46 protein-coding genes (1 of these 46 running past the window's edge) are annotated in these 57,671 nt (G+C 71.8%); 32 read left to right on the plus strand and 14 right to left on the minus strand.

Annotated elements, in window-relative coordinates:
* Positions 1 to 347 precede the first annotated feature (347 nt).
* From AB0C62_RS23230 to AB0C62_RS23240, 3 genes are all read left to right on the plus strand, one after another.
* A complete protein-coding gene (locus tag AB0C62_RS23230) occupies positions 348 to 2,681 on the plus strand; it encodes a GH92 family glycosyl hydrolase (RefSeq protein ID WP_362975985.1) in 2,334 nt (777 codons plus the stop codon).
* A gap of 155 nt (positions 2,682 to 2,836) precedes the next feature.
* Entirely contained in the window at positions 2,837 to 4,165 is a 1,329-nt protein-coding gene (locus AB0C62_RS23235; RefSeq protein WP_362975987.1) for a wax ester/triacylglycerol synthase family O-acyltransferase, read from the plus strand.
* A gap of 101 nt (positions 4,166 to 4,266) precedes the next feature.
* The gene (locus AB0C62_RS23240) at positions 4,267 to 5,781 is read left to right on the plus strand and encodes an SDR family NAD(P)-dependent oxidoreductase (protein ID WP_362975988.1); all 1,515 of its coding nucleotides are present in this window, start codon (positions 4,267 to 4,269) and stop codon (positions 5,779 to 5,781) included.
* A 213-nt stretch (positions 5,782 to 5,994) separates the two neighbouring features.
* Here AB0C62_RS23240 and AB0C62_RS23245 read toward each other — a convergent pair whose 3' ends face one another.
* Entirely contained in the window at positions 5,995 to 6,612 is a 618-nt protein-coding gene (locus tag AB0C62_RS23245) for an HD domain-containing protein (RefSeq protein WP_362975990.1), read from the minus strand.
* A 531-nt stretch (positions 6,613 to 7,143) separates the two neighbouring features.
* Here AB0C62_RS23245 and AB0C62_RS23250 point away from each other — a divergent pair.
* Positions 7,144 to 7,317 (plus strand): hypothetical protein, encoded by a 174-nt coding sequence (locus AB0C62_RS23250; RefSeq protein ID WP_266617685.1) that lies wholly within the window; start codon positions 7,144 to 7,146, stop codon positions 7,315 to 7,317.
* 146 nt (positions 7,318 to 7,463) lie between these two features.
* On the opposite strand, the gene AB0C62_RS23255 is transcribed toward AB0C62_RS23250, so the two are convergent.
* Positions 7,464 to 8,804: an amidase family protein gene (locus AB0C62_RS23255; RefSeq protein WP_362975992.1), complete on the minus strand. Its 1,341-nt coding sequence runs from the start codon at positions 8,802 to 8,804 to the stop codon at positions 7,464 to 7,466.
* Positions 8,805 to 9,140: 336 nt separating this feature from the next.
* On the opposite strand from AB0C62_RS23255, the gene AB0C62_RS23260 reads away from it, so the two are divergent.
* On the plus strand, positions 9,141 to 10,682 hold the full coding sequence (locus AB0C62_RS23260; protein ID WP_362975994.1) for an alpha-L-fucosidase: 1,542 nt from the start codon (positions 9,141 to 9,143) through the stop codon (positions 10,680 to 10,682).
* Positions 10,683 to 10,773: 91 nt separating this feature from the next.
* On the opposite strand, the gene AB0C62_RS23265 is transcribed toward AB0C62_RS23260, so the two are convergent.
* Complete coding sequence (locus AB0C62_RS23265) at positions 10,774 to 11,823, minus strand: LacI family DNA-binding transcriptional regulator (RefSeq protein ID WP_362975996.1); 1,050 nt, start codon at positions 11,821 to 11,823, stop codon at positions 10,774 to 10,776.
* Between the two features lie 220 nt (positions 11,824 to 12,043).
* On the opposite strand from AB0C62_RS23265, the gene AB0C62_RS23270 reads away from it, so the two are divergent.
* The 6 genes from AB0C62_RS23270 to AB0C62_RS23295 are packed head-to-tail and all read left to right on the plus strand — an operon-like array spanning position 12,044 to position 21,598.
* Positions 12,044 to 13,330, plus strand: coding sequence for a sugar ABC transporter substrate-binding protein (locus AB0C62_RS23270; RefSeq protein WP_362975998.1), 1,287 nt, complete (start codon positions 12,044 to 12,046; stop codon positions 13,328 to 13,330).
* Between the two features lie 6 nt (positions 13,331 to 13,336).
* Positions 13,337 to 14,308 (plus strand): sugar ABC transporter permease, encoded by a 972-nt coding sequence (locus tag AB0C62_RS23275; protein ID WP_362976000.1) that lies wholly within the window; start codon positions 13,337 to 13,339, stop codon positions 14,306 to 14,308.
* Positions 14,305 to 15,219, plus strand: coding sequence for a carbohydrate ABC transporter permease (locus AB0C62_RS23280; protein WP_362976002.1), 915 nt, complete (start codon positions 14,305 to 14,307; stop codon positions 15,217 to 15,219). Before AB0C62_RS23275 ends, AB0C62_RS23280 begins: the two co-directional genes overlap by 4 nt.
* 45 nt (positions 15,220 to 15,264) lie before the next feature.
* Positions 15,265 to 16,497 (plus strand): glycosyl hydrolase, encoded by a 1,233-nt coding sequence (locus AB0C62_RS23285; protein ID WP_362976004.1) that lies wholly within the window; start codon positions 15,265 to 15,267, stop codon positions 16,495 to 16,497.
* A 43-nt stretch (positions 16,498 to 16,540) separates the two neighbouring features.
* Complete coding sequence (locus AB0C62_RS23290; protein WP_362976006.1) at positions 16,541 to 18,541, plus strand: endo-beta-N-acetylglucosaminidase; 2,001 nt, start codon at positions 16,541 to 16,543, stop codon at positions 18,539 to 18,541.
* A gap of 33 nt (positions 18,542 to 18,574) precedes the next feature.
* A complete protein-coding gene (locus AB0C62_RS23295; protein ID WP_362976008.1) occupies positions 18,575 to 21,598 on the plus strand; it encodes a glycoside hydrolase family 38 C-terminal domain-containing protein in 3,024 nt (1,007 codons plus the stop codon).
* 251 nt (positions 21,599 to 21,849) lie between these two features.
* Here AB0C62_RS23295 and AB0C62_RS23300 read toward each other — a convergent pair whose 3' ends face one another.
* Complete coding sequence (locus AB0C62_RS23300) at positions 21,850 to 22,584, minus strand: FadR/GntR family transcriptional regulator (RefSeq protein WP_362976009.1); 735 nt, start codon at positions 22,582 to 22,584, stop codon at positions 21,850 to 21,852.
* A 194-nt stretch (positions 22,585 to 22,778) separates the two neighbouring features.
* Between AB0C62_RS23300 and AB0C62_RS23305 the strand changes: the two genes are divergently transcribed.
* The 8 genes from AB0C62_RS23305 (at position 22,779) to AB0C62_RS23340 (ending at position 30,755) form a co-directional block, all read left to right on the plus strand.
* Positions 22,779 to 23,855: a sugar ABC transporter substrate-binding protein gene (locus AB0C62_RS23305; RefSeq protein ID WP_362976011.1), complete on the plus strand. Its 1,077-nt coding sequence runs from the start codon at positions 22,779 to 22,781 to the stop codon at positions 23,853 to 23,855.
* On the plus strand, positions 23,852 to 25,408 hold the full coding sequence (locus AB0C62_RS23310) for a sugar ABC transporter ATP-binding protein (protein WP_362976013.1): 1,557 nt from the start codon (positions 23,852 to 23,854) through the stop codon (positions 25,406 to 25,408). The genes AB0C62_RS23305 and AB0C62_RS23310 overlap by 4 nt, the downstream gene beginning before the upstream one ends.
* Complete coding sequence (locus AB0C62_RS23315; RefSeq protein WP_362976015.1) at positions 25,401 to 26,426, plus strand: ABC transporter permease; 1,026 nt, start codon at positions 25,401 to 25,403, stop codon at positions 26,424 to 26,426. Before AB0C62_RS23310 ends, AB0C62_RS23315 begins: the two co-directional genes overlap by 8 nt.
* Before the next feature lie 73 nt (positions 26,427 to 26,499).
* On the plus strand, positions 26,500 to 27,855 hold the full coding sequence (locus tag AB0C62_RS23320) for an L-fuconate dehydratase (RefSeq protein WP_362976017.1): 1,356 nt from the start codon (positions 26,500 to 26,502) through the stop codon (positions 27,853 to 27,855).
* A gap of 14 nt (positions 27,856 to 27,869) precedes the next feature.
* The gene (locus tag AB0C62_RS23325; RefSeq protein ID WP_362976173.1) at positions 27,870 to 28,625 is read left to right on the plus strand and encodes an SDR family oxidoreductase; all 756 of its coding nucleotides are present in this window, start codon (positions 27,870 to 27,872) and stop codon (positions 28,623 to 28,625) included.
* The gene (locus tag AB0C62_RS23330; protein WP_362976019.1) at positions 28,622 to 29,608 is read left to right on the plus strand and encodes an aldo/keto reductase; all 987 of its coding nucleotides are present in this window, start codon (positions 28,622 to 28,624) and stop codon (positions 29,606 to 29,608) included. Before AB0C62_RS23325 ends, AB0C62_RS23330 begins: the two co-directional genes overlap by 4 nt.
* Positions 29,605 to 29,919, plus strand: a complete 315-nt coding sequence (locus tag AB0C62_RS23335; RefSeq protein ID WP_362976021.1) for an L-rhamnose mutarotase — start codon at positions 29,605 to 29,607, stop codon at positions 29,917 to 29,919. The genes AB0C62_RS23330 and AB0C62_RS23335 overlap by 4 nt, the downstream gene beginning before the upstream one ends.
* The gene (locus AB0C62_RS23340) at positions 29,916 to 30,755 is read left to right on the plus strand and encodes an amidohydrolase family protein (RefSeq protein WP_362976023.1); all 840 of its coding nucleotides are present in this window, start codon (positions 29,916 to 29,918) and stop codon (positions 30,753 to 30,755) included. The genes AB0C62_RS23335 and AB0C62_RS23340 overlap by 4 nt, the downstream gene beginning before the upstream one ends.
* A 28-nt stretch (positions 30,756 to 30,783) precedes the next feature.
* On the opposite strand, the gene AB0C62_RS23345 is transcribed toward AB0C62_RS23340, so the two are convergent.
* The gene (locus tag AB0C62_RS23345) at positions 30,784 to 32,211 is read right to left on the minus strand and encodes a lipase maturation factor family protein (RefSeq protein ID WP_362976025.1); all 1,428 of its coding nucleotides are present in this window, start codon (positions 32,209 to 32,211) and stop codon (positions 30,784 to 30,786) included.
* Positions 32,212 to 32,328: 117 nt separating this feature from the next.
* On the opposite strand from AB0C62_RS23345, the gene AB0C62_RS23350 reads away from it, so the two are divergent.
* The 3 genes from AB0C62_RS23350 (at position 32,329) to AB0C62_RS23360 (ending at position 36,778) form a co-directional block, all read left to right on the plus strand.
* Positions 32,329 to 33,651 (plus strand): DUF6777 domain-containing protein, encoded by a 1,323-nt coding sequence (locus AB0C62_RS23350; protein WP_362976027.1) that lies wholly within the window; start codon positions 32,329 to 32,331, stop codon positions 33,649 to 33,651.
* A gap of 118 nt (positions 33,652 to 33,769) precedes the next feature.
* On the plus strand, positions 33,770 to 35,845 hold the full coding sequence (locus AB0C62_RS23355; RefSeq protein WP_362976029.1) for a SpoIIE family protein phosphatase: 2,076 nt from the start codon (positions 33,770 to 33,772) through the stop codon (positions 35,843 to 35,845).
* 72 nt (positions 35,846 to 35,917) lie between these two features.
* Positions 35,918 to 36,778 carry a DNA-formamidopyrimidine glycosylase family protein gene (locus AB0C62_RS23360; RefSeq protein ID WP_362976031.1) on the plus strand — a complete coding sequence of 287 codons (861 nt, stop codon included), beginning with the start codon at positions 35,918 to 35,920 and terminating at the stop codon, positions 36,776 to 36,778.
* A gap of 19 nt (positions 36,779 to 36,797) precedes the next feature.
* On the opposite strand, the gene AB0C62_RS23365 is transcribed toward AB0C62_RS23360, so the two are convergent.
* The 3 genes from AB0C62_RS23365 to AB0C62_RS23375 form a co-directional block, all read right to left on the minus strand.
* Positions 36,798 to 37,478, minus strand: a complete 681-nt coding sequence (locus AB0C62_RS23365; RefSeq protein ID WP_362976033.1) for a zf-HC2 domain-containing protein — start codon at positions 37,476 to 37,478, stop codon at positions 36,798 to 36,800.
* Between the two features lie 200 nt (positions 37,479 to 37,678).
* The gene (locus AB0C62_RS23370) at positions 37,679 to 38,194 is read right to left on the minus strand and encodes a hypothetical protein (protein ID WP_362976035.1); all 516 of its coding nucleotides are present in this window, start codon (positions 38,192 to 38,194) and stop codon (positions 37,679 to 37,681) included.
* Positions 38,195 to 38,329: 135 nt separating this feature from the next.
* Positions 38,330 to 38,878, minus strand: coding sequence for a sigma-70 family RNA polymerase sigma factor (locus AB0C62_RS23375; protein ID WP_362976037.1), 549 nt, complete (start codon positions 38,876 to 38,878; stop codon positions 38,330 to 38,332).
* 279 nt (positions 38,879 to 39,157) lie between these two features.
* Here AB0C62_RS23375 and AB0C62_RS23380 point away from each other — a divergent pair, with 279 nt between their 5' ends.
* Positions 39,158 to 40,312: a CapA family protein gene (locus AB0C62_RS23380; protein ID WP_362976039.1), complete on the plus strand. Its 1,155-nt coding sequence runs from the start codon at positions 39,158 to 39,160 to the stop codon at positions 40,310 to 40,312.
* Between the two features lie 32 nt (positions 40,313 to 40,344).
* On the opposite strand, the gene AB0C62_RS23385 is transcribed toward AB0C62_RS23380, so the two are convergent.
* Positions 40,345 to 40,809, minus strand: coding sequence for a universal stress protein (locus AB0C62_RS23385; RefSeq protein WP_362976041.1), 465 nt, complete (start codon positions 40,807 to 40,809; stop codon positions 40,345 to 40,347).
* A gap of 101 nt (positions 40,810 to 40,910) precedes the next feature.
* On the opposite strand from AB0C62_RS23385, the gene lysX reads away from it, so the two are divergent.
* Together lysX and AB0C62_RS23395 are read left to right on the plus strand one after the other, a co-directional pair.
* Complete coding sequence (gene lysX / locus AB0C62_RS23390) at positions 40,911 to 44,189, plus strand: bifunctional lysylphosphatidylglycerol synthetase/lysine--tRNA ligase LysX (protein WP_362976043.1); 3,279 nt, start codon at positions 40,911 to 40,913, stop codon at positions 44,187 to 44,189.
* An 81-nt stretch (positions 44,190 to 44,270) separates the two neighbouring features.
* Positions 44,271 to 45,113 (plus strand): polysaccharide deacetylase family protein, encoded by an 843-nt coding sequence (locus AB0C62_RS23395; RefSeq protein ID WP_362976045.1) that lies wholly within the window; start codon positions 44,271 to 44,273, stop codon positions 45,111 to 45,113.
* A gap of 76 nt (positions 45,114 to 45,189) precedes the next feature.
* Here the strand turns inward: AB0C62_RS23395 and AB0C62_RS23400 are convergent, their stop codons facing one another.
* A complete protein-coding gene (locus AB0C62_RS23400) occupies positions 45,190 to 45,852 on the minus strand; it encodes a class F sortase (RefSeq protein WP_362976047.1) in 663 nt (220 codons plus the stop codon).
* Positions 45,853 to 46,184: 332 nt separating this feature from the next.
* Between AB0C62_RS23400 and AB0C62_RS23405 the strand changes: the two genes are divergently transcribed.
* A complete protein-coding gene (locus AB0C62_RS23405) occupies positions 46,185 to 46,676 on the plus strand; it encodes a hypothetical protein (protein WP_362976049.1) in 492 nt (163 codons plus the stop codon).
* Positions 46,677 to 46,827: 151 nt separating this feature from the next.
* Here the strand turns inward: AB0C62_RS23405 and AB0C62_RS23410 are convergent, their stop codons facing one another.
* From AB0C62_RS23410 to AB0C62_RS23420, 3 genes are all read right to left on the minus strand, one after another.
* Entirely contained in the window at positions 46,828 to 47,358 is a 531-nt protein-coding gene (locus tag AB0C62_RS23410; protein ID WP_362976051.1) for a hypothetical protein, read from the minus strand.
* A 226-nt stretch (positions 47,359 to 47,584) separates the two neighbouring features.
* A complete protein-coding gene (locus AB0C62_RS23415) occupies positions 47,585 to 48,349 on the minus strand; it encodes a hypothetical protein (RefSeq protein WP_326841852.1) in 765 nt (254 codons plus the stop codon).
* Positions 48,350 to 48,364: 15 nt separating this feature from the next.
* Positions 48,365 to 48,586 carry a hypothetical protein gene (locus AB0C62_RS23420; RefSeq protein WP_362976053.1) on the minus strand — a complete coding sequence of 74 codons (222 nt, stop codon included), beginning with the start codon at positions 48,584 to 48,586 and terminating at the stop codon, positions 48,365 to 48,367.
* Between the two features lie 682 nt (positions 48,587 to 49,268).
* Here AB0C62_RS23420 and AB0C62_RS23425 point away from each other — a divergent pair.
* The 4 genes from AB0C62_RS23425 to AB0C62_RS23440 all read left to right on the plus strand — a co-directional run bounded on the left by AB0C62_RS23425 (position 49,269) and on the right by AB0C62_RS23440 (position 54,519).
* Complete coding sequence (locus AB0C62_RS23425; RefSeq protein WP_362976055.1) at positions 49,269 to 50,204, plus strand: SCO0930 family lipoprotein; 936 nt, start codon at positions 49,269 to 49,271, stop codon at positions 50,202 to 50,204.
* Between the two features lie 492 nt (positions 50,205 to 50,696).
* Positions 50,697 to 51,509, plus strand: a complete 813-nt coding sequence (locus AB0C62_RS23430) for an SAM-dependent methyltransferase (protein WP_362976057.1) — start codon at positions 50,697 to 50,699, stop codon at positions 51,507 to 51,509.
* Positions 51,506 to 53,641 (plus strand): EAL domain-containing protein, encoded by a 2,136-nt coding sequence (locus tag AB0C62_RS23435; protein ID WP_362976059.1) that lies wholly within the window; start codon positions 51,506 to 51,508, stop codon positions 53,639 to 53,641. Before AB0C62_RS23430 ends, AB0C62_RS23435 begins: the two co-directional genes overlap by 4 nt.
* Positions 53,642 to 53,739: 98 nt before the next feature.
* Entirely contained in the window at positions 53,740 to 54,519 is a 780-nt protein-coding gene (locus AB0C62_RS23440; RefSeq protein ID WP_362976060.1) for an oxidoreductase, read from the plus strand.
* A gap of 386 nt (positions 54,520 to 54,905) precedes the next feature.
* Here the strand turns inward: AB0C62_RS23440 and AB0C62_RS23445 are convergent, their stop codons facing one another.
* Complete coding sequence (locus tag AB0C62_RS23445; protein ID WP_362976061.1) at positions 54,906 to 55,796, minus strand: LysR substrate-binding domain-containing protein; 891 nt, start codon at positions 55,794 to 55,796, stop codon at positions 54,906 to 54,908.
* Positions 55,797 to 55,916: 120 nt separating this feature from the next.
* Here AB0C62_RS23445 and AB0C62_RS23450 point away from each other — a divergent pair, with 120 nt between their 5' ends.
* Positions 55,917 to 56,588 (plus strand): succinate dehydrogenase, encoded by a 672-nt coding sequence (locus AB0C62_RS23450; RefSeq protein WP_362976175.1) that lies wholly within the window; start codon positions 55,917 to 55,919, stop codon positions 56,586 to 56,588.
* 1 nt (position 56,589) lies between these two features.
* On the plus strand, positions 56,590 to 57,671 hold the 5' portion of the coding sequence (locus AB0C62_RS23455; protein ID WP_362976063.1) for a fumarate reductase/succinate dehydrogenase flavoprotein subunit. It continues 868 nt past the right edge of the window; 1,082 of the gene's 1,950 nt are visible here — the first part of the coding sequence; it begins with the start codon at positions 56,590 to 56,592; its stop codon lies beyond the right edge, outside the window.

Genomic DNA, 57,671 nt, shown 5'->3' on the forward strand with positions numbered 1-57,671 from the left:
GACGACGACGACGTTCCCACCGGCAGCGTGCACATCGTCGACCTGCCGGACGTCCGTGCCGCCCGCGCGTTCGCGTTCGACGAGCCCGGCTATCACCTCACCGAGTCGGGTACCCGCGGCCGTTCTGTGCACGTCTTGTCATGTCCCTGGACAGGCGGCGGAATCGCGTGCTGTCATGCCAACGGCCGCGGATGACCACGTTGCGCGTGCTGACAACGATGTCATCCCGTCCGGGCGCGACGCGTCCCGGGGGATCCCCGCCGGTTGCCGGGAAAGCCGGCCCCCCGACCCGACCATGCAAGAAGACAACGACAACGATGTCGCTCACCCCACCGGAGGTCTCCCGCATGAGATGGACCCGGCGCCTGCGCCTGTGCACGGCCGGGCTGGTGACAGCGTCCGCGCTGCTCGCCCTGCCCACCGCACAGGCCGCCGAGCCGCGCGACGGCCAACTCACCGATCTGGTCAACCCGTTCATCGGAACGGAGAACGAGGGCAACACCTACCCCGGCGCCGCCGTGCCCTTCGGCATGGTGCAGTTCTCGCCGGACACCGGGCACAACACCGGCTACGACCACTCGCAGAACCACATCCGCGGCTTCTCGCTCGTCCACCTGTCCGGCGTCGGCTGCGGGCTCGGCGGCGACCTGCCCGTGCTGCCCACGACCGGGGACGTCACCCGGACGGACTACGCGCAGTACGCGGCCGAGTTCAGCCACGACACCGAGTCGGCGAGCCCCGGTTCCTACAAGGTCGGCCTGAAGAGCGGCATCGAGGCCGAGCTGACCGCCACCGAGCGCACCGGCGTGCAGCGCTACACGTTCCCGGCCACCGACAAGGCCAACGTGCTGCTGAACGCGGGCCAGTCGCTGCACAAGACGGTCTCCACCAAGGTCGAGATCATCGACAACCGGACCGTCCGGACGGCGATCACCGGCAGCGGCTTCTGCCAGGGCACGAAGCCGTACACGGTGTACACGGTCACCCGCTTCGACCGGCCGTTCACCACCTCGGGCACCTGGAACGGCGACACCGTCACGCAGGGCTCCGAGAAGACGACCGGCACCACCGGGCGCACCGGCGCCTTCGTGCGCTTCGACACCACCAAGGACCGCACGGTCGAGGCGACCACGGCGCTCTCCTACGTGGACGCCTCCGGCGCGGCCGTCAACCTCCGCGCGGAAGGGGGCCGTTCCTTCGACGCGGTCCGCGGCGCCGCGCGACGGGCCTGGGAGGACCGGCTCGACGACGTACGGGTGAAGGGCGGCACGGACACCCTGCGCCGCACGTTCTACTCGTCGCTCTACCGTTCCTTCCTCGCGCCGAACGTCGGCAGCGACGCGGACGGCCGCTACACCGGCTGGGACCAGCGGGTCCACCGCGCGAAGGGCTTCACGTACTACCAGAACTGGTCGCTGTGGGACACCTACCGCACCCAGTCGCAACTGCTGTCGCTGCTCGCGCCGCGCGAGGCGCGTGACATGGCGATCTCCGTCATCAGGATCGACGAGGAGAGCGGCTGGCTGCCCAAGTGGGGCTACGGCACGGCCGAGACGAACATCATGACCGGCGACCCGGTCACCCCGTTCCTCACCAACGCCTACCAGCAGGGCCTGCTCAAGGGCTACGAGGGCCGGGCCTACCGCGCGCTGAAGAAGAACGCGGACGGCGTGCCGCCCGCCGACTCCCCGGCGCTGGGCCGCGAGGCCAACCGGGAGTACATCGCGAACGGCTTCGCCCCGTACGTCAAGGGCCGCCCGCACGCGAAGCCCGGCGACTCGGACTACGACCACGGTGCCTCCGTCACCCTGGAGTACGCCCTGTCCGACGCCATGCTCGGTGAGATGGCCCGGGACCTCGGCCACGACGAGGACGCCGCGCGCTACCTGGCGCGTTCGCAGAGCTACCGGAACATCCACGACCCCTCGACCGGCTTCTTCCGCGCCCGGGACGCCGCGGGCGCCTTCACCGGACCCGCCGACCCCGCCCAGAGCGAGGGCTTCCACGAGGGCACGTCCTGGCAGTACCAGTGGCTCGTGCCGCAGGACCTGCCGGGCATGGTCGACCTGATCGGCGGCAAGCAGGCGGCCAACGACCGTCTCGACTCGTTCTTCGCCTACGACCAGCTCCTGAAGGACCCCGCGAAGACCGCCCGCGAGGTCTGGGTGAACGGGCCGTACGCGTACTACAACGCGGACAAGTACAACCCGCAGAACGAGCCCGACCTCATCGCCCCGTACACCTATCTGTCCACCGGGCAGCCGTGGAAGACGACCGACGTCGTGCACGCCGCGCTGACCCTCTTCACGGACGCGCCGACCGGCATGACCGGCAACGACGACCTCGGCACGATGTCCGCCTGGAACGTGCTGTCCTCGATCGGGATCTTCCCGGTGCAGCCCGGCTACGACACGTGGGGCCTGTCCACGCCCGTCTTCGACCGGGTCGACCTCACCCTCGACCGGCACTACTACCCGCGCGGCGCCCTCACGGTCACGGCGCCGGGCACCTCGGACACCGACCGCTACGTCCAGACGGCCCGCGTCGACGGTTCGTCGTACGGCCGTACGTATCTGACGACCGAGAAGCTGAGGAGCATCCGCTCCCTCGGGTTCACGGTCGGCTCCGAGCCGTCCGAGTGGGGAACGTCGGCCGCGGCCCCGCCCCCGGTCCTGAAGTGACACCCGGCATGTCCTGATGCGACCGAGTCCCGCCCCTCCCGCGAGGGGCGGGACTTAATCTGGTGTTAACTGTGCGTAGCTTGATCGTACTTGACCGTAATCACCGGTCCGGGTTTGACTGCAGGTTCACCCGTCGTCGACGCGAGAGCAAGCCTTTGACTTCCGATTTGCTCGCACCACTCGACCTGGCCTTCTGGAACATCGAGTCCGCCCGGCATCCGATGCACCTGGGCGCCCTCGGCGTCTTCGCCGCGCACTCGCCGACGGCCGGTGCCCACGCGGCGGACCTGCTGGCCGCCCGCGCCGCCGCCGTGCCCGGGTTGCGCATGCGCATCCGCGACGTGTGGCAGCCGCTGGCCCCGCTCGCCTTCGGCAGCGCGACCCGCGAGCCCGCGACCGACTTCGAACCCCTCGACCACGTCCTGCTGCACGCGCCGACCGCCGACTTCCACGCCGAGGCGGGCCGGCTGATGGAGAGCCCGCTGGAGCGCGGCCGCCCGCCGTGGGAGGCGCACGTGCTGCCCGGCGAGGACGGGGTGTCCTTCGCGGTGCTCTTCAAGTTCCACCACGCCCTCGCCGACGGGCTCAGGGCCCTCATGCTCGCCGCGGCCATCATGGACCCGATGGACCTGCCGGAGCTCCGCCCCCGCCCCGCCGAGCCGCCCAGGGGCCTCCTCCCGGACGTCCGCAAACTGCCCGACTTCCTTCGCGGAACCCTCTCCGACGTGGGCCGCGCCCTCGACATCGGTGCCTCCGTCGCCCGCGCGACCCTCGCCGCGCAGTCCTCGCCCGCCCTCACCTCGGCCCCCACCGGCACCCGGCGCACGGCCGGCGTCGTGATCGACCTCGACGACGTCCACCGCGTCCGCAAGACCGTCGGCGGCACCGTGAACGACGTCCTCATCGCCGTCGTCGCCGGCGCCCTGCGCCGCTGGCTCGACGAGCGCGGCGACGGCAGCGAGGGGGTCGCCCCGCGTGCCCTCATCCCCGTCTCCCGGCGCCGCCCGCGCACCGCCCAGCCGCAGGGCAACCGGCTCTCCGGGTACCTGATACGGCTTCCTGTCGACGATCCCGACCCGCTGGGCCGGCTGCGCGCCGTGCGGACGGAGATGGACCGGAACAAGGACGCCGGGCCCAACCGGGGCGCCGGCGCCGTCGCGCTGCTCGCCGACCACGTACCGCCCCTCGGGCACCGGCTCGGCGGCCCGGTCGTCGGCCAGGCCGCCCGGCTGCTCTTCGACATCCTCGTCACCAGCGTCCCGCTGCCCAGCCTCGGCCTGAAGCTCGGCGGCTGCCCGCTCACCGAGGTCTACCCCTTCGCCCCGCTGGCCCGCGGCCAGGCCCTCGCCGTGGCCGTCTCGACCTACCGGGGGAGCGTCCACTACGGGCTGGTCGCCGACGCGGAGGCCGTCCCTGACCTCGATCTGCTGGCCCGATCCCTCACCGAGGAGGTGCGCACACTGATCGCCGCCTGCACGCCATGATCACCACGGGTTTGGTGCGCGCACGATTGCTCCGTAAAATTCCGCCTTCGACAGCGAGCGCGGTTCGAACGCGGCGCACAACCCGAGGAACGGCAGCAGCGATGACGGTGACAGACGACGGCCGGGCGACCCCCGCCGTGGACACGACAGAGGTGGCCGACGTCGCGTTCGGTCCCGGTATCGACCCCGAGCGGCTGGCCGTCTGCCTCAGCGTGCTCGACGAACTCGACAAGATCGACGTCGACCACCCCGACGCCATCGCCGTGCGCCGCGCCACCGCGGGCGTCTACCGGACCGTGAAGCAGCGCCGCCGCCAAGAGCGCCGCGCCGCCAAGACCGCCCACGACAAGCAGGTCACCGAGTCCACGGCGACCGGCTCCGCCCAGCGCATCGACGACGAGACCGAGGGCATCCTCCCGTCGTCGGTGACGGAGGAGGGCAGGATCGCCGGGATACTCCAGCGCCCGCGCTCCTGCTACACCTGCAAGACCCGCTACGTCGAGGTCGACTACTTCTACCACCAGCTCTGCCAGGACTGCGCCGCCCTGAACCGCTCCCGCCGCGACGCCCGCACCGACCTCACCGGCAAGCGCGCCCTGCTCACCGGTGGCCGCGCCAAGATCGGCATGTACATCGCGCTGCGTCTGCTGCGTGACGGTGCCCACACCACGATCACCACCCGCTTCCCGAGCGACGCGGTCCGCCGCTTCAAGGCCATGGACGACTCGGCGGACTGGATCCACCGCCTGGAGGTCGTCGGCATCGACCTGCGCGACCCCGCACAGGTCGTGTCCCTCGCCGAGCGGATCGCCGAGCAGGGCCCGCTCGACATCCTGATCAACAACGCGACCCAGACCGTACGGCGGCTGCCCTCCGCCTACGCCGCGCTCGTCGAGGGCGAGAGCGCCCCGCTGCCGGCCGGTGAGCTGCCCGCCCGCCATGTCATCGGTGCCTTCAACTCCGGCGCCGTCGACGGACTGACCGCGCTGCCCGCGGGGGTCTCCGGGCTGGACGCGCAGAAGGTCGCCGACCTCGCCCTGGTCGCCGGCAACGCCAGCGTGGTCCGGCACCGTGACGGCACCGCCATCGACGCGGGCGGCCTGCTGCCGGACGTCGTCGACAGCAACACCTGGGTGCAGACCATCGAGCAGATCTCCCCGGTGGAGCTGCTGGAGACCCAGCTGTGCAACTACACGGCGCCGTTCATCCTGATCAGCGCCCTGCGCCGGCAGATGGCCGAGGCCGCGCGCAAGGGGTCCGCCGGGCGCTCCTACATCGTCAACGTCTCGGCGATGGAGGGCGTGTTCGGCCGCGGCTACAAGGGCGCGGGCCACCCGAACACGAACGCGGCGAAGGCCGCCATGAACATGGTGACGCGCACCAGCGCCCAGGAGATGTTCCAGGCCGACGGCATCCTGATGACCTCGGTCGACACCGGCTGGATCACCGACGAGCGCCCGCACTACGACAAGCTCCGCCTCGCCGACGAGGGCTTCCACGCCCCGCTCGACCTGGTCGACGGCGCGGCCCGCGTCTACGACCCGATCGTGCGCGGCGAGCTGGGCGAGGACCTGTACGGCGTCTTCCTCAAGGACTACGCGCCCGGCAAGTGGTGAACGGACCGCGCGTCGGATGACGTGCTGTCGCTGAGGTGTCCCGGTGGCGTCCGTCGGCAGGTCCGGCGGACGCCACCGGCACGCCGGGCCGCTCCGTCGACACCCGGAGCGGGCGGCACACGTCTTCGTCGGCGCACGGCGTCGCGCTCCCGCGACGGGTCCGCTCGGACCGCTCCCACGCCGGGCCCCGGTCCGAGTGGTCCGCGTCCGCGTTCAGGACGGGTCGGGGCCGCGCGTCCCGGCCCGCTCGCCGCCCCGCTCGACCCCCCGACGGTCGACGGCGTCGAGGCGAGCCGCGCGGGACGCCACCAGTTCCAGCACCGTGCGCCAGTCCTCCATGACGCCCGCGTCCAGCCCGACGACCTTTCCCGCGTCGTCCGCCTGCCGCAGGGTCACCGCGTCCTCGGCCAGCGGGTCCCGTTCGAACGCGGCCACCTCCCGCGGGCTCATCGCGCCGCCCTGGGCGCCCAGCGTCAGCGCGCTCTGCGGGGACAGCCCGCGCCCCGGCGACGTGGTCGCCAGGTAGCGCTTCGCCGCCACGTGCAGCAGGACGAGACGGGCGACCCGGTCACCGAGCAGCGGCCGCACCGCCTCGGCGGCGTGGTCGGCGTGCCCGGCGTCGTCACCCGGCCTGAGCAGATGCCCGATGTCGTGCACCAGCCCCGCGACCTGAAGCTCCTTGTCGCTCGGGCGTTCCCGGCGCAGCAGCGCCGCGGTCTGCAGGCCGTGATCGTGCAGATCGACCGGGTCGCCGCTGCGGTCGGGGGTGTCCCACGCGCCCCGGCAGGCGTGCAGCAGATCCATCAGATCGTCGACGCCGCGCAGCTCCATGCGTCGGTCCTCCCACGAGACAGCCTGTGCCGGGCGTCAGCAGACCATGGCGTCCTTGCGAACCGGCCAACGGCATCTGAACTGCACACCGTCTCCCGTGGTGTCCGGTCGGGGCGACGCCCGTCGGTCGCCGGTGACTTCAGGCTGACCCCTGAGACGTCCTGATGCCCTCCCCTATGGTCGGTATTGAGCCGAATGGGTGGCGGCGAAGGGGGCATCGTGTTTCAAATCGCCGCAGATCGGGGCCTGATGGGGCCGGGGTGACCCGCGACGGTAACGCGAAGTTTTCGGCCCCATCGAGCAGTCACCTGCTCATTTGGTTACTCTGTTGCCGACGGGCAGCCTTACTGGGGTCCACCCACACCCACGGTCCGTCCCGGGACAAGCCGGTCACCACGGCCTGCTCTCACCCGAGTTACCGGCGCCACCGCGTCCCTAACTGCCTTCGACTCATACCCGAGCGGACGTCAGGCGACCGGAGCAGACCGGACCGCACGTCCCGAGGGTGACCCGACACATAAGGAGTGCGCGGTGACACCAGAGAAGACGAATCGCGATCAGCGCCCCAAGGAACGCACGGAGCGCGCCGGCGGTGCCGACATCAAGCTCGGCAGCCTGGACGTGTGGGCCAGGTCCGCCCCGATCCGCCTCGCGGGCTACGAGGACGACCTCGCCGAGCCCCACATCCTCCCCAGCGTCGACTGACCGACGCCGGGATCGGTCCATCGCGATCGCCGACGGCATGGGCGTGCACGGTTCACGCTCATGCCCTCGGAACAGCCGCGGCCGGCGACCGGCCGCGGCTTTCGTGTTCTCCGGCAGGCCTGAGCGCCTCTCCGGCACCCCTCGATCTAGTCGAGCCGCGCGGTGCGCCGCCACGGATTCAGAACCTCCAGTTGTGCCGCGACGTCCAGCAACGCCGCCTCGGAGCCGGGACGGCCGACGAGCTGTACGGCGCAGGGGGCGCCGCTCGGCAGGGTGCCGAACGGGACCGCCATCGCGGGCCAGCCGGTGAGGTTCCACGGCGGAGTCATCGGCGAATAGGCCGTGTTGGCCAGGATGTTGCGCAGCCAGCCCCGCTCGTGCCACGCCACGGAGGCGGGGCTCCGGCGTGCCAGCGCCGGGGTGAGCAGTACGTCGTGCTCCGCGAAGAACGGCGCCAGCCGCGCGCGCAGCTGCTCGCGCCGGACGCCCGTGCGGACCCCGGTCACGAAACGACGCCCGACGGCCGCGTGCACCCGGGTGCGCCGGGCCAGCCTGCGCGGGTCGAGGTCCTCGGCGTCCACCGCCGTGCCGGCCGTCCAGTGCGCGAGCGAGGTCGTGCTCAGCCAGACCGGGTACGGCGGGTTCGCAGGCCGTACCCGGTGCCCCGCCTCGGACAGCAGCGCGGCCGCCTGACGAGCCGCGGTCGTATACGGTCGCGTGACCCTGACGCCGGCCAGCGGGCTGCGCACCGAGAGCGCGACGGTGCGGGTGACGGGCTCCGCGGGCGGCGGCTGCTCCGTGTCCGCCAGGACGGAGAACATCAGCCGGGCGTCCTCGACCGTCGTGGCCAGGGGCCCGTTCTCCGACATGCCGAACCAGTCGCCGTGGCCGATCCCGGCCGGGACCACGCCGTGGCCCGGCTTCAGGGCGACCAGGCCGCAGTTCGCGGCGGGGATCCGCAGCGAACCCATCCCGTCGTTGCCGAGCGCGACGGGCACCATCCCGGCGGCCACCGCCGCGGCGCTCCCGCCGGAGGAACCGCCCGCCGTCCGGGACAGGTCCCAGGGGTTCCGGGCGGTGCCGTGCACCCCCTCCGTGGTGCCGAACACGCACAGCTCGGGCACGTTCGTCAGTCCCACCACCACGGCACCGGCCGCGCGCAGCCGGGCCACCGTGACGTGGTCCTCGTCCGCCGGGGTGTCCGGGGTCGCGGCCGAGCCGTTGCGGTTCGCCTCACCGCGCACCGCGAGGTTGTCCTTCACCGCCACCGGTACGCCCGCGAGGGGGAGTTGCCCGAGATCCCGGGAGAGCAGCTCGTCCGCCTCCGCGAGCGCCGCCTCGGCGCGTACCGTCCGGAAGGCGCCGACCCGGCCGTCGAACCGCTCGATCCGCGCGAGGTGTTCGGCCACCACCTCGCGCGGTGTGACCCGCTGTTCGCGGACGGCGGCGGCGATCTCGGTGGCGGTGCGGCCGACCCAGGTGGTCACGGGTGCTCCTCGCTCCATGGCGTACTGGTGAGTAGTACGTGTACGGGGTGCACTCTGCCCGGCGGGGGGCCGCCGCGTCGAGAGCCGTCCGCCTTGGACATTCGGTGGGGTTCTGTTGGACTTTCGCGCGGGCGGCGGTCGACGTTCCCGCACCCCGACGGGTCATCCGATCACTTGCGCAACTTCGGCCGAGGTAAGCCTCATTGACAGTCACCTGGGGTCGCTCGATCATCAGACCTCCGATGAATGAGGGCCGCGTCCGACCTGATCGCCGTGACCGACAGCGGCCCTCCGTAGGCAGGTCGACCACCTCACCGACCCGAGGAGCCTATGCCGATGGCCGTCTCCCGACGCCTCTTCGTCCTGGCGTCCACCACCCTCGCCGCGTCCGCCGGCACCTCCGTGGCACTCGCCGCGCCGGCCCGGCCGCCGTACCGCATCCCCGTCGGCCCGGACGACACCCAGGAGGAACTGGTCCGCAAGGCCTCCCAGGTCCGGCCGACCGAACGGCAGATCGCCTGGCAGCGTCTGGAGCGCACCGCCTTCCTGCACTTCGGGGTCAACACGTTCACCGGTCTGGAGTGGGGGACCGGTGACGAGGACCCGCAGGTCTTCCAGCCCACCGGTCTCGACACCGACCAGTGGGCGCGCGCCCTGCGCGACGGCGGATTCCGGCTCGCCATCCTCACCGTCAAGCACCACGACGGCTTCGTCCTCTACCCCTCCCGCTACACCGGGCACTCGGTCGCGTCGAGCAGCTGGCGGGAGGGCCGCGGCGACGTCCTGCGTTCCTTCGCCGACTCCATGCACCGGTACGGCATCAAGGTCGGTGTCTACATCTCGCCCGCCGACGAGAACCAGTACCTGCACGGCGTGTACGCCAACGGCAGCGCCCGCACCGAGCGGGTGATCCCCGAACGCGTCGAGGGGGACGACCGGCCGGTGCGGCCGGAGTTCACCCTGGACGCGACCGACTACGGCGCCCACATGCTCAACCAGCTCTACGAGGTGCTCACCGAGTACGGGCCGATCGACGAGGTGTGGTTCGACGGAGCGCAGGGGCGGATCCCGCCGGACAAGGTGGAGACGTACGACTGGGACAGCTGGTACACCCTGGTCCGCGCGCTCGCCCCGGACGCCTCCGTCGCCGTGTCCGGACCCGATGTGCGGTGGGTCGGCAACGAGGGCGGTCTGGCCCGCGAGAACGAGTGGAGTGTCGTACCGGTCCGGGAGAAGGGCAACGGACGGGCCGACTACGCCCTCGCCTACGACGCGGCCGACGAGGGGAGCCGCGACGCGCTCCTCGCCGCCCGGAAGGTGGCCGATCACCTCCAGTGGTGGCCCGCCGAGTGCGACGTGTCGATCCGGGACGGCTGGTTCTACCACCCCGACCAACAGCCCAAGACCGTAGAGCAGTTGACGGACATCTACTTCCGGTCGGTGGGACGCAACGCGGTCCTGCTCCTCAACGTCCCGCCGGACACCGACGGGTTGCTGCCCGCGGCCGACGTGGCCCGGCTGCGCGAGTTCCGCGAACGGATCGACCAGGAGCTCCCGGCGGACCTCGCGCACGGCCGCACGACCGCGTCGCGTGACGGGGGAGTCACCGTCGACCTCGGCCGCGAGCGCGAGGTCGACCGGGTGCGGCTCGCCGAGGACATTCGGCACGGACAACAGGTCGAGAGCTTCGTCGTCGAGGCGCACCTCGACGGCGTCTGGACCGAGGTGGCCGAGGCCGGCACGGTCGGTGCCTGCCGGATCCTGCTGCTCGACGAGCCGGTGCGCGCCCGACGATGGCGTCTTCGCGTGACGGGAAGCCGCCGGGCCCCACGGATCGCCGAGTTCGCGCTCCACCGGTCGGAGGTCCGGGAGGCCTGAAGGGCGGGGCGGACGCGGGTCGGAGGGGGTGGACGGCGCTCAGGGCGTCCGCGCGCTCCCGCCCGTCGCCCCGTGTGTCCCGGCGATCCCGTCACCCCTTGGCCGTGCAGGGTCCCGTGCTCTCGCGCTCGATCAGCCGCGGAACCGGGACCCGCACTGTCCGCGCCGGACCGCCGTCCAGGAGCGCTGTCAGCTCCTGGGCCGCGGTGCGGCCGAACTCGACCGTGTCCCGGGACAGCGCGGACAGCCACGGCTTGACCATGCGGCAGAGCGGCGAGTCCTCCCAGGCGACCACCGACACCGCGCCCGGCACGGAGAAGCCCAGCTCGCTCGCGGCGGCGACACCGGCCAGGGCCATCACGTCGTTGTCGTAGATCAGCGCGCTCGGCGGCTCGGCACCCTCCAGCAGACGCCGGGTGACCGCCGCGCCCTGCGCGTCCGAGTAGTCGGTGGTCACCGAGCGGACCTCGGGCAGGCCGCGCCGCTCCGCCTCGGCCCGCAGCGTGCGGATGCGCCGCTCCGTGTGGGCGAGCCCCGGCAGGCCCGCGATGTGCACGATCCTGCGATGGCCCAGGGCGTACAGGGCGTCGACGACCGCCGCCATCGCGCCCGCGTCGTCCGCCCACACGGTGGACATCCCCGGATGCGGGGCGTCCGGAGCCCCGCCGATGACCACGGCGGGCAGACCGAGTTCGTCGAGGAGACCCGGACGCGGATCGTCGACGCGCGGGTCCACCACGAGCACACCGTCCACCCGGTGCTCGGCCCACCAGCGCCGGTAGACCGCGCACTCGGCGTCCACGTCCTCGACCACCTGGAAGAGCAGGCCGAGATGACGCTCCGCCAGCACTTCCTGGATGCCGGAGATCAGCTGGAGGAAGAACGAGTCCACGCCCAGGGCGTCGGCGGGACGCGCCACCACCAGGCCGACGGTGGCCGCGCCCTCGCCGGAGAGCTGGCGTGCCGCGGTGCTCGGCCGCCAGCCGAGCTGCTCGGCGACCCGGCGCACCCGGTCGCGAGTGACCTCGGAGACGCCGGGCCGGTCGTTCAGCGCGAAGGACACCGCGCTCTCGGAGACCCCGGCGCGCCGCGCGATGTCCTTCATCGTCGGCCGACGTGCCGGAGACCGTTTGGCTGGCACGGGACTCCCCATTTCTTCAGGTCATGGACTAAAGCGCTTGAGTGCAGTCAGCCTAAAGCGCATTAGCGATCTCGCGCAAGAGGTCATTGGAATCGCTCTGACCTGCACTAATGTCATCCAAATTCATTTAGTGGATGCCAATGCATTGACTTCCCCGACGGCCGCCGGGCATGGTCGCTGGCGCCACCACCCGCAGACGCCGCAAGGGAGCCGTGTCACCGTGCCCATACCCCGCAGAGCACTCGTCGCCGCCGCCGTCGCCCTCGTCCTGCCGCTGAGCGCCTGCGGTTCCGGCGACAGCGGCGGCTCGACCGACGCCTCCGGCAGGATCGAGGGCGATATCACCTTCCAGACCTGGAACCTGAGGGCCAACTTCAAGCCCTACTTCGAGGGTGTCGTCGCCGACTTCGAGAAGAAGTACCCCGGCACCCACGTGAAGTGGATCGACCAGCCCGCCGAGGGCTACGCCGACAAGATCAGCGCCGACGCGGCGGGCGGCACCCTGCCCGACGTCGTGAACGTCTCTCCCGACCTCGTCGCCCCGCTCGCCAAGGCCGGACTCGCCCTCGACCTCGACAAGTCGGCCGCCCGGTACAAGAAGGAGTACCTCGCGGGTGCCTGGGCCGGCCACCAGGTCCCGGGCATGACGGGCACGTACGCCTTCCCCTGGTACCTCAACACCGGGCCGCTGTTCTACAACAAGTCGCTCTTCGAGAAGGCGGGCCTCGACGCGGCCCAGCCGCCGACGACGTACGACGAACTCTTCACGGACGCCCTGCGACTGGCGGACAAGAGCGACGGCAAGGTCGCCACACTCGCCAACGTGCCCACCATCGAGGACTTCGGCCGCTACGGCGTCGAGCTGATGAACAAGGAGGGCACCGCGTTCTCCTTCAACGACACCAAGGGCGTACAACTCCTCACCAAGTACAAGGAGTTGTACGACGCCAAGGCGCTCGACCCGCAGGCGCTCACCGCCACCCCCGAGTCGTCCGGCAAGAAGTTCCTGACCGGCGCCGTCGCGATGAACCCCGGCAGCGCCCTGGACCTCGGCAACTTCAAGAAGCAGGCGCCGAACCTGTACAAGAACATCGGCATCACGGACCAGATCACCAGCACCGGCAAGGTGAACATGTACGTGATGGGGGTGATGGTCAACGCGCGCACCAAGCACACCCCGGCCGCGGTCGCCTTCGCGCACTTCGTCACCGACGCCCAAAACCAGATGGCCTTCGCCAAGAAGGTCGCGATCTTCCCGAGCACCGCGGGCTCCCTGGACGACCCGTACTTCACCAACGAGGACGGCACCGACGAGACGCGCGTACGGGTCGCCGCCGCCAAGTCCCTGAAGAACGCGGTCAACTACACCCCGGTCCTGTTCAGCGAACAGATGAAGACCGCGCTGCGCAACGAGATCGCCAAGGCGCTGCAGGGCAAGCAGAGTCCCAGGACGGCACTCGACAACGCTGTCAAGGCCTGTGACACCTTGCTGCGGCAGCAGGGCTGAGCGGTCATGGCGAGTTCCTCCAGCACCGCGCGGGAGCACCACACCCTGTCCCGGGAGCCGCGGGCCGGCTCCAGGGCGGCCTCCCCGGAGCCCCGGCCCGGCGCCCGGGTGCGACGCCAACTGGGCACCAGCCCATGGCTGTTCGCCGCTCCGGGCCTCCTGGTCGTGGGCGTCTTCATCCTCTACCCGTTCGTCTCGACGGTGATCAACTCCTTCACCGACCGCCGCACCCTGATCCCCGGCGAGTTCGTGGGCCTGGCCAACTTCCGGGAGCTGCTGCACGACGAGATGTTCTGGACCGGGCTGCGCAACAGCACGCTGTACGTCCTCGGGGTGGTCCCCGCGCTCGTCCTGCTGCCGCTGCTGCTCGCCCTCCTCGTCCAGAAGAACATCCCCGGCATCGCCTTCTTCCGGTCCGCCTTCTACACCCCGGTCGTCGCGTCGATCGTCGTGGTCGGACTCATCTGGGTGTGGCTCCTCGACGAGCGCGGGCTGGTGAACTCGCTGCTGGAGGCGGTCGGGGTCGGCAAGGTCGGCTTCCTGAGCGACCAGTGGCTGCTCCTGCTCAGCGCCATGGCCGTCACGGTCTGGAAGGGCCTCGGCTACTACATGATCATTTACCTGGCCGCGCTCGCGAACGTGCCCCGCGAACTGCACGAGGCCGCCGCGGTGGACGGAGCGGGGGCGGTGCGCCGCTTCCTCACGGTCACCGTGCCCGCCGTCCGCTCCACCATGGTCCTGGTCGGCGCGCTCTCCTCGGTCGCCGCCTTCAAGGTGTTCTCCGAGGTGTACCTGATGGCCGGCCCCGACGGCGGCCCGGCCGGCGAGGACACCACGCTCGTCATGCTCGTCCAGCGCACCGGCACCGGACTGACCGGCCGCGTCGGCTACGCGTCCGCCATCTCGGTGGTCGTCTTCGTCGTCACCGTCGCGCTGATGCTGCTCGTGCTGCGCGCCGACCGGAAGGAGGACGCGTGAGCGTACTGGAGAAGGCGCCCACCGCCGGACAGCCCGCGGAGGCCGAGCGGCCACGCCGCCGTCGCTTCACCGACGAGCACGGACGGCGTGTCCCCGTCTGGGAACTCGCCCTGCGCTACCTGCTGTTGCTGGCCGTCCTCGCCCTGACCGTCGGCCCCTTCCTGTGGCAGCTGTCCACCTCGCTCAAGGGACCCACCGAGGACATCTTCAGCTCGCCGCCGCGGTTCCTGCCCGGCGACCCGACCCTGCACAACTACCAGCGCGTCGCCGACACCATCCCGGTGTGGGACTACGCCCTCAACTCCCTCAAGGTGGCCGGGGCCAACGTCGTCACCAACTGCGTCGGCTCGGCCCTCGCGGGGTACGCCCTGGCCCGGCTGCGCTACCGCGGCCGACGGGTGGCCACCCTGGTCTTCGTCCTGGCCATGCTGGTGCCCGTCGAGGGCATCATCATCGCCCAGTTCACGACCATGCGGGAACTCGGCCTGAACAACACGCTCATCGGGGTCGTCCTGCCCGGCTGTGTCGGGGCGATGAACGTCCTGCTGATGCGCAACGCCTTCCTCAACCTCCCCCACGAGATCGAGGAGGCGGCCTTCGTCGACGGCGCCAACGTGTGGCAGCGGTTCCTGCGCATCGCGCTGCCCTCGGTGAAGGGCACGCTCGCCGTCGTCGCGATCTTCGCCTTCATGGGGGCCTGGGACGACTTCCTGTGGCCGCTCATCGTGCTCAGCGACCCCTCGAAGTTCACCCTCACCATCGGACTCAACTACCTGCACGGCACCTTCGCCAACGACGAACGCCTCGTCGCCGCCGGCACGGTCATCGCCGTGGCACCGCTCATCGCCCTCTTCGCCTGCCTCCAGCGGTACTTCTTCCGCGGTGTCGGCGAGGGAGCAGTCAAGGGCTGACACCCGTCCCGTCCTTCCGCCGTTCCGATTCGCAAGGATCCCCGCATGCCTCCTGCCGTGCGCTTCGGCGTCAACTACACCCCCAGCCAGGGGTGGTTCCACCACTGGCTCGACTTCGACCTGGACTCGGTCCGCGCCGATCTCGACTCCATCGCCGCGCTCGGCCTCGACCACATCCGGGTCTTCCCGCTGTGGCCCTACTTCCAGCCCAACCGCACCCTGATCCGCCCGCGTGCCGTGGAACAGCTCGTCACGCTCGCCGACGCGGCCGCCGAGCGCGGACTCGACGTCAACGTGGACGGCCTGCAAGGGCATCTGTCGAGCTTCGACTTCCTGCCCGCGTGGACCCGCACCTGGCACCGGCGGAACATCTTCACGGACCCGGACGTCGTCGCGGGGGAGGCGGCCTACCTGCGGACCCTGGCCGCGGCCCTCGCCGACCGGCCCAATTTCATCGGGATGACCATCGGCAACGAGGTCAACCAGTTCGCGGCCGGACCCCACCCCGACCCCGACCGCATCACCGAGGACCAGGCGGGGGCGTGGCTGTCGCGGCTGCTCGACGCCTGCGAGGAGGGCGCCCCCGGCAAGCCGCACCTGCACGCCTCGTACGACGCCGCCTGGTACCAGGACGACCAGCCCTTCACTCCCGGCCACTCGGCCCGGCTCGGCGCCATGACCGCCGTCCACTCATGGGTGTTCAACGGCACGGCGCAACGCCACGGCCGGACCGGCGTGGCCACCGAGCACCACGCCGCGTATCTGATCGAGCTGTCCAAGGCATGGTCGGACGACCCGCACCGCCCGGTCTGGCTCCAGGAGGTCGGCGCGCCCGCCCCGCTGATCCCCGCCGAGCACGCCGCCGCCTTCACCGAGGCCACCGTCACGAACGCCCTCGACTGCCCCGACCTGTGGGGCGTGACCTGGTGGTGCTCGCACGACGTCAGCCGCGACCTCGCCGACTTCCCCGAACTCGAATACAGCCTGGGCCTGTTGACCAGCGACCGGCGGACGAAGCCCGCCGGGGACACCATCGCCGACATCGTCGGGCGGGCGCGTCCGGCCGCGCCCGCCGTCCGCACCACGGCGCTGGTCGTCGACACCGCGCCGGGCCGTTCCGTGTGCGCGCCGGGCGGCCCCGTCTTCGAGGCCTTCGCCCGGCTGACCGCCGACGGGGTCCGTCCCACCACCGTCCTCGCGAGCCGCGCCACCGACCGCGAACACCTGGTCGCGCGCGGGATCACCGAGGTCGTCACACCGGCTCGGGCGACCGACTGAGCCGAGCACCGTAATCCGTTCCCCACACGCTACGGAGCACATCGTGAACCTCAGCAGACGAACCGTCCTGCTCGCCGGAGCGGGAGTCGCCGCCGGACTCGTGCCCGGTCTGTCCGGTACGGCGGCCGCCGCCGCCCGGGACCTCCAGCCGTACGCCTCCTACTGGTACCCCGACTCGCTGCCCACGGGCACCCCCGGCACCGGCATCACCTGGCGCAGCCTGAAGTCGTGGCGCGCGGACACCGACGCCGACCTCGCGTTCAACGCCTCCGCCGTACCGCTCGCCACCCGCTTCACCCCCGTCCCCGCCAACACCACGGCACGCTCCGGGCAGGCCCGCGTCCAGTCGCTCGTCTCCTTCGGTCCGACGGCCCAGAACCCCTCGCAGGGCGCCGCCACCGCCGACTACTACGCGCTGACCCACTGGTCCTACCTCGACGAACTCGTCTTCTGGGGCGGCTCGTCGGGCGAGGGGCTGATCCTCGCCCCGAACGCGCCGATCGTGGACGCCGCGCACCGGCACGGCGTCCCGGTCCTCGGCAACGTGTTCCTGCCGCCCGCCGCGTACGGCGGTCAACTGCGCTGGACCCGCGACCTCGTGCGGAAGGACGCCGAGGGGCGTCACCCGCTCGCGGCACAACTCGTCGCCGTCGCCGAGGCGTACGGCTTCGACGGCTGGTTCGTCAACGCCGAGACGGGCGGCGGCGATCCGGCCCTAGCCGCCGACATGCTCGGCTTCCTCGGGGAGCTGAAGTCGCTCGGCGCGGCCAAGGGGCAGCGCGTCACCTGGTACGACGCGATGACCGTCAACGGCTCGGTCAGCTGGCAGGGCGCGCTGAACGACCGGAACAAGACGTTCTTCCAGGCGGCCGACTCCATGTTCCTCGACTTCCGCTGGACCGCCGGCGCTCTGGCCTCGTCCGGGACGACGGCCGGGCAACTCGGCCGCGACCGCTACGCGTTGTGGGCAGGGGTCGACGTCGAGGCGAACGGCACGAACGCCTCCGTGACCTGGGACGCCATCGTTCCGGCCACCGCGGCGCACGTCACCTCCGTCGGCTACTACCGCCCCGAGTGGACGCGCAACCACCTGCCCGCGGGCCGTACCCCCGGCGACTTCCACGCGGCCGACGACGCCTTCTGGACCGGCGCCTCCCTCGACCCCGCCCGACCCGACACCACCGCCCGCTGGCGTGCCCCGGCCCTCTTCGTCGCCGACCGCTCGACCGTCACCTCCCTCCCGTTCGCGACCGTCTTCAACACCGGCCACGGCCTGAGGTGGTACGAGGACGGCGAGGCGACCGGAGACACCGCCTGGAACCATCTCGGCCTCCAGGACCGGCTGCCCTCCCGCCGCTGGGTGGTGCGCACCACCGGCCGACGGCCCACCGTGACCTTCGACTTCGCGGACGCCTGGCGCGGCGGCAGCAGCGTCCTCGTCTCCGGCGACCTGGACGCCCCGGCCACCCTGGACCTCTACGCGACCCGGCTCCCGCTCGGCGAGGACACCGTCGTCGAGCTGACGCACCGCACGGACGCGGGCGAGCTCTCCCTGGAGCTGGCGGTCGCCACGGACGACCCGGCGGCGGCCGGCGCGGCACCCCCGTACACCCATCTCCCGCTCGCCTCCGGCAGCGGCTGGCAGACCTCGACCGTGTCCCTGGCCGGGCTGACGGGGACCGTCCGCGCCCTCGGCGTCCGGCTGACCGGAGCCGGCGGGCCGGTGCGCTGGCGGCTCGGCGGACTCGCCGTCCGCAACGCCGCCGAGGCCCCGGACGCGCCCACCGGCCTGCGCGTCACCGACGCCGAGGGCGGTGACCTGCGCCTCGCCTGGCAGCCCGCACCCGGGCCGGTGCGCCACTACGAGCTGTACCGGATCCTCCCCGACGGCACCCGCCGCTTCCTGGGTGGCACCTGCCAGCGTGCCTTCCACGTCGCGGGGCTCGCCCCCGAACAGGGAGAACCGGCGGCACGATTCGAACTGCGCTCAGTGGGGGAACTGTTCAGCGTCTCCACGCCCGCCACGACCACGCACACCTGGTAACAACCCGCATCCCACACCCCACGGAGCACTCACATGCATGACGACCGCACCCTGGTCGAGTCCCGCCTCAAGCGCGTCCTGGACGAACGCATCCGTCCGGCCGTGTACCCCGAGTCCGTTCCGCTGGAGGTGGCGGTGTGGAACGCGCCCGGTGAACCCGTGCCGGTCGCCGAAGGGCTCGCCGCCCCGACGGAACCGATCGAGGTGGGCGCGCGCTGGGGTGCTCCGTGGGGCACCAGCTGGTTCCGGGTCACCGGAACCGTGCCCGAGGCCTGGGCGGGCCGGACCGTCGAGGCCCTGCTCGACCTCGGGTTCGACGAGAACATGCCCGGCTTCCAGTGCGAGGGACTCGTCTACCGGCCCGACGGCAGTCCCGTGAAGGGGCTCAACCCGCGCAACCAGTGGGTGCGGGTCGCCGCCCCGGCCGAGGGCGGCGAACACGTCGACCTGCGTATCGAGGCGGCCTCCAACCCGGTCATCCTCGACTACCACCCCTTCCGGCCCACACAGCTCGGTGACAAGGAGACGGCCGGCAGCGAGCCGCAGTACACGCTCGCCCGCATGGACCTCGCGGTCCTCGACGAGGAGGTGTGGAACCTCGTCATCGACCTGGAGGTCCTCGGCGAGCTGATGGCCGAGCTGCCGGTGGAGTCCCCGCGCCGCTGGGACATCCTGCGCGCGGTGGAACGCGCCCTGGACGCCGTGGACCTCCAGGACGTCAACGGGACAGCGGAACAGGCCCGTTCGCGGCTCCGGGACGTGCTGGCCGCGCCCGCCGTGCCGTCGGCCCACCGGATCAGCGCCGTCGGGCACGCGCACATCGACTCGGCCTGGCTGTGGCCGCTGCGCGAGACGGTCCGCAAGGTGGCCCGCACGACCTCCAACATGACCGCCCTCATCGAGGACGAGCCCGACTTCGTCTTCGCCATGTCGCAGGCCCAGCAGTGGGCCTGGGTGAAGGAGCACCGGCCCGAGGTGTGGGCCCGGGTGAAGAAGGCGGTCGCCGACGGACGGTTCGTGCCGGCCGGTGGCATGTGGGTCGAGTCCGACACCAACATGCCGGGCTCCGAGGCGATGGCCCGTCAGTTCGTGCACGGCAAGCGGTTCTTCCTCGACGAGTTCGGCGTCGAGAACGACGAGGCGTGGCTGCCCGACACCTTCGGATTCGCCGCCGGACTTCCGCAGATCATCAAGGCGGCCGGCTCCAAGTGGCTGCTCACCCAGAAGATCTCCTGGTCGCAGACGAACAAGTTCCCGCACCACACCTTCCGCTGGGAGGGCATCGACGGCACCCGGATCTTCACCCACTTCCCGCCCGTCGACACCTACAACTGCTCCATGAACGGCAGGGAGATCGCGCACGCGGCGAGCAACTTCAAGGACAAGGGCGCCGCCCGGCACTCCCTCGCCCCGACCGGCTGGGGCGACGGCGGCGGTGGCACCACCCGCGAGATGATCGCCAAGGCGGGCCGCCTCCGCGACCTCGAAGGCTCCGCCACCGTCGCCTGGGAGACCCCCGAGGACTTCTTCCGCAAGGCCGAGGCGGAGTACCCCGACGCCCCCGTCTGGGTCGGCGAGCTGTACCTCGAACTGCACCGCGCCACCCTCACCAGCCAGGCGAGGACCAAGCAGGGCAACCGCCGTAGCGAGCACCTGCTGCGCGAGGCCGAACTCTGGGCCGCCACCGCCGCCGTCCGCACCGGATTCAGCTATCCGTACGAGGAGTTGGACCGCATCTGGAAGACGGTCCTGCTCCACCAGTTCCACGACATCCTGCCCGGCTCGTCCATCGCCTGGGTCCACCGCGAGGCCCGCCGCACCTACGAGCGGGTCGCCGCCGAGCTGGAGGGCGTCATCGGCGCGGCCCAGCGGGCGCTGGCGGGAGAGGGCTCGGCGCCCCTGGTCTTCAACTCCGCGCCGCACGCCCGCGACGGGGTGCCCGCCGGTGGCGCACGGACGCCGGCGGTGCTCGGCGAGACGGCACTCGCCCCGCGTGTGGACGGCGGCTACGTCCTGGACAACGGCGTGCTGCGGGTCGAGATCGACGCACAGGGACTCGTCGTGTCGGCGTTCGACCTGTCCGCCGACCGCGAGACGGTCGCACCGGGGCAGGCGGCGAACCTGTTGCAGCTCCACCCCGACTTCCCGAACATGTGGGACGCCTGGGACGTCGACGAGTTCTACCGGAACACGGTCACCGATGTGGTGGACGCCGACGAGGTCGCACCGGGTGAGGACGGCGTCTCGGTGCGGATCGTCCGCTCCTTCGGCACCTCGAAGGTCACTCAGGTGCTCTCGCTGTCACCCGGCGAGCAGCGCCTCGACATCGACACCGAGGTCGACTGGCACGAGACGGAGAAGTTCCTGAAGCTCGCCTTCCCGCTCGACGTGCACGCCGAACGGTACGCGTCGGAGACCCAGTTCGGGCACTTCTACCGGCCCACCCACACCAACACCTCCTGGGAGGTGGCCAAGTTCGAGGCCTGCAACCACCGCTTCGTGCACATCGAGGAACCGGGATGGGGCGTCGCCCTGGTCAACGACGCGACGTACGGCCACGACGTCACCCGCGCCGTCCGGGACAGCGACTCCGGTACGACGACCACCGTCCGGGTCTCGCTGCTGCGCGCGCCGCGTTTCCCCGACCCGGAGACCGACCAGGGCGTCCACCGTTTCCATCACGCCCTCGTGCCGGGCGCGGCGATCGGCGACGCGGTGCGCGAGGGCTGGCGCATCAACCTGCCGGAGCGGCGGCTGGCGGGCTCGGGCTCCCAGGAGGTCCTGCCCCTGGTCGGTGTCGGACAGGACGCGGTCGTGGTGACGGCGGTCAAGCTGGCCGACGACGAGAGCGGTGACGTGATCGTGCGGTTCCACGAGTCGCGTGGCGGGCGGTCGCGGGCCACCCTGACCGTGGGCTTCGCGTTCGACGACGTCACGGTCACGGACCTGCTGGAGCGGCCGCTCGCCGACGCGACGGAACCCGAGCGGGACGGGACGCGGCTGCGGGTGTCCCTGCGGCCGTTCGAGCTGGTCACGCTCCGGCTGAAGCGGGTCTGAGCACCGGCGCCCGCGGACCGGCCCCAGTGGGCCGGTCCGCGGGCGCCGGGTCGCCTCCCCGGACCGTGCCGTGGACCCACCCGGACGCTCGCCGGGTGCGGCGCCGGGGCCGTGCGGGAGGGCGCCCGGTGGATCAACTCCTCCCGCGCATCGACCCCCGCGCGTCGGCGCCAGGGTGAGTGCCTCGTGGGACGGCCTGCGGTACGGCGGTCGAACCGGCCGCGGACGAGGCGGGACTTCGCGGACGCGGGCTACGGCGCGAGCTGCGACCGGAGCCACTGCTCCACCTCGCCGACGTGTGCGGCCGCCGCTGCCCGTGCCGCGTCGGGGTCGCGTGCCGCCAGCGCGCGGAGGATCGCCGCGTGCTCGCGTCGGGTGCGGTCGAAGGCGCCCTCCTCCTGGTAGCCGCGCCAGACACGGGCGCGGAACGTGCGGGAGGAGAGCCCGTCCAGGATGGCTGTCATCGTCTCGTTGCCGGCGGCGGCGACGATCTCGCGGTGGAAGGCGAGATCGTGGGCGAGGATCTGCTCCGGATCGTCCGTCGCGTTCATCGCCGTCAACTGCTTGTCCACCTCCGCGAGTTGGTCCGGGGTGATCCGCGCGGCAGCCATGGCGGTGGCCGTCGACTCCAGGATGCGGCGCAGTTCCAGCAGTTCGACGAGCTGGTGGCCGCGGGAGAGATCGGCCACCACCCCGAACGTCTCCAGCAGGTCGCCCGCCTCCAACTGCGTGACGTAGATGCCCGATCCGTGCCGGGCCTCCAGCACGCCGAGAACCGTGAGCGCCCGGATCGCCTCACGCATCGAACTGCGGGAGATGCCCAGCTGGGACGCCAGGTCCCGCTCGGTCGGCAGCCGCTGCCCCGGCTCCAGCCGGCCCTCCCGGATCAGCGCCTTGATCTGCTCGATGGCGCGCTGGGTCACGGTGCCCTTCGGCGGAGCGGGGTCCTTGTCGGGCTCCGCCCCGACGGGCTGGCTCTCGTCCACGCCACTTCCTCCTGTTGCCGGGTGCGCCGCAGTCTAACGACCGAAGTGGTCGGACCACTATGGCCGAAAACCAGGAATAGTTGGCTCCAGAGGGTGTTGGAGGCCCGAAGTGGTCTGATAAATATTCGTCCCGGTCGGTAGAGGGACCTCCGGCCACCCGTCCTGCTCGATCACGCTCAATGAGGAGCCGTCAGATGGCCGGCAGAACTGTGCGGAACAGGCGAATCCCGTCGCGGACGGCGGGCGCGGTGGCGGTGGCCGCCTGCGCGACCCTCGTGCTCGCGGCGTGCGGCAGCACGAAGGACGACGTCGCCTCGGGCGGCGGAAAGGGCGACGGAGGCGGCAAGGTGGGGGTGATCCTGCCGCTGCTGACCTCACCGTTCTGGCAGTCGTACAACGACTACGTGCCGAAGATGGCCACGTCGGAGGGCGTGGACGCGCTCAAGACCGTCAACTCCAACAGTGACCCCTCGCAACAGATCACCGACATCAACAACCAGCTCAACCAGGGCGTCGAGGGACTGGTGGTCGCCCCGCTGGACAGCGCCGCGATCGCCGCGGGCCTCGACCAGGCCGAGCGCAAGGGCGTCCCCGTGGTCGCCGTCGACGTGGCGCCCGAGAAGGGCAAGGTCGCCATGGTCGTACGCGCCGACAACGTGGCGTACGGCGAGAAGGCATGCCAGTACCTCGGCAAGCAGATCAGCTCCGGCAAGGTCGTGCAGATCATGGGCGACCTGGCGTCCGTCAACGGCCGTGACCGCTCAGAGGCGTTCCGCACCTGCGTGCGGAAGAACTTCCCGAAGCTGAAGGTCCTGGAGATCCCCGCCAAGTGGGAGTCCGACACCGCGGCCTCCAAGCTGGACACCCTGCTGAACGCCAACCCCGACATCAAGGGCATCTACATGCAGGCGGGCGGCGTCTACCTCGCGCCCACCCTGCAGACCCTCAAGTCCAAGGGCATGCTGAAGAAGGCGGGCGCCGCCGGGCACATCACCATCGTCTCGAACGACGGCATCCCGCAGGAGTTCGACGCCATCCGCAAGGGCGAGATCGACGCCACCGTCTCGCAGCCGGCCGACGCCTACGCCAAGTACGGCATGTACTACATCAAGGCCGCGATGCAGGGGAAGAAGTTCAAGCCCGGTCCGACCGACCACGACTCCGAGATCGTGAAGCTGCCCGGCGGCATCCTGGAGGACCAGCTGCCCGCGCCGCTCGTCACCAAGGAGAACGTGGACGACCCGAAGCTGTGGGGCAACACGGTCAAATGAGCACTCCACTGGTCGAGGCGCGGGGGATCACCAAGCGGTACGGTCCCACCGTCGCTCTCCGAGACGGTCGGCTCGCCGTGTTCCCCGGTGAGTCCCATGCCCTGGTCGGACGCAACGGCGCCGGCAAGTCCACCCTCGTCACCCTGCTCACCGGCCTCCAGGCGCCGGACGAGGGTTCGATCAGCTTCGACGGCCGGCCGGCGCCCCCGCTCGCCGACCGTGACGCCTGGCGGCGCAAAGTGGCCTGCGTCTACCAGAAGCCCACCGTCGTGCCCGAGTTGACGGTCGCCGAGAACCTCTTCATCAACCGGCAGCCGACGGGCCGGGGCGGCTTCATCAGCTGGCGTCGGCTCCGGTCCGAGGCGGCGCGGCTGCTGGAGACCTGGGACGTGCGCGTCGACCCGGACGCCCGCACCGCCGACCTCAAGGTCGAGGACCGGCAGATGGTCGAGATCGCGCGGGCGCTCTCCTTCGGAGCCCGGTTCATCGTGCTGGACGAACCCACCGCCCAGCTCGACAGCCGGGAGATCGAGCGGCTCTTCACCCGGATGCGGGGGCTCCAGGAATCCGGCGTCACCTTCCTGTTCATCTCGCACCACCTCCAGGAGGTGTACGAGGTGTGCCAGACGGTCACGGTCCTGCGGGACGCCCGCTGGATCACCACCGCGCCGGTCGCCGAACTCCCGCGCCCCGCACTGGTCGAGGCCATGGCGGGGGAGTCCATCGCCGAACTGGCCGTCGCCCCGCGGGAGTCGGACGACGACGCACCCGTGGTCCTGGACGCCACGGGGCTCACCTCCCCGGCGTACGAGCGGATCGATCTGACCGTGCGCCGGGGCGAGGTCGTCGGGCTCGCCGGGTCCAGCGGCAGCGGCAAGACCGAGCTGGCCGAGTCCTTCGCCGGACTGCACACCCCGACCGGCGGCAGCGCCCGGCTGAGCGGTGAGCGGCTCCCGTTCGGCGACGTGGCCGCCGCGCTGAAGGCCGGGGTCGGCTGCGTTCCGCGGGACCGGCACGAGCAGGGCCTTGTGCCCGGGATGAGCGTCGGTGACAACGCCACTCTGAGCGTCCTGGACCGGCTGGGCCGCCACGGGTTCATCGGCACCGGCCGCAGACGCGGCTTCGCCGCCGGGCTCATCGAACGCCTCGGCATCCACACCGAGGGACCCGAGCAGCCCGTCTCCGACCTCTCGGGCGGCAACGCGCAGAAGGTCGTCATGGCCCGTGCGCTCGCCTCCGACCCGCGTCTGCTCGTCCTGATCAACCCGACAGCGGGCGTCGACGAGAAGTCCAAGGAGTCCCTGCTGTCCCGGATGGACAGCGCCCGCGAGGACGGCACCGCCGTGCTGGTCGTCTCCGACGAACTCGACGACCTGCGCCGCTGCGACCGCGTCCTCGTCCTCTTCCACGGCCGTGTCGTCGCCGAGCATCCGGCGGGCTGGCGCGACCACGAGCTGATCGCCTCCATCGAAGGAGTGGACCATGGCAACGGCACCCCCGCGGGGGACACCCCCGGGATCCCCGGCAGCGGCGGGGGAGGCCGGGATGACTGAGACGAAGACCCCGCCGCTCACCCCCTCCCGCACCCCCGACCCGCGCGCCGCCAAGGCCGTCCTCCTGCGCAGGGCCCGCGAACTCGCCCTCGTACCGGCCCTGTTGCTCCTGGTCGTGCTCGGCGCGTTCGTCAACGACTCGTTCCTCACCGAACGCAACATCATCTCCATCCTCGGCGCCTCGGCCGCCCTCGCGATGGTCGTGCTCGCCGAGTCGCTCGTCCTCATCACCGGCAAGTTCGACCTGTCGCTGGAGTCCGTCGTCGGTATCGCGCCCGCCGTCGGCGCACTGCTCGTGCTGCCCGCCGCCCAGTCCGGCTGGGGCACGGAGTTCCCGGCGGCGCTCGCCCTCCTCGCGATCCTCGTCGTGGGCGCGGCCATCGGAGCGTTCAACGGCATCCTCGTCGTGAAGTTCAAGCTCAACGCCTTCATCGTCACGCTCGCGATGCTGATCGTCCTGCGGGGCCTTCTGGTCGGCGCGACCAAGGGCAAGACCCTGTTCGGCATGCCCGACGCGTTCTTCTCCCTCGCCACCACGACGTTCCTGCGCGTCCCGCTGTCGGTGTGGCTGGCCGCCGTCGCCTTCGCGGTCGCCGGTCTGGTCCTCAAGTACCACCGCGTCGGACGCGCGTTGTACGCCATCGGAGGCAACGCGGACGCGGCCCGCGCGGCCGGTATCCGGGTCGAGCGGGTGATGCTCGGGGTGTTCGTCGTCGCGGGTGTGCTCGCGTCCGTCGGCGGCATCATGCAGACGGGCTACGTCGGCGCGATCAGCGCCAACCAGGGCAACAACATGATCTTCACGGTGTTCGCCGCCGCGGTCATCGGCGGGATCAGTCTCGACGGCGGCAAGGGCACCATGTTCGGCGCTCTGACCGGCGTCCTCCTCCTCGGCGTGGTGCAGAACCTGCTCACGCTCGCCCAGGTGCCGTCCTTCTGGATCCAGGCCATCTACGGCGGGATCATCCTCGTCGCCCTCATGATCGCCCGGGTGACGACGGGCCGCGCCCAGGACTGAGCGACCGAGCACCGGGGCCCGGACCGGCGGACGCCCCACCGAGGACCCCCTGTCACCGACCGAAAGGCCTTCCGTGTCCCCGACCCCCGCCCGCATCACCGCGGTCGACACCTACGACGTCCGTTTCCCCACCTCGCGCGAGCTCGACGGCTCGGACGCGATGAACCCGGACCCCGACTACTCGGCGGCCTACGTCGTCCTGCGCAGCGACGCGCCGGACGGGGCCGAGGGGCACGGCTTCACCTTCACCATCGGGCGGGGCAATGATGTCCAGGTCGCCGCGATCGACGCGCTGCGCGGGCATGTCCTCGGCCGGCCGGTGGACGAGCTGTGCGCCGACCCGGGCTCCCTCTCCCGGGACCTGGTCGGCGACAGTCAACTGCGGTGGCTGGGACCGGAGAAGGGCGTGATGCACATGGCGATCGGTGCCGTGGTCAACGCCGTGTGGGACCTGGCGGCCAAGCGTGCGCGCAAGCCGCTGTGGCAGCTCCTCGCGGAGGCAGACCCCGCCTGGCTCGTCGGCCAGGTCGACTTCCGCTACATCACGGACGCGCTGACCCCGGAGGAGGCGCTCCACCTCCTGCGCCGGGGGAGGGAGGGGGCGGCGGAGCGCACCGCGACCCTGCGCGCCGAGGGGTTCCCGGCCTACACCACCTCGCCCGGCTGGCTCGGCTACAGCGACGAGAAGCTCACCCGGCTCGCCGCCGAGGCGGTCGCCGGGGGATTCCGGCAGATCAAACTGAAGGTGGGGGCGGACCTCGCGGACGACATACGCCGCTGCCGGGTCGCCCGCGCGGTGGTGGGTCCGGACATCCGCATCGCGATCGACGCCAACCAGCGCTGGAACGTGGACGAGGCGATCGACTGGACGCGGGCGCTCACCGAGTTCGAGCCGTACTGGATCGAGGAGCCGACGAGCCCGGACGACATCCTCGGACACGCCGCCGTCCGCTCGGCCGTCGCCCCCGTCAAGGTCGCCACCGGTGAACACGTCCAGAACCGCATCGTGTTCAAGCAACTCCTCCAGGCGGGCTCCGTCGACGTCCTGCAGATCGACGCGGCCCGGGTCGGCGGGGTCAACGAGAACCTCGCCATCCTGCTCCTCGCGGCCAAGTTCGGCGTCCCCGTCTGCCCGCACGCGGGAGGCGTCGGACTGTGCGAACTCGTCCAGCACCTCTCGATGTTCGACTTCGTCGCCCTGGCCGGCACCACCGACGACCGGGTCATCGAGTACGTCGACCACCTGCACGACCACTTCACCGAGCCCGTGGTGATCCGCGACGGCCGCTACACGGCACCCACCGCTCCGGGGTTCTCCGCCACCATGCGCCCCGAGTCCATCGCGGAGTTCACCTACCCGGACGGCACCTTCTGGACCGCCGACCTCGCCCAGCGGGACGCCGACGAACGCAAGGGGAAAGCAGCATGACGGACCCTCAGGACATGCGCGACTTCGACGGGCTCACGGCGCTGGTGACGGGCGGCGCCTCCGGCATCGGCCGGGCCACCGCCGACCTTCTCACCGCCCGCGGTGCCCGCGTCGCCGTCCTCGACCTCGACCCCTCGTCGGTCGACAAGCCGCTCACCGGCCACCGCGCCGACGTCACCGACGACGCCTCGGTGCGCGCGGCGGTCGCCGCCGCGGTCGCCGCCCTGGGCGGCCTCGACGTGCTCGTCAACAACGCGGGCATCGGTGCCCGCGGCACCGTCGAGGACAACGACGACGAGGAATGGAGCCGCGTGCTGGACGTCAACGTCCTCGGCATCGTGCGGACCACCCGAGCGGCGCTGCCTCACCTGCGGGCCTCCTCGCACGCGGCGATCGTGAACACCTGCTCCATCGCGGCCACCGCCGGACTGCCCCAGCGCGCCCTGTACTCGGCCTCCAAGGGCGCCGTCCTCGCCCTCACCCTCGCGATGGCCGCCGACCACGTCCGCGAGGGGGTGCGCGTCAACTGCGTCAACCCCGGCACCGTCGACACCCCGTGGGTGGGGCGGCTCCTCGACGCCGCCCCCGACCCGGCCGCCGAACGCGCCGCCCTGGAGGCGCGCCAGCCCACCGGCCGGCTGGTGTCCGCGCCGGAGGTCGCCGGCGCCATCGCCTACCTGGCGAGTCCCCTGTCCGGCGCCACCACCGGCACCGCGCTCGCCGTCGACGGCGGCATGCAGGGCCTGCGACTGCGCCCGGCGGGCCGGTGAACACCCTCGGCGCGAGCGGCGTCCCCGTCGGCGCCCTCTCCTTCGGCGCCGCCGGCATCGGCAACCTGTACACCGAGGTGACCGACGAGCAGGCACGCGCGGCCGTCGACGCCGCCTGGACGTGCGGCATCCGCACCTTCGACACGGCCCCGCACTACGGCATCGGACTCTCCGAGCGGCGGCTCGGCGCGGCGCTGCGCGACCGGCCCCGCTCCGAGTACACCCTCTCGACCAAGGTGGGCCGTCTGCTGGAACCCGCGGACGCGGGCGGCGATGACCTCGCCCATGGCTTCGCGGTGCCGGCCACCCACCGCCGTGTCTGGGACTTCAGCGCCGACGGGGTCCGCCGGAGCCTGGACGCCAGCCTCGAACGGCTCGGCGTCGACCGGGTGGACGTCGTCTACCTGCACGACCCCGACGATTACGCCGAGCAGGCCTTCCACGAGGCCTACCCGGCGCTGGAGAAGCTGCGCTCGCAGGGCGTCGTCGGCGCGATCGGCGTGGGCATGAACCAGACCGCGATGCTCACGCGTTTCGTGCAGGAGACGGACGTCGACGTGGTGCTCTGCGCCGGCCGGTACACCCTCCTCGAACACGGCGCCCTCACCGACCTGCTGCCCGCCGCCCGGCGGCGCGGCACCTCCGTCGTCGTGGGCGGCGCCTTCAACTCCGGTCTGCTGGCCGACCCGAGACCCGGGTCGACCTACGACTACGCACCGGCACCGGCCGAGTTGCTGGACCGGGCGCTCCGGCTGAAGGAGATCGCCGGGCGGCACGGGACCACGCTGCGTGCCGCCGCCCTCGCCCTGCCCGCGGCGCACCCCGCCGTGGCGAGCGTCCTCGTCGGCGCCCGCTCCGCCGCCGAAGTCCGCGACTGCGCAGCGCAGTTCGCCACTCCGGTGCCGGTCTCCTTCTGGCGGGAACTGCGCGCCGAGGGCCTGCTGCCGGACTCCGCCCCCCTCCCCGTACCGGAGTCGTCATGAGGGTCGCCCTGCACACCAAGGTCCGCGCGGAGCGGGTCGCCGCCTACGAGGCGGCGCACCGGCAGGTGCCGGCCGAACTCACCGCGGCGATCCGGGCCGCCGGAGCCACCTCCTGGACCATCTGGCGCAGCGGCACCGACCTGTTCCACCTCCTGGAGTGCGAGGACTACGGGCGCATGCTCGCGGAACTGGAGAGGCTCCCCGTCAACATCGCCTGGCAGGCCCGCATGGCCGAACTCCTCGACGTCGTGCACGACTACTCCGGCGCGGGCGCCGACGCGGGACTGCCGGTGGTGTGGGAACTGCCGTGAGAGTCGACGCGCACCACCACGTGTGGGACCTCGCCGTCCGGGACCAGGACTGGATCACCGGACCCGAACTCCAGCCCCTGCGGCGGGACTTCGGGATGCCGGACCTCGAACCCGAGGCCGCGGCGGCGGGTGTGGACCGTACCGTCCTCGTGCAGACGGTCACCGTCGCCGAGGAGACCCCGGAGTTCCTCTCCCTCGCGGAGAAGAACCCCCTGGTGGCCGCCGTCGTCGGTTGGACCGACCTGACCCGTCCCGACGTCGCCGACGAACTGGCGCGACTGCGGGAGCTGCCCGGAGGCCACCGGCTCAAAGGCATCCGCCACCAGGTCCAGGGCGAGCGCGACCCCGGATGGCTGCTGCGCCCTGACGTACGGCGCGGACTCGAAGCCGTCGCCCGGGCGGGACTCGTGTACGACCTTCTCGTCCTGCCGCACCAGCTGCCCGCGTGCGCCCGGGCCGCGGCCGACCACCCCGGGCTCACGTTCGTCCTCGACCACCTGGGCAAGCCCCCGATCGCCTCCGGCGTTCTCGAACCCTGGGCGAGTGCCGTCCGGGCCCTGGCCGCGCTGCCCAACACCGCCTGCAAGCTCTCCGGGCTGGTCACCGAGGCCGACCCGGCCCGGCGGACCCCGGACGACCTGCGGCCGTACGCGGACACCGCCCTCGCCGCCTTCGGGCCCGGCCGGACCATGTTCGGCTCGGACTGGCCGGTGTGCACGCTGGCCGCGACCTACGGCGAAGTCCTGGAAATCGCCGAGGAGTTGACGACGGCACTGAGCCCGGGAGAGCGGGAGGCGGTGTTCGGCAGGACCGCCACGCGCGTCTACGGGCTCTGACCCGCGGGCTCCGCCCGGCCGCGGCGGCTCAGGGCACCCGCCGCAGTGCACCACCTTCCAGCCGGGTCGGCGGAAGGAAGTCGCGTACGTACGTCCGGTGCCAGCACGCGCCCGTCTCGCGCAGTTCGGGCCACGTCGTGTAGCGGTAGCGGAAGAGGCGGGCGCGGACGAAGCGGGGCGGGGCGTCCGCGGGGAACGGCGAGCGGCGCAGCAGCCGCAGCGTGTCCCGGTCGTTCACCAGCAGCCGTTCCACCAGCCCGCCGAACCACGCGTCGGCGTAGCCGGGGGAGAGCGCGGCGAACCACATCAGCCAGTCGAGACGCAGATGGTACGGCGCGAACTGGCGCGGCCAGTACCGCGGATCACCGGGCTTGCCCCGGAACTCGTACTCCCGCCAGCCGGTGTCCTCGTGCGGGACGTCGTCGGCGGTGCCCTCGACCACCACCTCGTGGCGCACCCGGCTGACGCTGCCGAACGCCCCGTAGGTGTTGACGAGCCGGAGCGGGTCGAAGGAGCGGTTCATGACCTGCCGCCGCGAGAGCATGTTGCGCACCGGGCGGACGCCGAGCGCCAGCAGCCCGGCGGACACCGCGAGGACGACGATCTCGTACCAGAGCGGGGGCGCCGCGGTGTGCGGCGCGTCGCCGGGGATCCGTACGGCACTCACGGCGATCACGATCGTCGTCCAGTTCAGCCAGGAGAAGTTGCCGGACAGGACCAGCCACAGCTGGGTCAGGATCATCAGGCAGGCCGCGGCGGTCGCGACCGGCTGCGGGGTGAACAGCAGCACCGGCACCACGAGTTGGGTGACGTGGTTCGCGGCCACCTCGACGCGGTGCAGCGGTTTCGGGAGGTGGTGGAAGAACCAGCTCAGCGGCCCCGGCATCGGCTGGGTCTCGTGGTGGTGGTCGAGGCAGGTCAGGTCGCGCCAGCAGGGGTCGCCCCGCATCTTGATCAGGCCCGCCCCGAACTCGACGCGGAACAGCAGCCAGCGCAGCAGGAACAGGACCACGACGGGCGGCGCCACCTCGTCGTTGCCCAGGAACACCGCGAGAAACCCCACCTCCAGGAGCAGGGACTCCCACCCGAACGCGTACCAGGTCTGGCCCACGTTGACGATCGACAGGTACATCGCCCACGGGAGCAGCCACAACAGCATCGAGCCCCACAACGGCAGATACGCGTCGACGCCCGCGATCAGCGCCACCGACACCGCGCAGCCCGTCCACGACCAGAGCGCGAAGAAGCGGTCCGAGTAGCGCAGGTGGAACACGCTCGGGGCGTCCCGGAATCCCACCCGCCGCAGGAAACGCGGCACCGGCAGCATCCCGCGCTCCCCGATCAGCGCCCGGAACTGCAGGGCCGCGCCGAGGAACGCCACGAGATACAGGACGGCCAGCCCCCGCTGGAGGACCAGCCGGCTCAGCCAGTAGTCGGGTGCCGCGAACCACTCCACGTCGAGCGCTCCTCTCCCGTCCATTGTGACGCTCGGTGACCGTACTCCGCTTGCGTGCGCCAAGAGGGTGACGCAGAGAATGATCCACGACTGGCCCGCGATGAACGGGAGAACGTGGTGCGCATACCCACCAGGCCCCTCGTCACCGGCGGCGCCCTCGCGGCGGTTCTCCTCTTCGCCGCGTGCGGCGGCGGCCACGACCGGGACAGGGCGGCGAGCGGATCGGCCGACGGCGAGGTGCTCCTCCAGCCGCTCTCGGACCGCGGTCCGGACCCCTTCACGGAGTCGACCGCCACCGCCACCGGCACCCCGCCGCCCGTCACCCGAACGCCGCAACCGACGGCCACCGGTGACCAGGGCCCGGGCTCCTTCTCGGGCGCCACCCCCGGCCTCTACGGAGGCACCCGGAACACCGGCAGCTGCGACGTCGAGCGGCAGGTCGGGGCTCTCGCCGCCGACCCGGCGAGGAATCGCGCCTTCGCCCAGTCCTCCGGCATCGCACCCGAGTCCGTCCCCGGCTACCTGCGCGGACTGACCTCGGTCGTGCTGCGCGCGGACACCCGCGTCACCGACCACGGGTTCCGCGACGGGCAGGCGACCGCGTTCCCCGCCGTGCTCCAGGCCGGCACGGCCGTCCTCGTCGACGACCGGGGCGTGCCCCGGGTGCGCTGCGCGTGCGGCAACCCGCTCGGCCGGCCCACCGCGACGGACGCCGACCCGGCCACGCGCGGCAGGCCCTGGCGCGGCTACCGGCCCGCCCGGGTCGTCGTGGTGACCCCGGCGCCCGTCGTGATCACCGGCCTCACGATCGTCGACGTCACGGCGGGCAGCTGGATCGAGCGGCCCGTCGGGCAGGACGGCCACCGTCACGACCACCCCGTACCGCGGCCCGGCGGGACGACCCCGCCCGGCCGTCCGGACGCCTCGCCGAGCCCGCACGACTCGGCCTCCGGGACCGCTCCCCGTGACGAGGACGGCGGGAGCCCGTCGCCGGACCGTTCCGCCGAGGACTGCGTCACGGCGGACGCGCCACGCACCGAGCCGCCGGAGACCGCCGAGACCACCCCGGGGGAGTCCGCCGGATCCGGTACCGGGCCCTCCGCCACACCGACCGACGACACCGTCATGGGCGTTTCCCGCCGAGACCGCCCGTCCGGGCCCGGCGAGCCCGGCGACTGCGCCACGGCCACCCGCGGCGCGCCCCCGCCGACCAGGCCTGGAGCCACCCCGGCCCCCTCGGACTCCGGCGGCGGAGCCCCGCGGCGGTCCGAGACGGCCGCCCCCGGCCACCCGGACTCCCCGACGCCCTCGGCGCCGCCCACCGGGCCGGGCACGCCCCCCGAGGACACCGCCCCGGGCCTCCCCGACGCCCCCGGCGACGGCGGGCTGATCCCGGACGACCCCGATCCCGGCGAGAGCGTCTTCGACGTCTCCACCTGAGTGTTCGACGGCTGAGCGAACGCTCCCCACGGGGGAGCCCGGTAAAGGGCTCCCCCGGAACCCGGTGAAGAGGCCTCCAGAAGTCGAATAATCGGGCAAATGCTGGCAAGGTGGCCCCATGGTTGATCGGGGAGCGAGCGCCCTGTCACTCCCGGACGACTGGCCCGCCCACCCGGATCCGATCCTGGCGCTCAATCGCATGGGCAGCTTCGACTGGGACCTGGACACCGGTCTGATGCACATGGACGCCCAGGCCCACGAGGTCTTCGACGTGCGCCCGGACGAGTACGACGGGCTTCCCGCCTCCCTCGCGACGCGCGTTCCGCCGGCCGAGTCGACGCGCCTCGACACGATGGTGTCCCACGCGCTGAAGAACGGCAGCGAGAACTACGGTGCCTACTTCCGCATCCGCCGCCGCGACGGTGTCCTGCGCTGGACCCACACCCAGGGCTACATCCGCCGCGACGAGAGCGGCCGGCCGCGCCGGATCGTCGGCATCGTCCGGGACGCGACCGACGAGCTCAGCGAGGCCGCGGCGCGCCGTGAGCAGGCCGCCCAGGAGGAGGCGCGGCGCCATCAGACGAACGTCGTCCAGCTCACCACGGCGGCGCTGGCCCACGCGGTCACCGTCCAGGACGTCATCGACGTCCTGGAGGACACCCACGGCCTCACCCATCTGGGGGCGACCAGCCTGGTCATGGGCCTGGTCGAGGCGGGCCGCATCCGCATGGTCGCCACCGGCCCCGTGGACAGCTACGTCCCCGGCACCCGGGTCACCCGCCTGGACGCGCAGTACCCGATGAACGAGGTCGTACGGAACCTGGCGCCGCACTTCATCGAGTCGCCGGAGGAGTTCGCCGCGTCGTACCCGCTGCTGTGGCCGAACATCACCGGCCTGAACATCACCTCGGCCGCCTATCTGCCGCTCATCGTGCAGGCCCGCCCCATCGGCGCGATCGGCCTGCTCTACAACGACCGCCGCGGCTTCTCCGAGGACGAGCGCAACGTCCTCGTCGCCCTAGGCAGCAGCATCGCCCAGAGCCTCCAGCGGGCCATGTTCTTCGAGCAGGAGAAGGACCTCGCCCAGGGCCTCCAGCAGGCGATGCTGCCGCGTTCCATCCCCAGCGTGCCGGGCGCCGACATCGCCGTCCGCTACCGCTCCGCCTCGCTCGGCCGCGACATCGGCGGTGACTGGTACGACCTCATCCCGCTGCCCGGCGGCCGTGTCGGCGCCGTCATCGGCGACGTCCAGGGGCACGACACGCACGCCGCCGCCGTCATGGGCCAGCTGCGCATCGTGCTGCGCGCCTACGCCGCCGAGGGCCACACCCCGGCCACCGTGATGGCCCGGGCCTCGGTCTTCCTCGACGAACTCGACACCGACCGCTTCGCGACCTGCCTGTACGCCGAGATCGACCTGTCCACCGGAGTGGCCCAGCTCGTCCGGGCCGGCCACATCGACCCGCTGGTCCGGCACACCGACGGAACGTGCAGGCGGCTCCCTGTGGAGGGCGGCCTGCCGCTCGGCCTGTCCGCCGAGTTCGGGCGCCTCGAGTACCCGGTCGCCACCATCGAACTCGACCCGGGCCAGACCCTGCTGCTGTGCACCGACGGACTCGTCGAAGTACCGGGCGCCGACCTCGACGACGGCATGCACACGCTCAGGGAGGTGATCCGGGTCGGCCCGCCGGACGTCGACGACCTCGCCGACCGGCTCATCGACATGGCGGAGGACCGTGGCGGGGACGACGACGTCGCCCTGCTGCTCCTGCGCCGCCGCGGCCTGAGCGACCAGCGCTCCGGCGGACGGCTCCAGCAGCACGTCGCACCGGGCGACCCCGAGGCGCTCATCGAGGCCCGGCACATGATCCGGGCCGCGGTCCGCGCCTGGGGGGCCGGCGAGCGGGCCGACGAGATCGAGCTCGTCGCCGACGAACTCATCACCAACGCCCTCATGCACACCGAGGGCTCGGCCGTCGTCACCCTGCGGGTCCTGACGGGATCCGACCGCAGACTCCGTGCCGAGGTCGAGGACTCCTCCAGCGCCCTGCCGCGCCGCCGCGAGGCCGGGGAGTCCGGTGTGTCCGGCCGCGGACTGCTCCTCGTCGACCTCCTCACCGACGTCTGGGGCGTGGAGGCCCGGGGCGGCGGCAAGGCCGTGTGGTGCGAGTTCGTCGTCCGGGAAGGGGACTGAACGGCCCGGAGCCGCGCGGACCGGACCGAGGCCTTCGGTAGCGCTGTCGGTGCCGGATGGCACTCTGGACGTATGCCGGAACTGCCCGAGGTCGACGCGCTCAAGGACTTCCTGGCCGACCGTCTCGTCGGCCGCGAGATCGTGCGCGTGCTGCCCGTCGCCATCAGCGTCCTGAAGACCTACGACCCTCCCGTCTCGGCCCTGGAAGGGCGCGAGGTCACGGCCGTCCGCCGGTTCGGCAAGTTCCTCGACATCGACGCGGACGGCCTGCACTTCGTCACCCACCTGGCCCGCGCGGGCTGGCTGCACTGGCGCGACACCCTGCCGGACGGCCCGCCCAAGCCCGGCAAGGGCCCGCTCGCGCTGCGGGTCGCGCTGGAGACCGGCGAGGGCTTCGACCTCACCGAGGCCGGCACGCAGAAGCGCCTCGCGGTGTACGTCGTCGCGGACCCGGAGCAGATCCCCGGCGTCGCCCGCCTCGGCCCCGACCCGCTCGCCGACGACTTCGACGAGGAGCGCTTCGCGGGCCTGCTCCAGGGGGAGCGGCGTCAGCTCAAGGGCGCGCTGCGCGACCAGAGCCTGATCGCGGGCGTGGGCAACGCGTACAGCGACGAGATCCTGCACGCCGCCAGGATGTCGCCGTTCAAGCTCGCCTCCTCCCTGACCCCGGAGGAGACCCGCCGGCTGTACGAGGCGCTGCACGTCACCCTCACCGAGGCGGTGGAGCGCTCCCACGGGCTGGCCGCCGGGCGCCTCAAGGCCGAGAAGAAGAGCGGGCTGCGGGTGCACGGGAGAGCGGGGGAGCCCTGCCCGGTGTGCGGCGACACCATCCGCGAGGTCTCCTTCAGCGACTCCGCCCTCCAGTACTGCCCGACCTGCCAGACCGGCGGCAAGCCGCTGGCGGACCGGCGGATGTCGCGCCTGCTCAAGTAGCGGAGCGGACGGGCGCCGCTCAGGGGGCCTTGAGGGTCACCAGGTGCCTGCCCTCCGCCGTACGCACCTCGAACCGGCCGATGTCGGCGCTCCGCAGGGCCGCGCCGCCCCGCATCCGGGTGGCCTCGCCGTGGTGCGGCGGGACCATCCAGCTGGTCACGGTCTCCTCCGTGCCGTCCTTGCCGACGGCGACGAGCTGACAGGAGCGGGGACCTCCCGGGTCCTTGACCCGGACGTCGACGTCGGTGCCCCAGGTCCGGTCCGCGGTCGTCACCTGGGCCCAGACCCCGGTCTCCGCGTCGGTGGCGGCGACACGGTGCTCCTGGGGGTCCGCCGCGGCGACCCGGTTCGTGGGGGTGTCGTGCGCGGTGACGACCGCGATCGCGGGGCCGCCGGCCGCGAGGACCACGGAGGCCGCCACGACGTACAGGAGGCGTCTGCGCCCCGCCCGGTTGCGCGCGGCCACCTCGCCGAGCAGCCGGTCGAGCAGTCGCGGCCCGGGGGCGGCGAACGGGTGCACCGTGCGCGGCGTCGAGCGGCGGTACAGCATCAACTGCCGTGTGGCGGGGCGAAACTCGCTCACGTGCGCCGTACACCGAGGGCACTCCATGAGGTGGTCCTCGAAGCGGAAGGCTTCCGCCTCGTCGAGCACGCCGAGTGCGTAGGCGCCGACGTCGCCATGCCGTTCCAGGGACCTCATACCGAATACCGAATCCTCGTGGCGATGGTGCGGACTGTGAGTGGTGCTGCTGTTGCCCACGGGTACGCACCAGACCGCCGAATCACTCAAGACCCGTCCGGAATCGCGGTTCAGACATTCGGAGCGCCGGTGCCCGCGGATTGGTGCGGGCGCGAAGAAATATCGCGGCGCGGTGGAGGAGGCGGTGCGGAGACGCTCTCTCAGAAGAGGTGGATGGCGAGATGCCCCAGCGGAAGCCCCAGCCGCCAGGCGGGCGTCCACACCTTCGGCCCTTCGTCCTCACCCGGTACCGGGCCGCCGCCGGGCACCGCGTCCAGGTCGGGAGCGAGCAGTTCGGTCTCCTCCAGCCAGCGCCAGGCCGTCGACGCCAGCTCCAGGTCGGGGTCGGGTGCGGCCGATCCGGCGGCCTCGGCCGCGCGCAGCGCCATGTGTTCGCGCACCCACTCCTGCCAGGGCTGGTCGTAGGCGGTCAGGGAGAGCCAGGTCTCCAGCTGCGTGATGACCCGGATCCCGGAGAGTTCGCCGCTGCTGTCGGACAGGAAGATGGTCAGCGCGAGGGCGTCACGCCCGGCGCGGAACTCGAAGGACGTCGGCGGCATCAGATCGCCGGTCCGCAGCAGTTCGTCGGCGATGTACTCGGCGTACAACCAGGCCATGGGGACGGTGAGTTCGCCACCCCCGGTGCCGTCCGTGCTCTCTTGCCCTCTGTGCAGCATCCCTTCCTGCCCTCCTCCGGTGCGTGCGCGTCGCCCGACCCCGGGCCCCGGTCCGGAACACGGATGAGGCAAGCTGAGTGCTCAACCATGGTCGTCGGCAAGGCGCTTTACGGAGGTTTGACTAAGCCTTCGGTTTCACCGCAGGTCGGCCGCATATCCCGGAAGTACCCGGCGCAGGGCGCGCAGCGCGTAGTACGCGCGGGACTTCACGGTACCGGGCGGAATGCCCAGGGCCGCCGCGGCCTCCGCCACACTCGCCCCCTGGAAGTACACGAGCACCAGGACTTCACGGTGCTCGGGAGTGAGTGTCTTCACAGCCTCCCGCACATCGAGTGTCGCCGCCGACCGTTCGGCGTGATCGGCGCAGATGCGCGCGTGGTCGAGGACGGCGTCCCCGACCTCGGGCGGCCGTGCCTGCCGGGCCCGCCGCGCGTCGATGGCGAGCCGCCGTCCCACGGTCAGCAGCCAGGGGCGGACGGACTCGAAGGCGTCGGCCCGTAGCGCCTCGGGGTGCTGCCAGGCGCGGACGAGGGTCTCCTGCAGCAGGTCCTCGGCCCGCTGCCGGTCGCCGTCCGACAGGCGGAGCAGCAGGGCGAAGAGGGGTCGGCCGTGCTCGCGCTGCAGCGCGGCCAGCTCGTGCTCGGCGGTCGTCCCGCTCGTGATGGTGGTGGTTCCGGCCGTCATGGCGTGTATGGCAGCGCGATGCGCTCCGCGCGGACAGGCCGCCGACACGCCCGTGCGGTGGGCGGTCGATGCCGTCGGTGAACGGTGCGCCGAACGGTCCGCCGAGGTGGAGGCCGGGATTCCGGCGGCACCGTACGTCCGTTCGGCGCCGGTCACCCCAACGGGCGGGCGCGCGGGCGCCGAACGGGCGAGCCGCGGTGGCGCCTCCTTGACCGTCGCCCCTCCGTGTACCTGGAATCGTCTCAATTAGTAATCAAATACGACCAGATGGGGCCGGACATGATCACACGCGCGCGACAGATCAATCTGGCCGTCGCGGCCGTCCTCATCGCCACGGCGGCTGCCTGCCAGGCCCAGGACTCGGCCGGCCACCGCCGGGACGGACAGGCCGCTCCCGGTGCCACCCGTCCCTTCACCCTGGTCGCCTCGGGGGACGTCCTGCCGCACAGCTCGATCATCGACCGCGCGGCCTCCGACGCCGGAGGCGACGGATACGACTTCCGGCCCATGCTCGCGGGCGTCCGGCCGATCGTGTCCGCTGCCGACCTGGCGATCTGTCACATGGAGACCGTCTACGGCGCGGACGGCGACTACAGCGGATACCCCACCTTCAAGTCCCCGCCCCAGGTGGCCGAAGGCCTCGCCGCGACGGGCTACGACGCCTGTTCCACCGCCTCGAACCACAGCCTCGACGACGGAGCCGCGGGCATCGGCCGCACCCTGGACGCCCTCGACCGCGCGGGCGTGCGGCACGCCGGTTCCGCGCGCACGGCGCGGGAGGCGAGCGCTGCCACCGTGCTGCGCGCGGGCGGCGCCCGGGTCGCCCACCTCGCCTACACGTACGACACGAACGGGATCCCGTTGCCGCAGGGGCAGCCCTGGGCCGTCCGGACGATCGACCCCGACCGGATCGTCGCGGACGCCCGCGCCGCCCGCAAGGCGGGCGCCGACGTGGTCGTCGTCTCCCTGCACTGGGGCACCGAGTGGCAGGACGAGCCCGACGAGCAGCAGTTGGACCTGAGCCGCCGGCTGACCGCGTCCGCCACCGCCGGGCGGCCCGACATCGACCTGATCCTCGGCACCCACGCGCACGTCCCGCAGGCGTACGAGAAGGTCAACGGCACCTGGGTCGTCTACGGCATGGGCGACCAGATCGCCGGCGAGATGTACAACGGCGACGGCGTCCAGGACCCGCGCGGCAACGAGAGCACCATCGGACGGTTCACCTTCGCGCCCCCCGCACGGGCGGGCGAACGCTGGAGGGTCAGCAAGGCCGAGTTCATCCCGCAGTGCTTCGACCTCGACGCCGGCCGGGTCCTCGACCTCAACGCCGCGCTGGATCAGGGGGCCGCGGTCGGCGCCGTCCGCGACCGTGTCCGCGACGTCGTCCTCAGTCGGGGCGCGGGCAAGGACGGCCTCGTGATGGGGAAGTAGGGAGGCGTCCGGCAGGGCTGCGCGGAGGAGGGCTACGGCACGACGGTGACGGGCCAGCGGCCCGCCTTCACCAGCCGGATCGCCACCGACCCCACGATCCGGTGACCGGCCTGCTCGGAGGCGCCCACCACCACCGCGTCGGCCTTCAGCTCGTCGGCCGCGGTGACCAGGCCGTTGTACGGATCGCCGCGGAAGGTGTGGAACTCCCAGCGCACGTCGAATATGTCCTTCACCCGCTCGGCCGCGTCGCGGATGTACCGGATCAGATCCTCGGCGATCTCGTCGGTCGTCTCCGCCACCGGCACCCCGAGCGCCGCGCCCGCCGCCATCACCGGCTGGACGTAGACGACCGCGAGCAGCGCCCGCTGTCGCCGCGCCAGACCCCCCGCGTACGCCGCAGCGCGCAGCGAGGACTCGGAGCCGTCCACCCCGACGACGATGACCTTGGGACCGTCCGTCCCGCGCTCGAACCCCTGTGCGTGCTGCTCATCCGTCACGGCTGTGAGGTTAGCGGAACCCGCAGGTCCCACGGCCGCGGGGGAGCCCGGAAGAATCGCTCGACGGGCGGGGCGGCCTCCCCCTTCCTACAGTCGGAAGCATGAGTTCCACGGTGGAGGCCCGCCCGTCCAAGGACAGAGCCGCTCCGGCACGGCCGTCCCCGCGCGGATTCCTCAGCAAGGTGCCCGAGGGTTTCGCGACGTTCTTCGGCATCATCGGACTGCTCTGCGCCGTACTGGCCTTCATCGCCCCGCTGCGCCGGGTGCTGCGCCCGGTCACGCGCTTCCTCGACCTGCTGATCATCCCGGTCAGCGCCAACCTCGCCTACGCCGTCTTCCTCTTCCTGCTCGCCGCCGCCACGGCCGCCCGTAAGAAGATCGCCTGGTGGCTGGTGGTCGTCTACCTGGGCCTGCTGGTCCTCACGGACATCCTCGGCGTCGCCGTCGGCCTGTACGCGCAGTCCGTCCCCTCCCTGGTGGTCTGCGGGCTGCTGCTGGCCCTGCTGATCGTGGCCCGCCGCGAGTTCTACGCCGACTCCCGGCGCGGAGCCGTCCGGCGGGCCCTGCTCGTCCTGGTCGCCGGACTCGTCGTCGCGATCCTGTTCGGTTGGGGTCTGGTGGAGCTGTTTCCTGGCACCCTGCCGCACAGCCAGCGACTCCTGTGGGCCGCCAACCGGGTCTGCGGCGGACTGGTGTCCGGCGGATCGTTCGACGGCCGGCCACCGCGCTGGCTGTTCTTCGTGCTCGGCCTGTTCGGCGCGCTCGCCCTGCTCAACGCCGCCGCCACGCTGTTCCGTTCCCAGCGCATGGTGGCGGCGCTGCACGGCGACGAGGAGGCCCGCATCCGCGCCCTCCTCCAGGCCTACGGCGCCGACGACTCCCTCGGCTACTTCGCCACCCGCCGCGACAAGGCCGTCGTCTTCTCACCCAGCGGCAAAGCGGCCGTCACCTACCGCGTCGAGGCCGGAGTCTGCCTCGCCAGCGGCGACCCCGTCGGCGACCGGGAGGCCTGGCCGCACGCGATCGACGCCTGGCTCGACGCGGCCCGCCGGTACGCCTGGGCGCCCGCCGCGATGGGCGCCTCCGAGGACGGGGCCAAGGCGTACGCGCGTGCCGGGCTAGGCGCCCTCCAGCTCGGCGACGAGGCGATCCTGCACGTCGCCGGCTTCGACCTCGGCGGCCGCGACATGCGCGTCACCCGACAGGCCGTCAACCGCGTCAAGCGCTCCGGCGCCACCTGCCGGGTACGCCGCCACTCCACCCTCACCGAGGCCGAGATGGAGGAGATCGTCCGCCGGGCCGACGCCTGGCGCGACACCGAGACCGAGCGCGGCTTCTCCATGGCCCTCGACCGGCTCGGCGACCCCGAGGACGGCGACTGCCTGCTCGCCGAGGCGATGGACTCCGACGGCAGGCTCCTCGCCCTGCTCTCCTTCGTGCCCTGGGGCCGCGACGGCATCTCCCTCGACCTGATGCGCCGCGACCGCAGCGCCCCCAACGGCGTCACGGAGTTCATGGTCGCGGAGGTGTGCGCCGCGGCCGGGAAGTTCGGCGTACGGCGCATCTCCCTCAACTTCGCGGTGTTCCGGTCGGTCTTCGAGGAAGGCGCCCGCATTGGCGCGGGACCCGTGCTGCGGCTCTGGCGCCGGCTGCTGCTGTTCTTCTCCCGGTGGTGGCAGCTGGAGGCGCTGTACCGCTCCAACGCCAAGTACCACCCCGAGTGGTACCCGCGCTTCATCTGCTACGGCGAGACCGGCTCCCTCGCCCGCATCGGCATGGCGTCCGCCATCGCCGAGGGCTTCGTCTCCGTCCCCTCGCTGCACTCCCTGTGGGGAAAGGGGCACTCCCGGGGCGGTCCCGAGCCGGCCACCACGGCGGGGCTGCCGTCCCTGTCCGCCCTCGGCCTCGCCACCGGCGACGGGAGCGTGACGGAGGACCCCACCGCGGCCCTGCCCGACCAGGTCCGGGTGCGGCACCGCAAGCTCGACCGGCTGCGCGCCGACGGCACCGACCCCTACCCGGTCGGCATCCCGCCGCGCACCCATCTGCTGGCCGAGGTCCGCGGCGGCGAGGACGTCACCGTCGCCGGGCGCGTGATGCTCGTACGCGACTTCGGCGGCATCCTCTTCGCCGTGCTGCGCGACTGGTCCGGCGACCTCCAGCTCGCCCTCACCCGCCAGGAGTCCGGAGCGGCGCTCGACCGCTTCCGCCAGGTCGTCGACATCGGCGACCACATCACCGCCGACGGCCTCGCGGGCGCGAGCGACCGGGGCGAACCGACCGTCTTCGTCAGCTCCTGGCAGCTCACCGCCAAGTGCCTCCGCCCGCTGCCCGACAAACGCAAGGGCCTCGCCGACCCCGAGGCCAAGGTGCGCCGCCGCTATCTCGACCTGGTGTCCAGCCCCGGCGCCCGCGATGTCGTACGGTCCCGCTCCACGGCGGTCCAGGCCCTGCGCCAGGGCCTCCTGGAGCGCGGCTACCTGGAGGTCGAGACCCCGATGCTCCAGCAGATCCACGGAGGCGCCAACGCCCGGCCGTTCACCACCCACATCAACGCCTACGACCTGAACCTCTATCTGCGCATCGCACCCGAGCTGTACCTCAAACGGCTCTGCGTCGGCGGACTGGAGAAGGTCTTCGAGATGGGCCGCACCTTCCGCAACGAGGGCGTCTCCTACAAGCACAACCCCGAGTTCACGATGCTGGAGGCCTACCAGGCCTTCGCCGACTACGACGTGATGCTCGACCTCGCCCGCGAGCTGATCCAGGGCGCCGCGACCGCCGCCTTCGGCTCACCGATCGCCCGCAAGGGCGGCACGGAGTACGACATCTCCGGGGAGTGGCCCGTGAAGACGGTCTACGGCGCCATCTCCGAGGCCCTCGGGGACGAGATCGACGCCGACACCTCCGTGGAGGCGCTCCAGCGGCTCTGTGACCGGGCGGGCGTGCCGTACGTGGACGACGACGGGCGCGGCGACATCGTCCTGGAGATGTACGAACGCCTGGTCGAGGAGAAGACGCAGCTGCCCACCTTCTACAAGGACTTCCCGACCGACGTCTCCCCGCTCACCCGGCAGCACCGCACGGACCCGCGCCTCGCGGAACGCTGGGACCTCGTCGCCTTCGGCACGGAACTGGGCACCGCCTACTCCGAGTTGACGGACCCCGTGGAGCAGCGTCGCCGGCTCACCGCGCAGTCGCTGCTGGCCGCCGGGGGAGACCCCGAGGCGATGGAGCTCGACGAGGACTTCCTCGACGCGCTCGAGTACGCCATGCCGCCCACCGGCGGGCTCGGGATCGGCGTCGACCGGCTCGTCATGTTCCTGACCGGCCTGACGATCCGCGAGACCCTGCCGTTCCCGCTGGTGCGCCGCCGCTGAAATGGTCCAGGCGGGTGCTTTCGGAAGCCTCCCTCGGTGTTGCTCAGTCGGGCGGGCCCTCCGCCGGGTGACTGATTGGTCATGAAAAAGGATCAGCTGATCACCCGACGTAAGGCGTTGGTCGCCGGCGCCGCCGTCCTGGGGGCGGCCGGGGCCGTGGGCACAGCCCGCGTCCTGACCGCCGACCCGGCCGCGCAACCGGTGCGGGTCCCGCCCCGCTCCGGTCCGCAGGCCGCCCGCGCCGTCAAGCCGTCCGCGTACCGCCTCCAGCCGATCACCGGCTACGGCCCACCGCTCAGCGCCCCCGGCAGGACGGTCGTCCGGCACGAGCCGTTCCTGCGCATGTCCGGGCGGGGCCGCACCATGGTGCTGACCTTCGACGACGGCCCCGACCCGCTCTACACCCCCGACGTCCTGCGCATCCTGCGCGAGTACGACGTGCGCGCGACGTTCTTCGTGTGCGGGGAGATGGCCAACGACAACAAGGACCTGCTCGGCAAGATGGCCGACGACGGTCACATCGTCGGCAACCACACCTGGACGCACCCGCTGCTGACCTCGCTCTCCCGCTCCAGGATCCGCTCCGAGATCGAGCGCACCAGCAAGGTCATCAAGAACGCCTACGGCGAGTCCCCGGCCTGGTTCCGCGCGCCCTACGGGGCGTGGAACAGGGCGACGTTCCAGATCCAGGCCGACCTCGGCATGGAGCCGCTGGCCTGGACGATCGACACGAACGACTGGGCGACGCCGGGCGTCCGCTCGATCGTCGGCACGGTGGAGAAGGAGGCCGCCCCGGGCGTCGTCGTCCTCTCGCACGACGCGGGCGGCAACCGCTCGCAGAGCGTGCAGGCGCTGCGTGAGTACCTGCCGCATCTGCTGGATTCCGGCTACCACCTCACCGTGCCGCGCAGAAACGGCGTATAGGCGGAAAGAGAGGCCGGCCGGCGGGAGAACGAAGAACTCCCGCCGGCCGGCTTTCATCCACCGGGTCGTGGAACGCTCAGCGCGTTTCGACCATCTTCGCGAACACGACCACGTTCCCGTCATATCCGTGTTGCTTGGAGAAACCGCCGCCGCAGGTGATGACGCGCAGTTCGGGAGTTCCCTTGCTGTTGTACACGCGGTCGCCGGGGAAATTCTCCTTGGAGAAGACCTCGATGCCGTAGATCTCGAAGACCGCGGTCTTTCCGTCCTTGCGCAGAACCTCGACCCGGTTCCCCTTCTTGAGCGCGCCGAGCCCGTAGAAGACGGCGGGCCCCTGCATGTTGTCGACGTGGCCGACGATCACCGAGGTGCCCTTCTCGCCGGGCGCGACCGCACCGGTGAACCAGCCGGCGAGATTCGGGTCCTCGGGCGGCGGCGCCGCGACCCAGCCGTCGGCGTCCAGACCCACCGGCATCACCGGGGTGTCGACCCGGATGGCCGGGATCCGCACCCGGTCGACGACGGAGTACGGCAGCGGATCCGGCGCCTTGGCGAAGGTGCCACCGGGGGTGCGGCTGTCCGCGGCGGCCGCCGAGGCGGGCTGCGGCGGACCCACGTCGAACTCACCGGAACCGTTCCGAATGAGCGCGAGACCGGTCAGCAGAACAAGCGCTATCACGCCCCAAGGAGCGCGCTTCCTCTGCCGCTCCTCCTCTTCGGCCAGCTCGGACGCAGACATTCGCCATCCCCTCTCGACGTGGCCGTCGCCGCGTCAGTCGCGCATATGAGCACGCTAATCGCAGCGGGGCCGCCGGGCGACGGGGCGCGGGCGAACGGGTGGCGGTACGGACGCCTCCTGCGCCATCCGAGTTGCCATGACCAGGAATTTTCTGACGGTCCGTGACCTGCGGCAATATCCGATTGCGTGGAATTCTCTCGGCGTGTCCTCTCACCAGGACGGACCATTCTCGAAATGCGGGCGTGTGCACGGCATCTGAGGGTCTGTCTGGGAGGCGCTTTCTCGCCGATCCACCGGGGACGGTTCCCGGGGGCGTCTCCGCGGAGGATCACATGCGTACTACTCGTGCCCTGGCGGTGTCTGCCGCCGCGGTCGCCGCCGTGGGGCTCGCCGCCCCGATGGCCGCGGCGTGGAACAGTCCGAGCAACATCGTCGCCATGCCCAGCGTCATCGCCCGCGGCGGTCAGCTGACGGTGACGGTCGACGGGTGCTCGCGAGGGGGCACCATGACCTCGCCGGCGTTCCGGGAGGCGCGGCTGCGGCCGCTCGTCGGTGCCCACAACGAGACGTCGAGCGGAACGGCCACCATCAACCAGGACGCCCGCCCCGGCTCGTACGACATCACCGTCAACTGCGAGGGGACGGGCCCCCTCACCCGCCCGGCGGCCTTCACCGTCATCGGCGGCACCCGCGGTGGTCTCGGTGGCAGCAGCTCCACCGGCGCCACGCCCACCGACATGGCGATCGGCGGTGGCCTGGTGGCCGCGGCGGTCGTCGGCGGCGGGGTGTTCTGGATGCGCCGCCGGTCGGAGAAGCACATCTGACCGCTCGGCCGCGTTCCACCACAGGGACGGGCCGGCCCCACCCCTTCGGGGCCGGCGGTCCGCCCCGGAGACAGCGCGCACGTGACAGCGCTTCACCCCGGACCCTCCCGACGGGTCCGGGGTGAAGCGCTGTGCCGCCGGGGCCCTCGGGTCAGGAGTCGTCGGACGCCGAGCGGCGCCGCGTCATGTACCAGGCCGCGCCCACGGAACCGGTGATGAGCGCCGCGCCCATGCCGATCTCCTTGAGGTCGAAGCCGCCGACGCTGCCGCCGACACCCGCGCGCACACCGCGCTGCAGGGGGACCGGGGTCGGGCTGCTGGAACGGCCGCTCGCGATGGTGAGACCGGTGCTGCCGCTCGCCCCGCCGCACGAGAACGTCACGTCGTACACGGCACCGGGCCTGGCGTCCCAGTCGACCATGGCGGTGGCCGAGGACTGACCCGGCGGGATCGTGACGGTGTCGAAGACGCCGGAGGTGACCGTCGCGTTCCCGCGGCACCCGCCGTCCCGCTTCAGCAGCAGCGACACCTGGCCGCCGGCGGCGATGGTGGACGGCTGCACGCTGAAGGCGAACGGGGTGATGTTGTGGTCGTCCCGGTCGCCCGCGAAGGCGGCGGGTGCGGTGAAGGTCAGGGCGGTCACGCCCAGCAGTGCGGCCGAAGCGACGCGTATCGCGCGCATGGTGAGCCTCCAGGTCCCCGAGGAGCCTTGCTGCGGACCTTTTCCGCATTGCGCCAGAAATGCACCTCGATGATCGGAACGCTAGGAAAGGGTGGGTCCGTCCGCGATCCCTGTAGTGCGAACGGGTCACTTCTGTGGGCCGCACGGGGGACACGAGGCGTACAGCCGGGGGACGGACACGGCGTGTCGCCCGTCCCCCGGCATCCGGCCCCGTCCGGCTGACGCCTCAGCCGGGCAGGTGCGGGAAAAGCGCCGTGAAGGGCTCCACGGACGCCGCGATCCCCCTGCTGTAGGGCGCGTCGAAGTCCCAGATGAGGAACAGCAGGAACGCGATCAGTGCGGAGAACAGCCCGGCGAGGATCAGCTCGCGGGGGGTGCGCCTGATCTGCAAGGCGAAGATCATCCCGACGGTGACCACGGCACCGATGATCAGTCCGAACCACACCACCCCGGGCATGGTCGCCCCCGTGGAGTCGGCCCGGGCGCTGCGTGCGGCGTCGGCCGCCGTCACCTGGTCCACGAGCGGCTGGTACGCCTGGGCCTCGAAGTCCGACTTCGGCTCGTAGTCGGTGACGTCGTGCCGGATCTGTTCGAGCAGCCGGCCGCCCTCGGCGGTCACCCGGCCGTGGTCCGTCATGGACTTCCACTCCTTGGTGACCACGTAGTCGACATAGGCGTCGACGTCACCGCGGATGCGGTCGCGCACGTCGGGCGGGTAGACCCGGACCCGCTCGGAGATCTCGTGCAGCGCCTGGGCCTCCGCCTGCACATGGTCCTGGGCGGCCCCGCGGGCCTCCCACACGCCGGCGATCGCGAGGCCCAGGACGATGGCGTACACCACGCCGATCATCATCGTCATGTACTCGATGACGTCCGGGGTCTCGCTGGGGTCCTCGTCCTCGCGCGCCCGGCGATGCCGGACGAGCGTCACGATGAGGACCACGATGCACGCGGCCGCCATCGCGAGGGCGAGAACAAGCCAATCCGACAAGGTTTGCCTCCAGGGTCAGCGCGGGCGCAGCGCCGCGACGGCGAGCACCGCGGGCGCGGTGATGAGCAGGGTGAACGAGACCAGCGACGGGCCGCTGCGGGGCTGGTGCTTGTGCGGCGCGGGGCGGTACGCCGGGTAGCTGACGGGTGCGGGCGCGGGTGTGGGGCGCGCGCTCGGCGTCGGCTTCGGTTTCGGCGTGGGTCTCGGCGGCGGCACCGGCGCCGGCCGGGGCGGCACGGGCTTCGGTTTCGGCGCGGGGGGCGGTGGAGGCGGTGGTGGTGGCTTCGGTTTCGGTGCCGGCGCGTGGGTGGGCGGCGGGGGTGTCGGTTTGGGCGTCGGTTTCGGTTGGGGCGGGGGTGGCGGTTTCGGCGGCGGGGGCGGTGTCGGGGTGGGCGTGGGCGTGGGTGTCGGGGGGCACGGCGGCGGCGGGGTCGGGCACCAGGTGGTGTTCCCGACGACCGCGACCGCTCCGTCGCCCGCCACGGCCACCGCGGTCACGCCGTCTCCGCCCGGGCCGGTGGAGGCGTACGCGCAGGCGTCTGCCGCGGCCGTTCCGCTCGGCGCGCCGACAAGCAGCCAGCTGAGCGCCGTCACCGCCAATACGCGTATGACGAGGGCGGATCGGGTTCGTTGGGGTCCTTGCACGACGAAGATCATGGGGTGCGCGCGACGGGGCCACGCCGGAGTGCGGGTGAATGCCCCCGAAGGAAGGACGTCCGGCATGCGATGGTTTGACGCGCCGTACGGTAAGCGCTGCCGGTGATCGCACGCACGCGCGAGGAATCACGTCACCCGTGGCACAGGCTTCCGAAAGAAAGTTCCGGCCCGCTTGAACACTCTCGCCCCTTCCGCCCGTACCTAGGGCCATGCGCGGCGCAGCAGGGCGCTGCACCACTTATGCGAACAGCGGGAGTTACCCATGAAGACCTCCTGGCGGAGCGCCTCACTCGTAGCGGCAGCTGCGGCCGTGCTGGCGCTCACGACGGCGTGCGGTCAGGAACAGGGCACCCCTACGAGCAGCCAGAACGTCGGGGCGACCGCCGCCGCGGGTGGCTACGGGACGAGCACCACGGCGGGCAACGGCTACGGCGCCGACTCCAAGGACCAGGCCGCCGCCAAGGCGGAGCCCGCGGGTCAGCTCGCCGTCACGGAGAGCGCGAAGCTGGGCAAGGTGCTGACCGACGGCGAGGGGCTCACGCTCTACCGCTTCGACAAGGACACCGCGGAGCCCCCGAAGTCCAGCTGTGACGGCGCCTGCGCGACCGCGTGGCCGCCCGTGCCCGCCGACGGTGCCGAGGCCGCCGCCGGCGTCGACAAGTCGCTGCTCGGCGAGGTGACGCGTGCCGACGGCACGAAGCAGCTGACGGTCGCCGGCTGGCCGATGTACCGCTTCGCCAAGGACACCAAGGCCGGGGACACCAACGGCCAGGGCGTGGGCGGCACTTGGTACGCCTCCGCCCCCAACGGCAAGAAGGCGACGCTCGCCGACCTGCCCGGCCTGTCGGTCCGCAAGGACGCGAAGCTCGGCGACGTCGTGGTCGACAAGAACGGGATGACCGTCTACCGCTTCATGAAGGACCAGGCCTGGCCCGTCTCGAAGTCGGCCTGCACGGGCGCCTGCCTGGAGAAGTGGCCGGCCGTGGCGCCGGTCGCCTCGAACGACACCAAGGGCGTCCAGAAGAAGGGCCTGATGGGCTTCACCCGCCCGGACGGCGTCAAGCAGATGACCGTCAACTGCTGGCCGATCTACACCTTCTCCGGTGACACCGCTCCCGGTGACACCAACGGTCAGGGTGTGGGCGGCACGTGGTACGCCGTGGCCCCCGACGGGAAGCCGGTCGGTGTGTCGAAGTAACGGATCACCCCGGGGCGGATCGCCCCGCCCGAACATCGCGCGACCCGGGTCCGCCCCCTCCGCACGGCACGGAGGGGGCGGACCCTTGGCGTGACCGCGTGACCGCGTGACCGCGTGACCGCGTGACCGCGTGACGGTGATCGGCGGCCGGGCTGCGAACTGCCGGACGGTGAGGGTGAGTCGGTGTGCCGCGGCCGAACGTGAAAGGTCCGGTCGGCGGCCCGGATGTGAAAGAGTTCGGCGGCTCCTTCGGCGGCGTGGCCACGCTTCGTGATCCCCCGGAGCCATTTGGAATGCTTCGGAAGGATTTCGCGACGGCGGTGCGTGGCGTGTTCGAGCGACGTTCGCGGACGCCAATTCGGCACTTGCCCGAGGCAGTGACCGGGAACGGACGGTCAATTTCCGTTTTGGCTCGCCCCTTTGGCGGGCGATCAGTAGCCTCTGCTCGAACACCGGATCGCCTTCGCCGTCGACTACGCCTTGGAGAGATAGATGGAGCGTCCCGCCTGGGCCCCCCGCAGCATTGACATCTCGGTGCCGAGCGTGTCCCGAATGTACGACTTCTACCTGGGCGGTTCGCACAACTTCGAGGTGGACAGGGAAGCGGCCCGCAAGGCGATGGAGTTCATGCCGGGACTCCCCAAGGTCATGCAGGCCAACCGCGCGTTCATGCGCCGCGCCGTCCGCTTCGCCGCCGGGGAGGGCATCGACCAGTTCCTCGACATCGGCTCCGGCATCCCGACGTTCGGCAACGTCCACGAGGTCACGCAGGCCGCCCGCCCCGGCGCGCACGTCGTCTACGTCGACCACGATCCCGTTGCCGTCGCACACAGCCAGGCCGTTCTGAAGGACGTCGAGAACGCGGACGTCGTCGCCGCCGACCTCCTCAAGCCGCAGGAGATCCTGGCCAGTGCGCCCGTCCAGCAGTTGATCGACCTGAAGCGGCCGGTCGCGCTGCTCCTCGTTGCCATACTTCACTTCGTGGAGGACGCGGACGACCCGTACAGTGCGGTGGCCGAACTGCGTGACGCCCTCGCGCCGGGCAGCATGCTGGTCCTCACCCACGCCGCGTTCGAGGGGATTCCGCTCCCGCAGGAGCGGGCCGAGGGCGCGGTCGGCGTCTACAAGAACATCCGCAACCCGCTGATCATGCGCACGCGCGAGGAGATCGCGCGGTTCTTCGAGGGGTACGACATGGTGGAACCCGGCCTGGTGCCGATGCCGGACTGGCGGCCGGACACGGCACCCGAGGACGAGGATCCTTATTCCTTCTCCGGGTTCGGCGGCGTGGGACGCACGGCGTGACCGCCGAGCCGGACGGACCGGAGGACAGACTGCGCCGGTTCGCGACGATCTGGAGCCGCGCCGTCTTCCCGGTCACCTCCACGTCGCTGACCCGCCCCGAGTTCGAGGTGCAACTCCTGCCCCTCGCGCGTCGGTTGAGCGACGCGCTGCGGGCCAGGACCTTCGAAGCGGAGGCCGGGCACACGGTCGGCGCCGCGCTCGTCGCCGCGCACTGCACCGACCCCGAGGCGCTCAGCCGGGCCCTCGACTGCGTCGACGCCTACCTGGTGCTCTACTGCGGGGAGGGCGGCCACCAGGAGACGCTGCGGAACCGGTCCGCGCGACTCCAGCACGCCATGGCCGCCGGCTACGCGCGAGCGCTGCGGGAGCGGACGCTCACCGAACAGCAGGCCATCTCCCAGGCGGCGTTGACCGCCCGCAGCGCCGTCGCGGAGGCGCTGCACGACAGCGAGGCCCGTTTCCGCGCCGTGTTCGAGGGAGCGGCGATAGGGATCGGCATCGCCGACCTCGACGGCAACATGCTCCAGGCCAACGGCGCGCTGCTGCGCATGTTCGGCGGATCCGAGCAGACCATGCGCGGGCGCCGGGTCACCGAGTGGACCCACGCCGAGGACGCCCCTCAAGTCTGGCGACTGTACGAGGAGTTGGTGCGGGGCGAGCGGGAGCACTACCACGTCGAGAAGGCCTTCTACCGCCCTGACGGCACCGCCCTGTGGACCAACCTGACGGTCTCGCTGCTGCGGGACGCGGACGGCGAGCCCCAGTACCAGCTGGCGCTGATGGAGGACACCACCGAGCGCCGGCTGCTCAATCTGCGGCTGCGCTACGAGGCGACGCACGACGCGCTCACCGGACTCCCCAACCGCACGCTGTTCTTCGAGCGTCTGGAGAAGGCGCTGGCCGCGGGGGACGGGCAGCGTTTCGGCCTCTGCTACCTCGACCTCGACGGCTTCAAGACCATCAACGACAGCCTCGGGCACGCGGCCGGCGACCGGCTGCTCGTCGAGGTCGCCGACCGCCTCCAGTCCTGCGCGACCGCCTCGGGCGAGATGGTCGCCCGGCTCGGCGGCGACGAGTTCGTGGCCCTGACGACGGGGCCGGACACCGAGCGCGAGGTCGAGGAGCTGGCCGGGCGCATCATGAACGCGCTCGTCACGCCGATCGGCATCGACGGCCGTGAGCTGACCGTGCGCGGCAGCATCGGCGTCGTGGAGGGCCCGGCCGGGGTGCGCGGTGCCGCCGACGTGCTGCGCAGCGCCGACATCACGATGTACCGGGCCAAGTCCGCCGGCGGCAACCGCTTCGAACTGGCCGATCCGGAGGCGGACGCCCGGGCGATCACCCGGCACGGGCTCACCACGGCCCTGCCGGCCGCCCTGGACCGGGGCGAGTTCTTCATCGAGTACCAGCCGCTGGTGCACCTCGGTGACGGCAGCGTGCGCGGCGCCGAGGCACTGGTGCGCTGGCTGCATCCGCAGCACGGTGTGCTGAGCCCCGACCGCTTCATCCCGCTGGCCGAGCACACCGGACTGATCGTGCCGCTCGGCCGCTGGGTCCTGGAGCAGTCGGTCCGCCAGGCCCGCACCTGGCAGCAGCGGCACCCCGGCGGCGGCCCGCTGCGGGTCAACGTCAACCTCTCGCCCTGCCAGTTGACGCATCCCGGCCTGGTCCAGGACACCGTCGACATCCTGGAGCGCGAGGGTCTGGACGCGGAGGCGCTCTGCCTGGAGGTCACCGAGTCCGCCCTGATCGGTGCCGACGACGACCTGCTGAAGCCGCTGCGCCGGCTCGCCGAGATGGGGGTCGACATCGCCCTGGACGACTTCGGCACGGGCTACTCGAACCTCGCCAACCTGCGGCGTCTGCCGGTCAGCATCCTGAAGCTGGACCGGTCCTTCACGCAGGGCATGCAGCAGTTCCCCGCCGATCCCGTCGACCTGAAGATCGTCGAGGGCATCGTCTCCCTGGCCCACAGCCTGGATCTCGCCGTCACGGTCGAGGGTGTGGAGACCGGGGCCCAGGCCGAGCAGCTGCGGATACTGGGCTGCGACACGGCCCAGGGCTGGTACTACGCCCGGCCGGGCCCGCCGGACCGGCTGCACGATCTGGCGCTGGTCGACGCGACCGGCTGAGGGCCGGGGCGCGGCGTGGTCTCCTGGAACGGAGGCCGCGCCGCGTCGCCGTGTCGGGCGTCGACAGGACGCGCGTCCCAAGGATGGAGCTGAGGGCCATGAGCACGGAACTCCAGGGCAGGACGGCGGTCGTCACCGGGGCCAGCAAGGGCATCGGGCTCGCCGTCGCCGAGGCGCTGGCCGGCGCGGGCGCGAAGGTGGTCGCGGGGTCGCGCGGCAGATCGCCCGGCCTGGACGCGCTGGCCAAGGAGGGCGACGTCACCTGGGTGGGCGTCGACCTCGCCGAGCCCGACGCGGCCGCGCGGCTCGTCGACGCCGCGGGCGGCCGGATCGACGTCCTGGTCAACAACGTGGGCTCGGCCCCGGCGCGGACCGGCGGCTTCCTGTCGGTGACCGACGAGGAGTGGCGCCGTACGGTCGACCTGAACCTGCTGACGGCCGTACGGGTCACCCGTGCCGCCCTGCCGGTGATGCTCGCCGCGGGCCGGGGTTCCATCGTGACGGTCGGCTCGGTCAACGCGACCCTGCCCGACCCGCTGGTGATCGACTACAGCGCGGGCAAGGCCGCCCTGGTCGCCTTCTCCAAGGCGCTGTCGAAGGAGGTCGGCCCGAAGGGCATCCGCGTCAACACGGTCAGCCCGGGCCCGGTGGAGACCGAGCTGTGGCTGGGCGGCGGCGGAGTGGCCGCGACGGTGTCGGCCGCCGCGGGGCTCACCCCCGAGGAGGTGGTCGCCCAGGCGTCCGGCGCCACCGTGACAGGCCGCTTCTCCAAGCCGTCCGAGGTCGCGGACCTGGTGCTCTTCCTCGCCGGTGACCGCGCGGGCAACATCACCGGCAGCGACTTCCTGATCGACGGCGGATTCATCCCCACCTGGTGACGGCGGACGTCCGGCCCCGGTGACGCCGGGGCCGGACGGCGCCCGCGGGTCGTGAGGAGGTCGGGCGCGAAGATCTCCTCGCACGTCGACAACCGCCGGGTGAGGCCCTGTTCGTGGTGGCGGCGCGGAAAGGTGTCGCCGGCGGTCCGGTCGGCCGCGACGCCGTAGGGCCACGCGGCATCGCCGAACAGGCGCCGTGACCGCCTCGGCCCCGTCGAAGGCACGGGAGAGCGCCCGCGCCAGACCGGGGTGCCGGGCCAGCAGGTCCCGGCGGACGACGACGGTGTGCGTCATCGGGAGGACGCCCCACCGCCGGCTCGGTCGAGGACGTCCGCGGATTCCTCGGCGGCCCGGGCTCGCAGGCCCGGCGCGCCGACCCGGAGCGGTCAGCGTTCCAGCAGCATCCGCTGGAGTTCCCGCGCCGCCCGGGGCGGCGCCACGTCACTGCGGTGGGCCAGCGCGATCGTCCGGTGCAGACCCGGTCCGGCCAGCGGCGTCACCCGCAGTCCCCGCCCGGAGCGGGTGGCGACCATCCGCGGCACGACGGCCACGCCGAGGCCCGCCCGGACGAAACCCAGCACGGCGTCCATCTCGCCGCCCTCGACGGCGAAGTCCGGCTCGAACCCCTCGGCGCGACAGGCGGCGACCGTCAGGTCGCGCAGGTCGTAGCCGTGCCGGAACATCACGAGGCGCTCACCCTCCAGATCGGCGACGCGCACCGTCCGGCGACCCTCCCCACGCCCCGGCGCCGGGGCCTCAGGCGACGACACCACCACCAGGTCCTCGCGCAGCAGCTCCACCGTGGTCAGCGCAGGGGACGGCGTCGGGAGCGGCAGCACGACCAGGGCCAGGTCCAGAGCGCCGCGCGCCAGATCCCGTACGAGGTCGTGCGAGCCGCTCTCCTCGATCAGCAGGCTGATGCCGGGATAGCGGTCGTGGAAGGCGCGCAGCACGTCCGGCAGGAGTCCCGTGCACAGGCTCGGCGTCGCGCCGAGCCGCACCCGCCCACCGCGCAGCTGTGCCAGCTCCTGCACCTCGTGCCGCGCCGTGTCCGCGTCCGCGAGGATCCGCCGGGCCAGTGGCAGCAGCGCCTCGCCCGCGTCGGTGAGCGTGATGTTCCCGCGCGCCCGCAGGAACAGATCCGCGCCCAACTCCCGCTCCAGCGCCTTGATCTGCTGCGACAGGGAGGGCTGCGCGACATGCATCAGCTCGGCGGCCCGGGTGAAGTGCCGGGTCTCCGCGACGGCCACGAAGTACTGGAGCTGCTGGAACTGCATCCCTCCACGATAGCTCCTGTCTATGGAAACGAGCCGTTCCATGTCTTGGACTGATCGGTTCCGTCCGGCCTACCGTCTTGACCCATGGCTCTGGCAACGCGGACGGACCGACGGCCGTCCATGGCGCGCACCGTGTGGGACAGCTCCGTCGGCAAGAAGACCGTGATGGCCGTCAGCGGCCTGATCATGCTGCTCTACCTGGTCGCCCACATGATCGGGAACCTCAAGATCTACTTCGGCGCGGGCGAGTTCAACCACTACGCCCACTGGCTGCGCACGATCGGCGAGCCGGTCATGCACTACGAGTGGACGCTCTGGCTCGTCCGCGTGGTGCTGGTCGTCGCCGTGGTCGCGCACGCCGTCTCCGCCTACCAGCTCAGCCGCCGTGACATCAGGGCCCGCCCCGACAAGTACGTCCACCGCAAGCCCCGGACGAGCTACGCCACCCGCACCATGCGCTGGGGCGGCATCATCCTCGGCCTGTTCATCGTCTGGCACCTGCTCGACCTGACGACCGGGACCGTGCACCCCGGCGGCTTCCAGGAGGGCCACCCCTACCAGAACGTCGTGGACACCTTCTCCACCTGGTACGGCGACGTCGTCTACATCGTCGCCATGCTCGCGCTCGGCCTGCACATCCGGCACGGCTTCTGGAGCGCCGCCCAGACCCTCGGCGCCGGCAGCCGCAGCCGCGACCGCGCCTTCAAAACCGTCGCCAACGTCCTCGCGCTGGTGCTCACGGCGGGTTTCCTCTCCGTACCCGTCGGTGTCATGACCGGAGTGGTGAGCTGACATGACCGCATACGCCGACTACCCGACCGGTGAGCCGCTCGCCGACGCGCAGGCCCCCCGGGGACCCGTCAACGAGCGCTGGGACACCCGCCGTTTCGAGGCGAAGCTGGTCAACCCGGCCAACCGCCGCAAGCACACCGTGATCGTCGTCGGGACCGGCCTCGCGGGCGGATCCGCCGGTGCCACCCTCGCCGAACAGGGCTACCACGTCGTCCAGTTCTGCTACCAGGACTCCCCGCGCCGCGCCCACTCGATCGCCGCCCAGGGCGGCATCAACGCGGCGAAGAACTACCGCAACGACGGCGACTCCGTCCACCGGCTCTTCTACGACACCGTCAAGGGCGGCGACTTCAGGGCCCGCGAGTCCAACGTCCACCGCCTGGCGCAGATCTCGGTCGAGATCATCGACCAGTGCGTCGCCCAGGGCGTGCCCTTCGCGCGCGAGTACGGCGGCCTCCTCGACACCCGCTCCTTCGGCGGCGTCCAGGTCTCCCGCACCTTCTACGCCCGCGGCCAGACCGGCCAGCAACTCCTGCTCGGCGCCTACCAGGCGCTGTCCCGGCAGATCGCCGCGGGCAACATCGAGATGCACGCGCGGACCGAGATGCTCGACCTGATCGTGGTCGACGGCAAGGCCCGCGGCATCGTCGCCCGCGACCTGATCACCGGCCGGATCGACACGTACTACGCGGACGCCGTCGTCCTCGCCACCGGCGGCTACGGCAACGTCTTCTACCTGTCGACGAACGCCATGAACTCCAACGCCACCGCCGTCTGGCGGGCCCACCGGCGCGGCGCCTACTTCGCCAACCCCTGCTTCACGCAGATCCACCCCACCTGCATCCCGCGCACCGGCGACCACCAGTCGAAACTGACCCTGATGAGCGAGTCGCTGCGCAACGACGGCCGCATCTGGGTGCCGAAGGCGCACCGCGACACCCGCCCGCCCAACGAGATCCCCGAGGTCGAGCGCGACTACTACCTGGAGCGCATCTACCCCGCCTTCGGCAATCTCGTGCCCCGCGACATCGCCTCCCGCGCCGCGAAGAACGTCTGCGACGAGGGCAGGGGAGTGGGCCCCGG

Source organism: Streptomyces sp. NPDC048643 (assembly GCF_040650615.1).
Taxonomy (GTDB): Bacteria; Actinomycetota; Actinomycetes; order Streptomycetales; family Streptomycetaceae; genus Streptomyces.

Coding starts and splice junctions, on each gene's coding strand:
- AB0C62_RS23430 (WP_362976057.1), top strand. CDS start 50,697: ATGGAGCGTCCCGCCTGGGCCCCCCGCAGCATTGACATCTCGGTGCCG.
- AB0C62_RS23275 (WP_362976000.1), top strand. CDS start 13,337: ATGGCGAGTTCCTCCAGCACCGCGCGGGAGCACCACACCCTGTCCCGG.
- AB0C62_RS23240 (WP_362975988.1), top strand. CDS start 4,267: ATGACGGTGACAGACGACGGCCGGGCGACCCCCGCCGTGGACACGACA.
- AB0C62_RS23370 (WP_362976035.1), bottom strand. CDS start 38,194: ATGCTGCACAGAGGGCAAGAGAGCACGGACGGCACCGGGGGTGGCGAA.
- AB0C62_RS23410 (WP_362976051.1), bottom strand. CDS start 47,358: ATGCGCGCGATACGCGTCGCTTCGGCCGCACTGCTGGGCGTGACCGCC.
- AB0C62_RS23360 (WP_362976031.1), top strand. CDS start 35,918: ATGCCGGAACTGCCCGAGGTCGACGCGCTCAAGGACTTCCTGGCCGAC.
- AB0C62_RS23325 (WP_362976173.1), top strand. CDS start 27,870: ATGCGCGACTTCGACGGGCTCACGGCGCTGGTGACGGGCGGCGCCTCC.
- AB0C62_RS23305 (WP_362976011.1), top strand. CDS start 22,779: ATGGCCGGCAGAACTGTGCGGAACAGGCGAATCCCGTCGCGGACGGCG.
- AB0C62_RS23315 (WP_362976015.1), top strand. CDS start 25,401: ATGACTGAGACGAAGACCCCGCCGCTCACCCCCTCCCGCACCCCCGAC.
- AB0C62_RS23245 (WP_362975990.1), bottom strand. CDS start 6,612: ATGGAGCTGCGCGGCGTCGACGATCTGATGGATCTGCTGCACGCCTGC.
- AB0C62_RS23400 (WP_362976047.1), bottom strand. CDS start 45,852: ATGTCTGCGTCCGAGCTGGCCGAAGAGGAGGAGCGGCAGAGGAAGCGC.
- AB0C62_RS23375 (WP_362976037.1), bottom strand. CDS start 38,878: ATGACGGCCGGAACCACCACCATCACGAGCGGGACGACCGCCGAGCAC.
- AB0C62_RS23335 (WP_362976021.1), top strand. CDS start 29,605: ATGAGGGTCGCCCTGCACACCAAGGTCCGCGCGGAGCGGGTCGCCGCC.
- AB0C62_RS23405 (WP_362976049.1), top strand. CDS start 46,185: ATGCGTACTACTCGTGCCCTGGCGGTGTCTGCCGCCGCGGTCGCCGCC.
- AB0C62_RS23295 (WP_362976008.1), top strand. CDS start 18,575: ATGCATGACGACCGCACCCTGGTCGAGTCCCGCCTCAAGCGCGTCCTG.
- AB0C62_RS23450 (WP_362976175.1), top strand. CDS start 55,917: ATGGCGCGCACCGTGTGGGACAGCTCCGTCGGCAAGAAGACCGTGATG.
- lysX (WP_362976043.1), top strand. CDS start 40,911: ATGAGTTCCACGGTGGAGGCCCGCCCGTCCAAGGACAGAGCCGCTCCG.
- AB0C62_RS23380 (WP_362976039.1), top strand. CDS start 39,158: ATGATCACACGCGCGCGACAGATCAATCTGGCCGTCGCGGCCGTCCTC.
- AB0C62_RS23260 (WP_362975994.1), top strand. CDS start 9,141: ATGGCCGTCTCCCGACGCCTCTTCGTCCTGGCGTCCACCACCCTCGCC.
- AB0C62_RS23395 (WP_362976045.1), top strand. CDS start 44,271: ATGAAAAAGGATCAGCTGATCACCCGACGTAAGGCGTTGGTCGCCGGC.
- AB0C62_RS23285 (WP_362976004.1), top strand. CDS start 15,265: ATGCCTCCTGCCGTGCGCTTCGGCGTCAACTACACCCCCAGCCAGGGG.
- AB0C62_RS23365 (WP_362976033.1), bottom strand. CDS start 37,478: ATGAGGTCCCTGGAACGGCATGGCGACGTCGGCGCCTACGCACTCGGC.
- AB0C62_RS23310 (WP_362976013.1), top strand. CDS start 23,852: ATGAGCACTCCACTGGTCGAGGCGCGGGGGATCACCAAGCGGTACGGT.
- AB0C62_RS23425 (WP_362976055.1), top strand. CDS start 49,269: ATGAAGACCTCCTGGCGGAGCGCCTCACTCGTAGCGGCAGCTGCGGCC.
- AB0C62_RS23440 (WP_362976060.1), top strand. CDS start 53,740: ATGAGCACGGAACTCCAGGGCAGGACGGCGGTCGTCACCGGGGCCAGC.
- AB0C62_RS23230 (WP_362975985.1), top strand. CDS start 348: ATGAGATGGACCCGGCGCCTGCGCCTGTGCACGGCCGGGCTGGTGACA.
- AB0C62_RS23355 (WP_362976029.1), top strand. CDS start 33,770: ATGGTTGATCGGGGAGCGAGCGCCCTGTCACTCCCGGACGACTGGCCC.
- AB0C62_RS23445 (WP_362976061.1), bottom strand. CDS start 55,796: ATGCAGTTCCAGCAGCTCCAGTACTTCGTGGCCGTCGCGGAGACCCGG.